The sequence below is a fragment of the Streptomyces sp. NPDC088354 genome, assembly GCF_044753585.1.
Classification (GTDB): Bacteria; Actinomycetota; Actinomycetes; order Streptomycetales; family Streptomycetaceae; genus Actinacidiphila.
Genome location: NZ_JBIVNJ010000011.1, coordinates 1 through 57671, shown reverse-complemented (window position 1 = coordinate 57671; position 57671 = coordinate 1). Strand labels below are relative to the sequence as shown.

The following is a 57671-nucleotide window of genomic DNA, read 5'->3' as shown; positions in this document are numbered from 1 at the left end:
CCGTACAGGGTGAGCAGATCCGCGACGTCGCGCTCCTTGAATCCCACCCGGCCCAGTTCCAGGCGGCTGATCTTCGCGTGCGAGGCTCGGATCGCGTCCCCCGCGGCCTCGCGGCTGATGCCCCGTTCCTCGCGCAGCCGGCGCAACTGCGTTCCCAGCACGATGCGCAGCACCGTCGGGCCGCCCTGGGGCGTGTCGGTCCAGGAACGGGCCGCGGCCTCGCCCCCCGGCCCAGCAGCGCTCATCTCGACTCCCCTGAACGACTCTTCAGGACCCAGTGTTCCACTGCCGGGCCCGCGCCCGCAGGCCCACCGCGCAGAACGGCGGTGCGTTCCGGGGCACGGCCGCCCGACCGGTCAGACCAGCCCCGCGCGGTAGACCAGCAGGGCGATCTGGACCCGGTTGTTCAGGCCGAGCTTGGTCAGGATGTGGGAGACGTGCGACGTGACCGTCGGCAGGCTCATGAAGCACGAGGCGGCGATCTCCGCGTTGGTCATGCCCTGGGCGACGGCGAGGGCGACCTCCCGCTCGCGCTCCCCGAGCAGCCGCAACAGCCCCACGAACGGCCGCGCCGGTACCGGCAGCAGCGCGAAACCGCTGACCGCCGCGGTGACCCGGCCCGGACGGCCGGCGGCGACGGTGAACAGTGCCACCAGCAGCGGGACATCGGTCGGCCATACGACGGCCAGGACGACGAGCGTCACAGCCAGTGCCACCGGAAAGCGCCTGCGCCAGTACAGCGCCACGCACGCCAGAAGCGGTACGGCCGTGCCCCGGGCTCCCACCCCCCAGTCGGGCGGCAGGAGCCAGGACAGCGCGGCGTGCGCCGACAGATGGGGATAGACCGGCGGACCGGCCGCGTCGGCCCGCGCCACGAGCCCGTCCCCGAGACGCGGCCGCTCGCGCCACACCTGCCGAAGATCGATCACGCTCGCCACGGTAATTGCGCCGCGCCCGACGGCCAACTCCCGACGACACGCGCGGGGAATTCCTGTACCAAAGGATGAAGGCCGCCAGGACCTGGTGGTTCCTCCGGCCGCGACACCGTCTCCCCCTGGCCGAATTCCCCGGTCCCGCATTTCCGTAATGTGAAGGCCATGAACCTCGAGCAATTCTCCCACCGCCTTTCCCGGACCGAGATCGCGGCCATGGTGGCCGCGCTGCTGGGAGTCGTCGTCACGGTCTACGCGGCCGCGCACATCATGGAGCGGATCTGGGCCCACGCGACCCTGGCCCTGATCCAGGTGCCCGGACTCGGTGCGGGCGTCGTGCTCGCGGCGGGCGTGGTCCTGCTTCTGGCCGCCCCGGCCCTGCTCCGCCGAGGGGTCCGGCGCGCCCACCCGGACCTGGACTCGTGACGCTGCGGACCGGACGCGCCGTCCGTACCGCCCTCGCCCTGGTCACCGCGGCCGTCGCGGCATCGGCCGCGGCGTGCACGTCACTCCACGGGGTGACGTCCCCGCGCGGCGCGCGGGAGGCCGCGGAGGCGGCCGGGACGCCGGGCCCGCAGCGGCCGGTGGACTGCCGCACCGACAAGTGCGTCGCGCTCACCTTCGACGGCGGCCCCAGCAGACCGACCCCGGCACTGCTGGACGTCCTGAAGGAAAAGCACGTCCACGCCACCTTCTTCCTCCAGGGAAAGGGCCACACGGACACCTATCCGAAGACGGTGCTGCGCATGGCCCGCGAGGGCCACGAGATCGGCAACCACACCTGGTCGCACAAGAACCTCACCACATTGGACGAGAAGGGGATCACCGGCGAACTCGTCCCCGTGCAGGAGGAGGTGCGGGCGATCACCGGACACACCCCCACGCTGATGCGTCCCCCGCAGGGCCGTACGGACGACAAGGTGTCGGCCGTCGTGAAACGGCTCGGTCTGGCGCAGGTGCTGTGGAGTGTCACCGCGAAGGACTACGCCACGACGGACACCAAGACGATCATCCGCCGCGTCCTGGACCAGACCCACCGCGACGGGGTCATCCTCCTCCACGAGCGGTACAAGGGAACGACTCCGGCCGTGCCCGTCATCATCGACACCCTCCGCGAGCGGGGATACACCGTGGTCACCTTCTCCCAGCTGCTCGCCCCGGCGGTCCCGCGGCCCGGCGTCGTCTACCGCCCCTGAGGCGTGCGGCGGCTCGTCAGGACCGGTCGCCGACAAGCCGCCGCGGTCGTTCCCCGCCCGTGCCGCCGGGTTCCGAACTCGGGGCCGGCGGCGGCGGGCAGCGCGTCCGCCAGGGCGGAGACCCCAGGGTCGCCGTCGACCCTCGGCGCGGGTGTGTCCCCAGGTCGTCCCGGGTCGTGCCGGATCCGCCGGATGCCGGGGTCGACGCGGTCGGTCTCCGGGTCGCGGCGCGGCAGGACGTGGCCGGCGAGGCGCTCCCGTCACCGTGCGACCCGCGGCTGCCGCGGAGCGTTCCGGGGCCGCCGGATTTCCCGTCGCTCCGGGGATGACGCGCCGGGCCGGCGGGGTTGTACGGGGTGGGACGGAACACAGCGCCTGGCCAAGGAGCGGACATGACCGTGCAGGACACCGACCGGACCGACCTCGGCGATCGGGCGGCCTTCGCCGAGGAGTGGGAACGGTGGCACCGCGCCAAGGAGGACAACCTCGCCGGGCCGCACGGCTTCCTGGCGATCACGAGTCTGCGCTGGCTCGGCCCGGAACCCGAGCGCTTCGACGACGCCCCCGGCACGTGGTCCGCCGCGGGCGACCGCGTGGTGGTCGATCTCGCCGAGGGCGAGGAGCTGACGGTCGACGGCACTGCGGTGCACGGCCGCCACGACTTCGGGGTCATCGGTGAGCGGGACAGCGTGTACGCGGGCCACGGCGACGCGGTGATCGAGGTCGCCAAGCGGGGCGGACACAACATCGTGCGCCCCCGCCATCCCGGCAGCGCCCTGCGGACCGCGTTCACGGGCACGCCCGCCTATGCCCCCGACCCCCGCTGGGCCCGCGAGGGCCGCTTCGTGCCGTTCGACACCCCGCGCGCGGTCACCGTGGGCGCCGCCGTCGAGGGCCTGGAGCACGTCTACGACTCCCCCGGCCAGGTGGAGTTCGAGCTGGACGGCGCGACGCACCGGCTGACCGTCTTCAACGGCGCCCGGCCCGGCAGCCTGATGGCGCTCTTCACGGACGCCACCTCCGGGGTGACCACCTACGCCGCCAACCGCTCGCTCCAGATCGACGCGCCCGGCCCCGACGGCCGCGTCCACCTCGACTTCAACCGCGCAGCCAACCTGCCCTGCGCCTACACCGACCTCGCCACCTGCCCCCTCCCGCCCGTCGGGAACCGCCTTCCGGTGGCCGTCGAGGCGGGCGAGAAGATCCCGTTCGAACGCGGCGGCCGGGGCTGAGCGCGGTCCCCTTCAATTCGCTGGACGTGCCGGGGGCCGGTCGGCGACCATCCGCGGGTGGCCGATGACGTCGATGACCGGGGACCGCTCGCGCGCGGCCCGCAGCACGTCCGTTTCGTGGAACTGTCCGGCGCCGTGATGTCCGCCCTGCTCGAAGGAGACCTCTCCGGGGCCGGCGCGGTCGCGGGCGTTCCCCTGACCGAGTACTTCCTGACCGACCGGGCACGGTGGCTGTGGCGGTACCGGCTCGGTCAGATGGCCGCCGATCCCGGCCGCGCGCGGTGGATGGTGCGGCAGGCGGTCGTGGCGGACGGCGGTCCGGTCGTCGGACACGCCGGTTTCCACGGACCTCCCGACGAGACCGGCATGGTCGAGATCGGCTACGCGGTCGCCCCTCCCTTCCGTCGCCAGGGATACGCCCGCTCCACCCTGGCCGAGTTGCTGCGCCGCGCGGCGGCGGAACCGTCGGTCACGACCGTGCGGGCGGCGATCGCCCCGGACAACGTGGCGTCCCTGGCCACGATCGCGGGTTTCGGCTTCGTCGAGGTCGGCGAGCAGTGGGACGAGGAGGACGGGCGCGAACTCGTCTTCGAGGTCCCGGCCCGCCCGGTCCGTGGGACCGCGACGCCGGCGCCGGGGGGCCCGGCATGATGACCGCCGCCGACGTCCTGTCCGTGCTCGCCGTGCTCCGGCGGGCGGGGACGGACGTCTGGATCGGTGGCGGCTGGGGGGTCGACGCGCTGGTCGGTGAGCAGACACGTCCGCATCGCGATCTGGACCTGATGCACCGCGTGGAGCAGGAGCCGGCCGTCGTCGCGGCCCTGGCGGACGCGGGGTTCGCCGAGACCCTGGACTGGCGGCCGGTGCGGTTCGTCGTGACGGACCCGCTCGGGCGGGAACTCGACCTCCACCCCCTGTCCTTCGCCGCGGACGGGTCCGCCGTGCAGTCCTCCCCCGACCCGGAGCACCCCTTCCGCTATCCCGCCGCGAGCTTCACCACCGGCACCGTCGGGGGAACAGCGGTCCCCTGCCTGTCCGCCGAGCAGCAGGTCCACTTCCACCAGGGCTACGAGCCGGCCGACCGCGACCGCCACGACATGGCCCGACTCCGGCGCGCCTTCGGCATCGAGACCCACTTCTGACGCCCGCCCGCACCGGTGGCGCCGCTGCCGCCGGCGGTCCGCCGACCGTCAACAGTGTCAAACGGTGTTATGGAGATTCGGTGTGCACATCGAAGTGTCCGGACACCGAACACGCTCAGCACGCCCCCCATATCATCCCCTATGCGGTCAAAGCATGACTCCCGCAGCCTCTTGCGGGTGGGGACCGCGCCGCGGGCAATCAACACTGTCTGCTACGTTCCCCATGGCTCGACAGTGAGGTCGGGCCCGGGCGGTGGGTGACAGCGGTGCGAACGCCGGGCACCACCACGTGCCGTGACCAGTCCGCACGCCCTCCCCGCACGCCCTGGCGTGTCACACCACCGCTGCGGCGGGCGGATCGACCCGACCGATCAAGCCCCCGGCGACCCGCACCACCGATCCACAGCACGACCTTGGGAGCACATCCGTGCGGAAAGCACCCCTGCCCGCCGTACTCGTCACCGCCGGCGCCGCCGCACTCGTCTCGGCCGCCGCGCTCGGCGCCTTCGCCGTGGCGCGTTCGCACGGCTCGGCCTCCGGACCCGGCGACGGGGCGGACGCCGCGGGCGGCCTGCGCGTCGGCGCCACCTGCACGTCCGACTTCGCCTTCGCCACCGAGGTCTCGTGCGGGCTGGCGCACTTCGGGGACGTCCGCCGGCACTGCTCCGGTACGAGCACCGCGAACTGCCCGCGGACCCGCTCCGTCACGCTGAAGAACACCGGCAGGACGCCGGTGCGGCTCGTGGCGATCAGTGGATCGGCGCCGGGCGAACGCCACGAGACCGTCTCCCGCACCCTCCCCGCCGGCGCGTGGGAGGTCCTGGGGCCGCGCGCGGGTGACGCCTTCCTCTTCGACATCGTCCTCCGGTCGGACGGCGGCCGGGCGACGGTGTCCGTCACCGGCGTGTCCTGACCCGTTCCCGACGTGACACGAGACGTCACAGGGCCAGCAGCGCCTGCTCCACGACCTCGGTGAGGGCGGGGTGGATGTACAGCGCGTCCTGCGCGACGTGGTCCACGCTCTGCACCAGGGTCACGGCCTGGATGAGGGGCTGGATGAGCGTCGCGGCCTGGGGTCCGATGATGTGGGCACCCAGGAGGGTGCGGTCGGCCGGGTCCGCGAGGAGCTTGACGAAGCTGGTGGTGTCCTCCAGCGCCCAGCCGTAGGCCGCGTCGCCGTAGTCGCGGACGCTCACGAGGCAGTCGATGCCGCGGCGGCGCGCCTCCTGCTCCGTCAGGCCGACACTCGCGATCTGCGGATGCGTGAACACCGCGTGCGGCACGCCCTTGGTGCCGAGGGTGCGGATGTCGTCGGGGTGGAGCAGGTTGTGGCGCACGAGGCGCACCTCGGCGTTGGCCCGGTGCTTGAGCTGGAAGTGGTTGGCGACGTCTCCCAGCGCCCACACCCCCGGTACCGACGTGCGGCATGCGGCGTCGGTGGCGATGTGGCCGTCGCAGTCCAGTTCCAGTCCGCCTGCCTCGGCGTCCAGCCGGTCGGTGTTGGGCCGGCGGCCCACGGACACCAGCATCGCCTCGGCCTCGACGACCTGTTCGCCCTGCGGGCCCCGCACGGTGACCGCGACACCGTCGGCGGTGCGTGCCACGGAGACGGCTTCGGTGTCGAGCAGGACACGGTGGCGTCGTGCGGCGAGTTCGGTGAAGCGTGCCGACACCTGCTCGTCCTCGGCCATCAGCAGCCGCGGCCTGTGCTGAATGATCGTCACCTCCGCCCCGAACGCGTCGAGGACGTGGCCGAACTCGGCCGCGATGAAGCCTCCGCCGAGGACGACCAGGGACGCGGGCACCTCGTCGATCCGCATGATGGAGTCCGAGGTGTGGAACGGAACGGTGTCGAGCCCGGGGATGTCGGGGATCACCGGCCGGGACCCGACCGCCACGACGATCGTCTCCGCGCCGATCCGCTCGGAGCCGACCTGGAGCACCTTCGGCGCGACGAAGCGGGCCGCGTCGGTGTACACGTCGACGCCGCTGCCTCGACGGTAGTCCACCGCGGCCTCGTGGAGCGGGTCGATCCGTCCGAACACCCGGTCGCGGACGGCGCGCCACTCCACGGGCTCCACCGTGGCGTGCACGCCGAGCCGCGCGGCCTCCCGCGCGTCCATCACCGCGTCGGCGGCGACGACCAGCATCTTGCTGGGGATGCAGCCCCTGTTGAGGCACGTGCCGCCGAACCGGCCGGGATCGACGGCCGCGGACCGCAGATGGGCGAGTTCGTCGCCGAACAGCATGTTGCCGCTGCCCATTCCCAGAACCACGAGGTCGTAGTGGAGCACGTCCGTCCGCCTTCCCTCACCGCCGAGTCCTTTTCGTCCCGATTCTCGCCCCTGCGGTGCCGTCCGCGCAGCGGACCACACCGCCCCTGGGACACGTTGTCCCCGGCCGGGCCCCGGCACGAGTGCCGAGGCCCGGCCGGGGACGGCCGCGGGGATGACGGGTGATCAGGCGCCGTGTCCGTGGGCCGCGGTGACGTGCAGGGTCACCGGGACCGGGGCGACGGCGTAGGGGGTGTCGCCGGTGAGCGTGATCTGCGTACGGTAGTCGCCCGGCGCGGTGACGTCCGGGGAGGCGGAGTCGAGGACGAGGGTGACGGTGGTGCGCCGGCCCGGCTCCAGCGTCACCTGGAAGACGCCCGGCGTCAGCCAGCCGGTGCCGGAGGGCTGGGCCAGACGGACGGTCACCGGCGCGGTGCCGGTGTTGGCCAGGCGCAGCCGTGCGGTCGTGTGCCGCCCCTGGACGACGGTGCCGCTGATCGTCTGCGGGGTGGCGGTGACACGTCCGGCGCCGGGGGCCAGGTCCGTGCGGGTCACCCGGTCGGCACGCACCGTGGTCCGCTCCGTCGCCGTGGCGTAGCCGGACGCCGTCGCGCCGAGGGTGTGCTTGCCGGGACCCGCGGCGAACAGGGTGTAGAAGCCGTCGCCGACGGCCGGGTCCTCCGGGGTCGCGGTGGTGGTGGCGGTGGACTGCGGGTTCCCGAGGTCGGTGACGGTGGCGCCGACCAGGCCCGCGTGGGTGTTGGCGTCACTGACGGTGCCGACGGCCAGACCGCCGGGGGTGGGCACGAGGGTGCGGGTCGCGACGAAGACGTCGTCGATCGCCCAGTGGTAGCCCCAGTTCGCGACGAAGTGGAAGCGCAGCTGGACGGCCTTGTGCCCGGCGAAAGCGCCGAGGGCCACGTGGAGCGTGCGGTTCTGCGCGGTGTCGCTTGACTTGGGCGAGGCCCAGGCGTTCGTCCAGGTGGCGCCGCCGTCGGTGGTGACGTCCACGCTCATCTGCTGGTTGTTCGGGTTGTACCCGTACTCGGTCCTGAAGGAGAGTTCGGCCGACTGTCCTGCGGAGAAGTCGTAGACCGGGCTGATGAGTTGGCTGTCCTGGTGCGGGCCGATCGGTCCGTTGTCGCTCTCGGCGACCGCGAAGGCGCCGCTGCCGCCGGTGAGGTTGCCGCGCTGGATCGGGTCGTCGAACTCCCAGCCGCTGTCGGTCCCGGGGGCGTTGACGACGCTCCAGCCCTGCGGGGCGCCGGCGGTGGAGTCGAACGTCTCGGTGCCGCCGACGCGTTCGAGGCTGTAGCCGACGGCGGTGGCCGCGTCGGGGTCGGCGGTCAGCGCGACGTCGGCGGTGACGGACCTGTGCCCGACCGTGACGCCCTGCTCCCGCGCCTCGTAGCCGGGCAGGCTGCTGGTGACGTCCAGGGTGTAGTCGGCGCCCTGGGGCAGGTCCAGCCGGTACGCGCCGGTGACCGGGTCGGTCCACACCGGGGCCTCCGGCGAACCGGCCACCGTGATCTTCGCGTAGAGCGGCCAGCCGTGGCCGGAACCGTCGGTGACCGTGCCGCGGACGTGCTCGCGCGGGATCGGGGTGAGCGCGACATCGCGCGTCAGGGACTGGCCGTCGGCGACGGTCAGGGTGACCGGGTCGGCGGCGGTGTAGCCGAAGGCCTTCACCGTCAGGTCCTTCACGGTGCCGGCGGGCAGGTCGAGGGTGTACGCGCCCTCGGTGTCGGTCGTGGTGACGTCCAGCCCGGAGCCGACGGTCGCGCGGGCGACCGGCTTGCCGGTGGCCGCGTCCTTCACGGTGCCGGACAGCGTGCCGTGCGGACCGCTGCGGAAGGCGGCCAGGCCCGCGGGCGTGCCGAGGCCCGTCGGTCCGTCGTAGCCGGGGCCGCCGGTGCACAAGTAGGCGACGGCGCAGGTGCCGTTGGAGCCGGTGGTGACGTCGTTGAGGCCCGCGCCGCCGGCCGCGTAGGGGTAGGCGTTGGGGTACGTGCCCGGGCGCGGGGGTCCGGCCAGGGCGTAGAGGGAGGCGATCACCGGAGTCGCGACGCTGGTGCCGCCGTAGCGCTGCCAGCCGGTCCCCTGGTCGCCGAACGTCAGGTAGACGGCGACGTTGTCGGCCACGGCGGAGACGTCCGCCACACTCCGCCCGGTGCAGCCGGTGTCCTTCTGGAAGGCAGGCTTGACCTGGTTCTGCGCGCACCCGGAGCCGGGTCCGTAGTTGTCCCGGGCCCAGACCGTCTCCGACCAGCCGCGGGCGGACCCGGGGTCGGCGGTGAGGGTGGTGCCGCCGACGGCGGTCACGGTCGGCAGGGTCGAGGGGAAGGAGACCCCGTACTTGTTGTCGCCACTGGCCGCCACCACGGCGACACCCGGGTGGTCGTACGAGGCGCCGTAGGTGGCGAGGTCGTCGGCGGAATCACCGGGCCGGCCGTAGGAGTTGGAGACGTACTTCGCTCCGAGGGAGACGGCCTCGTCCACGCCGGCGGCGAGGTTGTCCAGGCCGTCGTTGTCGGTCTCCACGAGCAGGATGTGCGCGCCCGGGGCGGCCGCGGAGACCATGTCCAGGTCGAGGGCGATCTCCCCCGCCCACCCCTGGCTGGGCTGCGGGTAGGAAGTGCCTCCGCGCTGGTCGACCTTCCGGAAGCAGCCGTTGGCCGTGGTGCAGGGCGCCAGACCGTACTGCTGGCGGTAGACGGCGAGGTCGGCCTCGGCGTTGGGGTTGTCGTAGGCGTCGACGATCGCGATCGTCTGCCCCGCACCGCCGTCCGCGGGCAGGTTGTACGCGCTCTGGATGTCCTGCGGGCCCAGGCCGGCCGGGGTCGCCGAGGCGCCGAGGCGGAGGAGCGGCGGCTGACCGGTGGCGCGCAGCGCGTAGCAGGCGGCACGGCCCTTGGCGGGGGCGTCGCAGACGGGTTCGAGGTCGGGCGCGGTGTCCGGCGCGGCAGTTGTGCGAGCGGCATGGGTGACCGCGTGCACGACGGGGGTGGTCGGCCGGGCCTGTGCGGCCGGCTGGAGGCCCAGCGCCGCCAGGGCCGCGACGCCGAGGACGGCGGCGGCGCGACCGATTGCGCGGAAGGCCGGTGCGGCACTTCTCGCGGAGGGGGATATCGACACAATCAACCAATCCGGACAGGGCCCCGAATTCGGGGCCGGTGACGGCGGATTCACCGATCCGCCGACGAACCATTACCGGACCCGCATTGACCGTGTGTCAATACCTCGCTTGGTGCCGTCACATGTCGCCGCCCTTTTGATGCGCATGATTCGAGCCACGGGTAAAAACGTTCCCAAAACTCGGCTCAACGTGCGGCCGGGCAACCCGGCGCGGCCGGATACGTCCTGGTGAGCAGCGTGATCCCGGACGAAGAGGCATCAGTGGCCATGAACGCGGGCAGACCGCCCGGCGCCGCACGGCCGGTATCGGGGAATTCCCGCCGACCGGGCTTCTCATATGTGCAGGCGCACATCTTCCCCCGGGTACCGGGTTGCCACGGGCGGCGGCAGCGGGCGAGAATCCGGTGCGGCCGACAAATGAACCGTGCACCGGCCAATCGGAAATGCGGTCATGGGACGGAGAATTCCCCGTGTCCGCGGGCGGTCCCCGGGGACGGCGGTCGCGTCAGAGGCGGACGGGCACCCGCGCCTTCGCGTTGAACACCGGTGTGGGCAGCGGTTCCAGCGCGTCGGCGGGCTCGGCGAGTTCCAGGTCGGGGAAGCGCGCGAAGAGGGCGGGCAGGGCGATCGCCGCCGCGTGATCGCCCTGGACCACCGCGGCCACGGACGGTCGGAGAGGCCCGCCCACGGCTACCGGGTCTCCCGGCTCGCCATGGACCTGCACGACCTGTGCGACGCCGCCTTGCTCGGACACTCCCTGGGCTGCGCGGCGCTCTGGTGCCACCGGGACCTCTTCGGCCGCGACCGCACCGGGCGCCTGGTCCTGGTCGACCGGTCGCCCGTCGTCGCGTCGCAATTGGCCGGTGCCGGGCAGGAGCCCCCGCCGCCGCGGTGTTCACCCCGGAACTGGCCCTCGGCATCGCGGCGGGGCCGCGCGGCAGCGCCGCCACCGCGGCCGCCACCGCGCGGGCCGTCGCCGACATGCTGCACAGCCCGTCCCTCGACGAGAACCACGTGCGGTGGCTCGTGGAGCAGAACCGGCTGCTTCCGCCGCGCCACGCGGCCGACCCGCACCTGGACCACTACGGCGACGACTGGCAAGACGTCCTGCCCCGCATCACCGTCCCGGCCCTCGTCATCGGCGGCGAGCTCAGCCTTTTCCCGCCCGGCACGACCGAGTGGGTCGCCTCCCTCATCCCCGGGGCGCGCGCACACGTGTTCTCCGCGCAGGAGGCCGGCAGCCACCTGATGTTCTGGGAGAACCCGCAGCTCTTCAACCGTGTCGTGGCCGATTTCCTCGACGCCGCCTGAGCCGGCACCGCATTGAGAAGCCGCACCGCTCAATCCAAGAGGCGAGGACTGTTGGACTTCCGAATCGCGACGCAGCAGGCTGGACGCCGCACCTGGCAACCCACACGTCGCGGAGAAGTCCCATGCCCCACGTCGCCAACCCCGATCGCTACGACGGCACGATGCGGTACCGCCGTACCGGACGCTCGGGGCTCGGCCTGCCCCTGCTCTCCCTGGGCTACTGGCACAATTTCGGCGACGACAAGCCCTTCGAGCGGCAGCGCGAGATCACCTTGCGCGCGTTCGACCTCGGCATCACCCACCACGACCTGGCGAACAACTACGGCCCGCCCTACGGCGCCGCCGAACTCACCTTCGGCCGCATCATGAGGAACGACCTCGCGCCCTACCGCGACGAGATGGTGATCTCCACCAAGGCCGGCTGGGACATGTGGCCGGGCCCCTACGGCCAGGGCGGCGGTTCCCGGAAGTACCTGCTCGCCTCGCTGGACCAGTCCCTGCAGCGCATGGGCCTGGACTACGTCGACATCTTCTACAGCCACCGCCTCGACGCCACCACGCCGCTCGAGGAGACGATGGGCGCCCTCGACACCGCGGTCCGCCAGGGCAAGGCCCTGTACATCGGCATCTCCTCCTACGACGCGAAGCGGACGAGCGAGGCCGCGGCCATCCTGCGGGACCTCGGCACGCCGCTGCTGATCCACCAGCCGTCGTACTCCCTGCTGAACCGCTGGATCGAGACCGAAGGGCTCCTGGAGACCGCGCACCACGAGGGGGTCGGCGTCATCGGCTTCACCGCGCTCGCCCAGGGGCTCCTGACGGACCGTTACCTCGACGGAGTCCCCGCGGACTCCCGCGCCGCGCACGGCTCGACGTTCGACGCCGCGTGGCTCTCCGAGGACATGCTGCGACGGCTGCGCGGCCTCGCCGCCATCGCCCGGGACCGCGGCCAGTCCCTGGCCCAGATGGCACTGGCCTGGGCCCTGCGCGACGAGCGCGTCACCTCCCTCGTGATCGGCGCGTCCCGGGTCGAGCAGGTGGAGCAGAACGTCGCCGCCCTGGGGAACCTCCACTTCAGCGCCGACGAACTGGCCCGGATCGACGAGTACTCCTTCGACGCGAGCGGCGTCGACCTCTGGCGCGACGCCCGCAACGGCGCCCTCGGCTGAGGCCCGTGCATTACCGTTCTCGCATGCGTTGATCTCCAGGGCGGCGGCCAGGCGCCGCCGCGGACGGTACCGGCGGTCCGGCGTGCGGGCCGCCGGCAGCCCTGCCCGGCCACCCTCCCGCGGAGATCACCGTGACCTCTCACCACCCGCTCACCTATGCGGCGTTCACCGAACGGGCCGTCGCCGACGACGCCGTCGTGGGCCTCGTCCTCAAGGGCTCCCAGGCGCACGAGGGCATGGCCACCACGCACTCGGACCATGATCTGTACGTCGTCCTCGCCGACGGCGCGGCAACGGACCTCACCCGCTTCGCGGGTCACCGCACCCCCGAACTCGACCTCGTCGTCGTCACCCTGGCCGGGTTCCGCGACGCCGGAGTGCCCGGCTTCGAGCGCTACGCCCTCGCCCGCGCCCGTGTCGTGCTGGACCGGCTCGACGGGGAGATCGCCCGGATCCTGGCCGCCAAGGCGCGCCTCGACACCGACGAGGCGTTCCGGGACTCCGGTGCCTGGCTGGACGCCTACGCCAACTCTCTCTACCGGTCGGTCAAGAACGCCCGTGACGGCCATGCCCTCGCCGCGCGGCTCGACGCCGCCGACAGCATCGGGTTCCTGCTGGAACTGCTCTTCGCCCTCGACCGCCGCCCCCGCCCGTACAACAGGTACCTGGAGTGGGAACTCACCCGCCACCCGTTGCCCGGCTGGGAATCCGCCGCGCTGCTGGAGGCGATCGACACCATCGCGCGCAGCGGCGACGTCCCCACGCAGCGGCGTCTCTTCGCCCGTGCCGAGGCGGCGGCGCGGCGCGCGGGACACGGCGCCGTGCTGGACGCGTGGGGCGAGGACCTGGCCCTGATGCGCCCGCGGTAGGCGTCCCGCGCGGGTGCCGGCGGCCGGCCCGGTCGCGGCACCGTGGCCACGAAGCACGGCGTCGTCGGGCTGACGGGCGCCGCGGCACTGGGCACTCGCGCCGCTCGTCGCCCACCTCCCGGGGGACAAGGCCGCCTGCCCGCGTCACCGGTGCCGTGCTCCCGATGCACGGCGGAGGCTGGACGGCCCGCCGCGCGGATCCCGCTCACGTGGGCCAGTGGTACCCGAGCGCGAAGTCGACCACGACGGCGAAGGTCAGGTACATGAGCCAGCAGGCGGTGAGGACGCGGAACAGCCCCATCACCCGCTCGGCGACCGGGACGCCGACGGACATGACGAGCTTGGCGGCGTAGACGCCGAAGAGGCCGATGAAGACGATGCCGACGGGCCAGTCGTTCACGGCGAAGAACACCGTCGCGCCCAGCGCCGACAGGACCATGTAGGCCACCGAGACCCCGGCGTTCACGCGCGGGTCGTTGCCCCGGTAGCGGTCCCAGCCCAGCGCGAACCAGTGGATGCCGTACGCGGAGAAGGCCAGCGCCGCCATGTAGAGGGACGGCGCCTTGAACACCTCGAACCACGTGAGTCCGACGAAGAGGATGACACCGGCCAACAACTGGCAGAAGCCCGGAAGCCAGATGCCCCAGGTGCCCAGCGCGCGGTCCACGCGCTCGTCGCGTTTGGGCCAGCCGAACAGCTCCTGCGGGCCCCAGATCAGGTAACCGGTGCCCAGGCCGAAGAAGCCGAGGGCGAGCGGCGGATACGCCGAAACGGGAAAAATGACGTCCATAAGTCGCTCATTCCCGGCAAATGGTAAATAATCCGCGGGTCCCCCGTCGCCGAATGGATGTGCAGGATCTCTCATGAACGTGCCGCCGCATCCGGGTCTCGACGGCGGCCCGGTGTACCTGGACCACAACGCCACCACTCCGGTCGACCCCCGGGTCGCGGAGGCGACGCGCCCCTGGCTGGAGCGCTGGTTCGGCAACCCCTCCAGCGGGCACGCCGTCGCCGCGGAACCGAGAGCGGCCCTCGCGCGCGCCCGGGAGCAGGTCGCCGCGCTCATCGGGGCCGCGGCCGACGAGATCGTGTTCACCGGCTCCGGGTCGGAGGCGGACACGCTCGCGCTGCGCGGCGCCGTGCTGGCCGCCGCGCCAGGCAGGTCCCGTGTGATCACCCAGGTCACCGAGCACCCGGCCGTTCTGGAGACCTGCCGCGCGCTGGCGCGTCTGCACGGGGTCGAGGTCACGCTCCTGCCGGTGGACGGCGAGGGTCTGGTGGACCCCGCCCGCCTGGCCGCCGCGCTCGACGAGCGGACCGCCCTGGTCTCCGTCATGGCCGCCAACAACGAGACCGGAACGCTCCAGCCCGTGGCCGAGCTGGCCCGGCTGACCCGGGCGCACGGCGCGCTGTTCCACTGCGACGCCGCCCAGGCGGCCGGCAAGGTTCCGCTGGACGTGCGCGACCTCGGGGTGGATCTGCTGACCCTCGTGGGTCACAAGATGTACGCCCCGAAGGGCGTAGCCGCCCTCTACGTACGACGGGGCGTCCGCCTGGAGCCGCTGGTCCCCGGCGGCGGCCAGGAGAGCGGACGGCGGGCGGGCACGGAGAACGTGGCCTTCGCCGTCGCCCTGGGGGCCGCGGCCGGGCTGGCCGCCGCGGAGCTCACCGGCGGCGGCGACCGGCGGGCCGCCGCGCTGCGCGACCGCCTGCACGACGGCCTCGCCGCGGCGCTTCCCGGGCGGGTCCACCTGAACGGCTCCGCCCGGCACCGCCTGCCCGGGACCCTCAACGTCAGCATCGACGGCACGGCGGGCCACGACCTGCTCGCCGCCGTGCCGCTGCTCGCGGCCTCCACCGGTTCCGCCTGCCACAGCGGAGCCCGCACGCCCTCCCCCGTCCTGCGGGCGATGGGCCTGGACGACGCCCGCGCCCTGGCCGCGCTGCGGCTGTCGGTCGGCCGCTGGACGACCCGGGCCGACGTCGACCTGGCCGTCGGGCTGCTCGTCGCCGCCGTGCGCTCCGCCGAGGCGGCCCGCGTCTGAGAGCCACCCGCCCGGACTTGCGGGCGTCCTCCCGGCCGGTAGCGTCGGAAGGACGCAGGGCCACCGCACGAAGGAGCAGGCGGATGGGCGTGAAGACGTGGATCTCGGCCTGGCCGGTGTACCGCCAGCTCACCGGGACGGACCCGCTGGGACGCGGTACGGCGACCCGCTCGAAGCGCTCGGCCGGACTCGGGTCGCGTACCGGGAGCGCGGACCGCGTGGTCGACTCGGTGTGCCCCTACTGCGCGGTCGGCTGCGCGCAGCGCGTGTACGTCAAGGACGAGAAGGTCGTCCAGATCGAGGGCAACCCCGACAGCCCGATCTCGCGCGGCAGGCTGTGCCCGAAGGGGTCCGCGAGCAAGCAGCTCGTCACCGGCCCGCACCGTGAGCAGCGCGTGCTCTACCGGCCGCCCTACGGCGCCGCCTGGCAGGAGCTGGACCTGGACACGGCCATGGACATGGTCACCGACCGGATCCTGGACGCCCGGCGCCGGGGCTGGCAGGACACCGACGAGCAGGGCAGGAAGCTGCGCCGGACCATGGGCCTGGCGAGCCTCGGCGGCGCCACGCTGGACAACGAGGAGAACTACCTCATCAAGAAGCTGTTCACCGCCATGGGCGCCTTGCAGATCGAGAACCAGGCGCGTATTTGACACTCCGCCACGGTTCCCGGTCTGGGAGCCTCGCTCGGACGCGGCGGTGCCACCGACTACCTGCAGGACCTGGTCAACACCGACTGCATCGTCATCATGGGCTCGAACATGGCCGAGGCCCATCCGGTCGGCTTCCAGTGGGTGACCGAGGCCAAGGCCCGCGGAGCCCGGGTGATCCACATCGACCCGCGGTTCACCCGGACCAGCGCGCACGCCGACCAGCACGTCACGGTGCGCGCCGGCACGGACATCGCGTTCCTCGGCGCCGTGGTCAACTACATCCTCTCCAACAACCTGGAGTTCCGGGAGTACGTGACGGCGTACACCAACGCCCCGTTCCTGCTGAACGAGCGCTACCAGGACACCGAGGACCTGGACGGGCTGTTCAGCGGCTACGACCCGCACACCGCCGCCTACGACGCGTCGAGCTGGTCGTACGAGAGCGTGCGGACGCAACAGCGGCCGGGCTGCCACGCGAAGGAGACCTCCGAGCCCTACCAGCTCGGCGCCAAGGGGCCGTTCGTGGAGCCCGCGCCCGGGGAGATCGCGGCCGACCCCACCCTGGAGCATCCGCGGTGCGTGTTCCAGGTGCTCAAGCGGCACTTCTCCCGCTACACCCCGGAGATGGTGGAGCGGATCTGCGGAGTGCCCCGGGACCTGTTCCTGGACGTGTGCCGGGCATGGACGGAGAACTCCGGCCGGGAGCGCACCACCGCGCTGGTCTACAGCGTCGGCTGGACCCAGCACTCCGTCGGCGCCCAGTTCATCCGGGCCGGATCCATCGTCCAGCTCCTGCTGGGCAACATCGGCCGTCCCGGTGCGGGGATCTACGCACTGCGCGGTCACGCGAGCATCCAGGGCTCGACGGACGTACCCACCCTGTTCAACCTGCTGCCCGGCTACCTGCCGATGCCCGATGTCGCGCACGAGACCCTGTCCGACTACCTGGACGGGGTCCGCGGCCGGCACCAGAAGGGGTTCTGGGGCGACGCCGACGCCTACATGGTGTCGCTGCTGAAGGAGTACTGGGGCGACGCGGCGACGGCGGAGAACGACTACTGCTTCGACTACATGCCACGCGTCAACGGCGACCACGGCACCTACCGCACCGCCATGGACATGGTCGACGGGAACAAGATCTTCGGTTACTTCCTGCTCGGCCAGAACCCGGCGGTCGGCTCCGCCCACGGCCGCCTGCAACGCCTGGGCATGGCGAACCTGGACTGGCTGGTCGTCCGCGACATCACCATGATCGAGAGCGCCACGTTCTGGAAGGACGCGCCGGAGATCGAGACCGGTGAGATCGTCACCGACCAGTGCCGCACGGAGGTGTTCTTCTTCCCCGCCGCGTCGCACGTGGAGAAGGCCGGCACCTTCACCCAGACGCAGCGCATGCTCCAGTGGCGCGACCAAGCGGTGGATCCTTCCGGGGACCAGCGCTCCGAACTGTGGTTCTTCCACCAGCTCGGCGTGCGGCTGAAGGAGCGGCTGGCGGGCTCGACCGACGAGCGCGACCGCCCGATCCTCGATCTGGCGTGGGACTACGAGACGGAGGGCGACGAGCCGTCCCCCTCGGACGTGCTGCGCCACATCAACGGCATCGACCTGAGCACCGGCCGCACGGTCGACAGCTACCTCGACCTCAGGGCGGACGGCAGCACCGCGTGCGGCTGCTGGATCTACAGCGGCGTGTACGCGGGCGAGACCAACCAGGCCCGGCGCCGCACGCCGCACACCGAGACCGGACCGTACGACCCGGAGTGGGGCTGGACCTGGCCGTTGAACCGCCGCGTGCTGTACAACCGCGCCTCGGCCGACCCGCAGGGACGGCCCTGGAGCGAACGCAAGAAGCTGGTCTGGTGGGACGAGGAGGCCGGCGAGTGGACCGGCAACGACACACCGGACTTCGAGAAGAACAAGCCGCCGGACTACCGGCCTCCCGAGGGGGCGTCGGGCCCCGCGGCACTCGGCGGCAGCGACGCGTTCATCATGATGCGCGACGGAAAGGCCTGGCTGTTCGCCCCGGCGGGGCTGGCGGACGGTCCGCTCCCCACCCACTACGAGCCGCACGAGTCACCCATGCGCAATCTGCTCTACGGCCAGCAGGGCAACCCGGTCCGCAAGGTCTACGGCCGCCCGGACAATCCGTCCAACCCGGCGCCCCCCGAGGCCCACAGCGCGGTGTTCCCCTACGTGTTCACCGCGGCGCGGCTGACCGAGCACCACACCGCCGGCGCCATGAGCCGGCAACTGCCCTACCTGGCCGAGCTCCAGCCCGAGCTGTTCGTGGAGGTGTCGCCGGAGCTCGCGGCGGAACGCGGCCTGCGGCACCTGGACTGGGCCCACGTGATCACCAGCCGGACCGCGGTCGACGCCCGCGTGGTCGTCACCGACCGGATGGCACCCCTGCGCCTCGACGGACGCGTCGTCCACCAGGTCTGGATGCCCTACCACTGGGGTTCGACGGGGCTCACCACGGGCGACGTGGTCAACGACCTGATCGGCGTGGTGTGCGACCCGAACGTGTTCATCCAGGAGAGCAAGGTGCTGACCTGCGACGTGCGGCCCGGACGCCGGCCGAGGGGCCCCGCCCTGCTCGACTACGTGGCCGGCTACCGCCGCCGGGCCGGCATCACCACGGAGACCGGCACCCGCATAGCGACAGCGGGCGGCCACACCTTGCGGGCGCACACCGAACCGGATCCGCCGGAGGAGCCGTCATGACGCACGAGCAGAGCCTGTACGGACCGCTCGAGGACCCCGCCGGCGACGCCGGCCACCGCGACCACCCGCCCCGCGTCGGCTTCTTCACCGACACGTCCGTGTGCATCGGCTGCAAGGCCTGCGAGGTGGCCTGCAAGGAGTGGAACGCCGTTCCCGAGGACGGCATCGACCTGCTGGGCATGTCGTTCGACAACACCGGGATGCTGGGCGCCAGTTCGTGGCGGCACGTCGCGTTCATCGAGCAGCAGCGACCGCTCGGGCAACAGGACGCCGGCCTGTCGGGACTTCCCGTCGGCCCCAGCGGCATCGACGGCACGACCGAAGTGGTGGCCGACGCCCTGGAGGTCGCCAAGCGCGGCGGCGGCGACCTCGGCACGGCACCCGTGGACCTGGGTTTCCCGTCCTTCGACCTGCCCGGGTCCGGCACCGGCGTCGAGAACCGCACGCAGTTCCGGTGGCTGATGTCCTCCGACGTGTGCAAGCACTGCACGCACGCCGGGTGCCTGGACGTCTGCCCCACCGGGGCCCTGTTCCGCACCGAGTTCGGAACCGTCGTGGTCCAGCCCGACATCTGCAACGGCTGCGGCTACTGCGTGTCCGGATGCCCCTACGGCGTCATCGACCGGCGGCCGGACGACGGACGTGCCTGGAAGTGCACCATGTGCTACGACCGGCTGCGCGACGGCCTGGAACCGGCCTGCGCCAAGGCCTGTCCGACGGACTCCATCCAGTTCGGCCCGCTGGACGAACTGCGTGAGCGCGCCGACCGTCGGCTGGCCGATCTGCACGAGGCCGGGGTGGCCGAGGCCCAGCTGTACGGCCGCGACCCCGACGACGACGTGGGCGGCGACGGCGCGTTCTTCCTGCTTCTGGACGACCCGGAGGTCTACGGGTTCCCGCCCGACCCGGTCGTGCCCACCCGTGACCTGGTGTCGACGTGGAAGTACGTGGGCGCGGCCGCCTCGGCGATGCTGGTCGCCTCGGCCGCGGTCTTCCTGCGCGGGGGGCGGCGATGAGCGGCGACGGAACGACCCCTCGCGGCGAACGCGGGCCCCATGGCGACGGCCACGGCGACGGCCACGGTGGAGGCCGGGGCGGAGGCCGGGGCCGGGGACGCGACGACGACGGGAGCCGCGAGCAGCCCATGGTGCCGCGCGCCGACTTCCGCTCCTACTACGGGCGGCCGGTGCTGAAGCCGCCGGTGTGGGAATGGAAGATCCCGGCATACCTCTTCACCGGCGGGCTGTCGGCCGGTGCCGCCCTCATCGGGGCCGGCGCCGATCTGACGGGACGCCCCGAACTGCGCCGGGCGAGCCGCATCGGTGGCTTCGGCGCGCTGCTCGTCAGCATGTACCTGCTGATCGCGGACCTCGGGCGGCCCGAGCGCTTCCACCACATGCTGCGGGTCGCCAAGCCCACCTCCCCCATGTCGGTGGGCACCTGGGTCCTGGTCGCCTACGGTCCCGGCAGCGCGCTGGCGGCCGTCGCCGAGGTACTGCCCGCCTCGGTGCGCGCCACCCTGCCCGGCCGGCTGCTGCGGAGGGCGGCGCGCCCGGCCGGCCTGTCCGCGGCGCTCTTCGCTCCCGGTGTCGCGTCGTACACGGCGGCACTGCTCTCCCAGACGGCCGTACCGGCCTGGCACGGCGCCCGCCAGGAACTGCCGTTCGTGTTCACCGGCTCAGCCGCGGCCAGCGGCGGCGGCCTCGGCATGCTCGTCGCACCGGTGGCGGAGGCGGGCCCCGCCCGGCGACTCGCCGTGGTCGGCGCGGCGGCCGAGGTCGTCGCGTCCCGGCTGATCGACCGGCGGCCGGGCTTCGTGACGGGGGCCTACACCACCGGCCGTCCGCACCGGCTGCGCAAGGCGTCCGAGTACCTCACGGTGGGCGGCGCGCTCACCGCGCTGACCCTCGCCCGCCGCAGCCGCGCGGCGGCCGCCGTGGGCGGACTGGCGCTGCTCGCCGGCAGCGCCCTGCAGCGCTTCGGCACCTTCGAGGCGGGCGTGACGTCCACGAAGGACCCCGCCTACGTGGTGAAGCCGCAGCGCGAGCGTCTCGACGCGCGACGCGAAGGCCGCGACACGGAGTGAGCCGGGGCTCCCCCGTGCGGCTTGCGCCACGCGCGTCGGCCGCGGGGAGGGAGGCGCCTACCGTCGCCCGGTGCAGTGCGGCGGCACGGGTGCTCGGCTCGGGCGGGAAGCGGCGTACGCCGTGACGATGTCGCTGAAGTGCGTCCGAGCGGGCGTGATCGCTCGTCGTCAGTGTCACGCCCGGCACTGGTGCGCGGCCCCGGCCCGCACGCCTTCCCCCAGCCGTGCGGACGCCGTCGACCGGCACCGCGATCAGCCCGATCATCCGCCGCGCGAAGACGCCGGGTCCCGTCCGGCGGGCCGCCGCGATGGCGTGCCCGCAGCGCCTCCCCCGACCACCCGCCGGCCCGTGAGCCGGACGCGATCGCCGCGGACACGATGCGCCACCGCCTGTCGTCCATGCCGAGAAGCGCCCAAGCGCCCGGCACCTGGCCGCCGCCCCGGCCCGGCCCACGTTCCCCCAGCCGTGCGGAGACACCGGCGGCCAGGGCATGGAGCCGGGTTCCATCCGGCGGACCGCCGCAACGGCGAGCTCGCAGCGCCAACCGACCACCCGCCGGCCGTGAGCCGGACGCGGGCCGGACCGCGGCACGACTCGGCGTTCCCCGGTGTGGCGCGGGCGCCCCGGGTCGTGACCGCCGTAACCTGACGGGGCTTCAGCAGGGCCAGAGCGAAGGTGCATGGGATGGACCGCGATCACGCCTCCACCGCGCCGCCCGACGAGCGGCGCCGACTGCCGCGCACCGACGCGCTGTTGGCGGACCCCCGGCTCGCCGCGGCGGCGGAGCGGCTGGGACGGGGCCTGGTGAAGGACGTGGTCGTACAGGTCCAGGAGCGGGCGCGGGCGGGCGAGGTGCCCGTCGCGGAGGTCGCCGAGCACGTGGTGGCCGCGCTGCCGGCCACCGCGGCCGGGCTGCGACCGGTGCTCAACGCCACCGGGGTGCTGCTGCACACCAACCTGGGCCGGGCCCCGCTGTCGGCCGCCGCCCGCGACGCCGTCATGGCCGCGGCCGGGACCACGGACGTGGAGCTGGACCTGGCCACCGGCGGACGCTCCCGGAGGGGGCGGTCCGCGCTGGAGGCCCTGTTGCGGCACGTGCCGGACGCGGAGGCCGCCCACGTGGTCAACAACGGCGCGGCGGCGCTTGCGCTGGCCGCGACCGCGCTGGCCCAGGGCCGGGAGATCGTCGTCAGCCGCGGCGAACTCGTGGAGATCGGCGACGGCTTCCGCCTGCCCGACCTGCTCGTCTCCACCGGCGCCCGGTTGCGGGAGGTCGGCACCACCAACCGCACCACGCCGGCCGACTACGCCGCGGCTGTGGGACCGGACACCGGCTTCGTCCTGAAGGTGCACCCCTCCAACTTCCGGATCACGGGCTTCACGCGCGAGGTACCGGTCGCCGAACTGGCCCGGCTCGGTGTGCCCGTGGTGGCCGACATCGGCTCCGGCCTCCTCGCCCCGGAACCGCTGCTGCCCGAGGAGCCCGACGCGACGAGTTGGCTGCGCGCGGGCGCGTCCGTCGTCACCGCCAGCGGCGACAAACTGCTGGGCGGCCCGCAGTGCGGACTGGTGCTCGGCCGTGCCGGGCTGGTGGAGCGGATGGCGCGCCATCCGCTGGCCCGCGCGCTGCGCGTGGACAAGCTGACCCTGGCGGCCCTGGAGGCGACGGTCCTCGGGCCCGCCACGCCGACCCGTACGGCGCTGCACGCGGACCCCGCACGGCTGCGGCAGCGCGCCGAACGGCTGGCGGCGCGGTTGCGCGCGCAGGGCTTCGACAGCGGAGCGGTGGACACCGAGGCGGTGGTCGGCGGCGGCGGGGCGCCGGGGGTCACGCTGCCGAGTGCCGCCGTTTCCCTGCCCGCCGCGTACGCGGCCCTGCTGCGGCGGGCCGACCCCGCGGTGATGGCCCGCGTCGAGGACGGCAGGTGCCTGCTGGACCTGCGGGCGCTCCCGGAGGACGCCGACGGGGTGCTGGCGGCCGTCGTGGGCCGCGCCGGGCCCCGGCCGGACGGGGACGGGGAGACCTGAGGATGCACGTCGTCGCCACCGCGGGCCACGTCGACCACGGCAAGTCCGCGCTGCTGCGCGCTCTGACGGGGATGGAGCCCGACCGCTGGGCGGAGGAGCGGCGGCGCGGCATGACCCTGGATCTGGGGTTCGTGTGGACGCGGCTGCCGGACGCCGGGGACATCGCCTTCGTGGACGTCCCCGGCCACGAACGCCTGGTGGGCAACATGCTGGCGGGGGTCGGTCCCGTGCCCGCCGTGCTCTTCGTGGTGGCCGCCGACCAGGGGTGGCAGCCGCAGTCCGAGGAGCACTTGTCCGTCCTGGACGCCCTCGGGGTGCGGCACGGCGTCCTCGCCGTCTCCCGCTGCGACCTCGCCGACCCCGACGCGGCACGGGAACAGGCCCTGGCCAGGATCGCGGAGTCCTCGCTCGGCGACGTGCCCTGCGTGGCCGTAAGTCCGGTGAGCGGCCGGGGCCTTGAGGAGTTGCGGACGGCCCTGGCCGGGCTGGCGCACGCCCTGCCGGCCCCTGATCGCATCGCCGACGTGCGGCTGTGGGTCGACCGGGCGTTCACCGTGCGGGGCCGCGGCACCGTGGTCACCGGCACGCTCGGGGCGGGCACCGTCAGGGTCGGCGATCGTCTCCACCTCGCGCGCGGCGGAAGGCCCGTGCGGGTGCGCGGCCTGGAGTCCCTCAAGGAGCCCCGGGAGGAGGTCGGCGCGGTCGCGCGGGTCGCGGTCAATGTGACCGGTGCCGGGTCGGACGACCTGCGCCGCGGCGACGCGCTGCTCACCCCGGACCGCTGGCTGCCGTCCGATCAGGTGGACGTGCGGCTGCGCGGGGACGCCGCCGGGGACCTGCCCCGCGAGCTCACGCTGCACACGGGCTCGGCCGCGGTCCCGGTGACGGTCCGTCCGCTGGGCGGCGACACCGCCCGGCTGCGGCTGGCCGCCCCGCTGCCGCTGCGCGTCGCCGACATCGCGCTGCTTCGGGACCCCGGACGCCATCGCGTGGCCGCGGGGATCACCGTCCTCGACGTCCGCCCTCCGCGCCTGACCCGGCGGGGCGCGGCGGCGGCCCGGGCGGCGGACCTGCGGTCGGCGGCCGGGCCCGCCGACGGGGCGGCGGAACTGCGCCGCCGCGGCCTGGTGCGGCGCTCGGAACTGCTGGCCATGGGGGTGCTCCCGCCGGCCGGCCCGGTGGCCGGGGACTGGCTGGCCGACCCGGCCCACTGGGACGACCTGCGGGAGCGGCTGCGCCGGGCCGTCGACGAGCACGCGGAACGCCACCCCCTTGAGCCGGGCATGCCCCTGGAGGCGGCCCGTCAGGCGCTCGGCCTGCCGGACCGCTGCCTGGTCGAGGCGCTGCTGACGGCCGAACCCGGGCTGCGCCACCGCGACGGGCGGCTCTTCGGCAGCCGTGACCGCCCCGCGCTTCCGCCCGCCGTGGCGGCCGCCGTGGACACGGTGCGCGCCGACCTGGCGCGTACGCCGTTCCACGCTCCCGACGCGGACCGGCTGGCCGAACTCGGGCTGACCCCGAAGCTGCTCGCGGCGGCCGAGGCCGCGGGGGCCCTGCTGCGGATCGGTGACGGCATCGTGCTGCTGCCGGGCGCGGACGCGCGGGCGGTGGAGGTCCTGGCGCGGCTGGAGCAGCCGTTCACCGCGAGTCAGGCGCGCCGCGCCCTGGACACCACCCGGCGAGTCGCCATCCCGCTGCTGGAGTACCTCGACCGGCACGGGCGCACCGTGCGGCTGGACGGGGCGCTCCGGCGCTGCCGCGCGGCGGGCCCGCGTGCGGAGTGAGGCGCCCGGGTGGGACGCGACGGCGGAGACGGACGGGAATCGAACCCGCCTGCCCGAGTTGCTCGAACACCTCGGTTTTGAAGACCGGGAGGGCCACCAGGCACCCTTACGTCTCCCTGACGTGCCGTCAGCACCGTCATGACGGCGTCGTTCCGGCCGCTCGCCCATCGAACCCCCCGGCCCTCGGGCCTGTCAACGCGCCACACGGCGCCCTCACGAAAGGACCGACCCACCGATGACGGGAACCGACGTCCGCCAGGACAGCGTGCGGCTGACGCAGTACGCCCACGGAGGCGGCTGCGCGTGCAAGATCCCTCCTGGCGAGCTGGAGGAGATCGTGGCCGGGCTGACCGCCGGGGCGGGGGCGAACGGCGGTGCGTCCAGCCTGCTCGTCGGGCTCGACAGCGGCGACGACGCCGCCGTCGTCCGGCTGCCCGGCGCTCCCGGCTCGCCCGCGGTGGTCGCCACCGCGGACTTCTTCACACCGGTCGTGGACGACCCCTACGACTGGGGCCGCATCGCCGCCGCCAACGCGCTGTCCGACGTGTACGCCATGGGCGGCACGCCCCTTGTGGCCGTCAACCTCCTGTGCTGGCCCCGCGAGGTGCTGCCGTTCGACCTGGCCGGGGAAGTGCTCCGCGGCGGCCTGGACATCGCGACGCAGGCGGGCTGCTTCGTGGCGGGCGGCCACAGCGTCGACGACCCGGAGCCCAAGTACGGCATGGCGGTGACCGGCACCGCCGACCCCGCCCGCCTGCTGCGCAACGACGCCGGGCGGCCGGGGACGCCGCTGTCGCTCACCAAGCCGCTGGGTCTGGGCGTGCTCAACAACCGCCACAAGACGACCGGCGAGGTCTTCCCCCAGGCCGTCGAGACCATGGCGACGCTCAACCGGGCCGCCTCGGAGGCCGCGTTGGCGGCGGGCGCGGTCTGCGCGACCGACGTCACCGGATTCGGCCTCCTCGGGCACCTGTACAAACTGGCGCGCGCCTCCCACGTGACGGCGGTGCTCGACCCCTCCGCCGTCCCCCTCCTCGACGGCGCGTGGGACGCCGCCCGCGCGGGCCACATCAGCGGCGGCACCCGCCGCAACCTCGCGTGGGTCGCCCCGCACACCGAGTTCGGCGGCACCGACGAGCTCACTCGGCTCCTCCTCGCCGACGCGCAGACCTCCGGCGGCCTCCTGGTCGCCGGTGAGGTGCCGGGCGCCCCGGTCATCGGCGAACTGGTTCCGGCGGGCCCGGACGCCCTGGTCGTCCGCTGATGCGGCCGGTCCCGGCCGGCGGCCCGCGCGGTGCACCGACCCGTGTGCCGGCACTTCCCGTTCAGGAGTGCGCCAAGGCCGCCCGGAGTGCTGCGCCGGCCCGTCCGTCGACAGGCGGCCGGACCGCACGGTGCGGTTGACGGCGCCGACCCGCGGTGGTCCCGCTCACCGCGGACACGGCCGTTCCGTGCTCCCGCGTGCGTACCCGGCCCGCCGCTGACCGGAGGCGGCGGAGGGAACACGCCCTGGTGGACACGGTGCTCGGCGTCGCCGCATCTGCCGGCTGGGCGTCGGCCCGGCGGAGCCCCCGGTGCACCGTGGGTACCGGGGGCCCGTATGCCGTTCCGCCACGCCCACCGGGGGTCACCCGCGCCGGACGCCGCACCGCCGGTATCCGGAGGCACGGCGTATTCGGGTACGCGATCTCCGTCCCACGGGAATCGCGGAGCGCGCGGCGCACACCTTCACACGCCTCTCCGGCAGTGTGTCCTCCGCGCGGCGGGCGGCGATGGCGTCAGATGGCGGCGCGGTAGAGGCCGCGGCCGGCGCGCTGGGCGCGGGAGGCGCCGACCAGCCGGTCGAGGGTGCTGCGGACGGCGTTGATGCTGCCCGCGTTGGCGTCCCGGCCGAGGGCGGCGGCGACATCGCGGGCGCGGACCTCGGCGCCGTCGGTGGTGGCCAGGTACTGCAGGATCTGCTCGGTGAGCCTGCCGTAACCCGGTTGCACGGCCGGGTGGGCGTCGTCGCCCTCCACGCCCGGCTCAGCGGCTTCCGCGTCGGACACGCTCGGCACCGGCACGGACGCGGTCACGGCCGTGAGGTCGGTGTACCCGCTGACGAGCGACGACGGGTAACCGGTCCGGGGGCGCCCGATCGTGGCGGCGTCGAGGGCGGTGGGCGGCAGGAGCTTCCGGAGGGCGTCCAGAGCCTTGTGCACGGAGCACAGGTGTGCCGAGACGGCCGCCAACTCTCGCTCGAGACCCTGCTTCTGGGTCTGGAGCCGCTCCGCCTCGTCCCTGAGGGCCGCTGCCGTGGCCTCAATGTCCCGGGGGGTGTGCGTCATTGACTCCCGGTGTCCTCTCGTCCTCGGCCGGCCGGCGGCTTCTGATACGGCACGTTCCGGCGTTCCTGATATCCGTCGTGGCGGGTAAAGCCACAGCGGACGGACACCCGCACGCCGGATGACAGATTAGTACGCCTCACTGTGAGGTGATCACAACAGATCGTGCCGGATCCCTTGCCTGGGAAATCGTTACCATCCGCTCGATGTGACGCATCTCGCAAGGGCGTCCCACGGTCCCGCGGGACGCCGACATCGCAGGTGGGCTGCCCGCGAGGGCCGGTGCGGCAGCCCCGGCACCCGGCTTTCCGGCGCAGGGCAATGCGCCCTGCCCCGCGGCCGGACGGCTGCACTTCCCCTCTTTGGCGTTGTCGCTCACCGATGTCTTGCGGGGAGCGGTCGCCGCCCGCAATTGAAGACACACGAGGGAATGGACACCGGCGGTCGTGGGACTCGGTCCCGGAGGAAGCGGTCGCCCGGGGACGTGCGTGGCGAAGGTGGGTGGTGAAGGTGCGGCCGGTGGCCTTGACGCCGGGGTGCGATCGATGGCTTTCCGGAGTGGTCACCGCATGCGCCTTTCGTTCGCCCGACCGTTATGGACCGCCTCGTACACAATAGACCTTCCGGACTGGATGGTCAAAAAACTTTCACCCCGAGGCGGCGGGCCCCACAAGGACTCGGCGGGTCCGGCCCGGAACTGCGGCACAGCAGCGCAACTGACGGGCTGTCACCGGGCGTGGGCGCCGGGCAACCGCCGACGCTTGTCACCGAAGGTTCCCCCAGGGGCCCTTGGCCCTTGACGTGCGTGTCTCCGCGCGGGACTGGAATGGCGGTCGATCACGGTGCCGGGACGACCGGCGCCACGAAGGACCGTACGTCAGGAGAGGTATGTCCGTGACAGCCGAGAGGGCGCGCCGCCGCACGAGCCGGGTACGGCAGGACACGTGGAGAGTGGCCGCGCTGGGCGCCGCCCTCGCTCTGGTGGCCCTGGTCCCGCCCGCGACGGCCGGGGCGTCATCCACCCCGTCCACCGCGTCCGCCCCGCACGGAATCGCCTGGACGACGCAGACTGTGGCCCCCGGCGTCCAGCTCCGCACCGGAGTCCTCCGGGACGCCGACGCCGCCGGTGAGTGGACGGCCACCGTGCAGGCGCCCGCCGTCAACCGCCTCACCGGAGCCGCCACGTGGGCCCCGCTCGGGGACCGCGCCTGGGCCGACGCCACCGCCGCGCGACTGCGGGACGCGGGCTTCGAGCCCCGGCTGGAGCGTGTGGCGTGGGACGACTACGCCGACACCCCGCACGGCACGATGGGCTGGCAGGTCCGCGTCGGCCGGTACGCCACCCAGGCAGAGGCGGCGCCCGCCGGCACCGCGCTGGCGGCCGCCGGTTTCCGGACCTCCGTCGAGTGGACCGGCTACGACGGCCGTCAGGCGGCCGACGGGGAGCGCATCCACGTCGCCGTTCTCGACCCGAAGCACCTGCGCGCGACGATCGCGGCCAGCGACGGCGGCAACACGGCCGACCGGGAGAAGACCTCCACGGTGGCCGCCCGGCTCGGTTCGCTGATCGGCGTCAACGGCGGCTTCTTCATCACCTCGGACGCGGACGGCGTGCAGGGCACCATGGCGGGCCTGTCCGCCGTGAACGGACAGCTGGAGTCCATGGCCGTCGGTTCGCGCGCCGCGCTGATCCTCGGCAACGGGGGACGGCGGCCGCGTATCGCCGACCTGTCCACCACCGTGACGGTACGGGCCGGCAGCGCGACCTACGCGGTGCAGGGCATCAACCGCGTCCCGGGCAAGCTTCGCAACTGCGGGCGTCCGGGCGCCGTTCCCATCGCCCAGCCCCGGCACGACACGACCTGCACGCTCGCGGACGACCTGGTGAAGTTCACCTCGGCCTTCCGGGCCGCGCTTCCCACGGGCGCGGGCACCCAGGTGGTCCTGGACCGGCGCGGCGTCGTCGTCTCCACGGGCGAGCGCGGCGGCGTGGTGCCGGAGCACGGTTCCGTCCTCCAGGGCACCGGCGCCGCGGCGGAGTGGCTGACCGGCCACGCGCACACGGGCGTGCGGCTGTCGCTGCGCGAGGTCGTCCGGGACTCCTCCGGGCGCGCGGTGCGGCTCGGTCCCGACGACAGCATCGTCAGCGCGGCTCCGACCCTCGTCGAGAACGGCCGCGTCCACATCGACGCCGCCACCGAGGGCACGCTCGACCCGCTGGACCTGTCCTTCGGCTTCGCCTGGTCCAACGTCCGCCAGCCGCGCACCCTCGCGGGCATCGACCGGCACGGCCGTCTGCTGCTCGCCACCGTCGACGGACGTCAGCCCGGCGTCAGCGAGGGCTTCACGCTCGGCGAGGCCGCCCGCTTCATGCGGTCGCTCGGCGCGGTCCAGGCCCTGAACCTCGACGGCGGCGGCTCCACCGCCATGACCGTCAAGGGCGCCCTCGTCAACGTCACCTCCGACGCGACCGGCGAGCGCGCGGTCGGTGACACGATCCAGGTGGTCCCGGAGACGGGCCGGCACTGACCCGACCGGGTCCCGGGGCGGCGTCCGTTCGGGCGCCGCCCCTCTTCGTGTTCACCCAGTTCACCCAGGGCTCCCGGGAGTTGGAGGATCGGTGGCCGGCCAGTGGCGCGAAGGCGCACGCCGCGGAACGTGCGGAGATTAGAGGGCCGAAAGGCGCACGCACAAGACAACCTCACGAAACCGGCCGCTCAATGGCGGGATTGCACACGCCCGCTCACCCGACACCTGCCTTTTTTGGGAAATCCTTTTCCCACGGCATGTTTGTGCGAGATACCACCGATGAAGCGCGCGAAGCATGGCCGCTCCGGACAATCGGGGTGCACGCGACCCGAAACACAAGATGCCCCCAGCACCGAGTGATTTACGTCACATTGACATGAATCCTTCAGTCGGAGCACTTTTGAATGGCGCCAAGCGGAAGGCCCGGACCTGCCTCTTCACATTCGGCCCGGGCGCGCCGCAATTACCCGTCCAGCGAAATCCCCCTTTCCCGATGGGAGATGTGCCGTGAAGGTCATGCGCTCGATCACAAGGAAGTTCAAGGCCGAGAAGAGCCTGAAGTCGTACGCCTGGTACATCTGGTACTGAGCCGCGGCCCCTGGTCCGACGACAACCGCTGTTGAAGTCCCGCTGTGCCCGGCGCGCCCTGACGGCCGCCGGGCACGGCCGATTCGACGCGCCCCCCATTTCGCAGAGGGAGAATGCCGAAATGCGCCGCCCCCCTTCGGTCGCCACGGGTAATCGTCTCACCGTCTTCACCCCTCGCATCGACGCCCTTCTGCGCGAACACCGCGGCGCCGGCCTCTTCCGACTGGACCAGGACACGGTGGGAGTTGCCGATCCCGAACTGATCGACGCAATACTGCGCTGTCGGCCCGCCAACGCATTCGAGCGGCCGACATTCAAACCACTGCAGGGCCGCGTCATTTCACGTCCGGAATCATCGGCCGTCATGCGCGCCGTCTCCCGGGACGTCAAGAGCGCGCTGACCCGCCCTGTCGCAGAGGGCGTCGACCTGACCGGGGAGTGGCCGCACGTCGTCCACGCCCACCTGCGGGATCTGGTCTTCGGCGCCGATCCGCACCGGCTCAAGGCCATGGTGGACCGGCGCCTGGAGCTGACGCCCCGGCTCACCTGGTCCGTGATCGCGGCGGGCGCCGCGCTCCGCCTGCGCCCTCGGCCGGGCACGGGGGTGTCGCACCTCGGGGAGTTGCTGGTCGAGGCGGGCACCTACCAGGAGCGCCGGCACGCGATGGGCCTGTACCGGCGCGCGGCCGCGCCCGTGTGCTTCACCGTCGCCGCGCTCGTGACCGGTGCGCTCTGGCTCGGGGCGCCCTTCGACGACGACGTCCCGAATCGTCACATCATCCACGAAACGCTGCGATTGCTGCCCGTGTCCTGGAATCTGCTGCGCGTGGCCTCCCCGGAGTTCCACGCCCTGGACGACCGGATCGGGACCCACGACGACGTGCTCATGCTGCCGCTGCTCACCCACCGCGACCCGGCGCTGTGGGACGACCCCGACGCGTTCCGCCCCGAGCGCTGGAACGGCATCGACCCGGACGACCACCCCGGCTACCTGCCGTTCGGTCACGCCAACGAACGCTGCTGGGGGCGCCACATGGTGATGCCGCTGGCCGAACGGCTCCTCGACATCGCCCGGCGCGACCGCCTCACCGTCGACCCGCTCCAGGACTCCGCGCGTGTCCCGCTGCACGGGTTGCTCGGTGTCACCGGCGTCCGGGTGGTCCGTTGGGCCTGACACCTCCCGGGGCGTCGCTCTCGGACGTGTCTCGTGCAGCCCGGGTCAGCAGACGAACGCGGTGGCCGGCAGCGGAGGGCGCGTGCTCTGGCTCGACACCACCACCACAGCCTTCGACCTCGTCACCCGGGCCCGCCCGGCGGGCCGTTACCGTGACCCTGTCCTGACCGGGCGGGCCCCGCGGGGCCCGCGTGGCCCGCCCGGGCGTCGGCCTCCCGGGGCCGTGCAGCGCTAGCCGCGCGGCGGCAACGGGAAGAGCATGCAGCTGCTCGTCGCATGGGCGAGCAACCGGTCCTGGGCGTCGAACAGTTCGGCCTGGGCGAGGGCGGTACGGCGGCCCTGGTTGAGGACACTGCCGACGGCGCGCACCTTGCCGGTGTCCACGTTCATCGGACGCAGGAACTTCAGGCTCAGGTCGAGCGAGGTGTAACCCATGCCCGCGGGCAGGACGGACTGCACGGCGCAGCCGGCGGCCGAGTCGAGGAGCGTGGCGTAGACACCGCCGTGGACGCTGCCGATCGGGTTGTAGTGCTCCTCCCCCGGTTCCATGGTGAAGACGGCACCGCCGAACTCGACCTGCTCCAGCGTGAATCCGAGCGTCGCGGCGATGGGCGGGGCGGGCAGGCGTCCGGCCACGATGTCGTGGAGGAAGTCCAGTCCGCTGCGCTGCCCGACGGCGGCCGCGGAGACGCTCGGGTCCTTCCACTCGAACGTACGTGACCGGGTCATTGCCGCCCTCTCTCCAGCTGACTTCGCCATCCGAAGTTAGAGGGTCGCACATCTGGCTGTCAATGGCGAAGCCAGCCTACGATGGCCGGCATGACCTGGCTGGAGACCAGCACCGAGAACTGCACGGTGCAACGCACCCTCGATCTGATCGGCGAGAAATGGTCGCTCCTGGTGCTGCGCGAGGCGATGAACGGCGTACGCCGCTTCGACGACTTCCGCCGGCACATGGGACTGTCCGAGGCGGTGCTCGCCGACCGGCTGCGCAAGCTCGTCGCCGCCGGGCTCCTCGACACGGTCCCGTACCGCGAGCCGGGCAGCCGCACCCGGCACGAGTACCGGCTGACCCGAAAGGGCTGGGACCTGTGGCCCGCGATGATCGCCCTCAAGCAGTGGGGCGACCGCTACACCGCGGATCCCGACGGACCGCCCCTGGAGGTCCTGCACGGCGAATGCGGCGCACCGGTGGAGACCGTCGTGGTCTGCACGGACGGTGACGGACCACTGACGCCCCGTCAGGCCGTCACGCGCCCCGGGGCGTCGGCCCGAGCCGCCGGCTGAGACGGGGCAGCCCGTGCCCGGACCTGGAGGTCCGGGCACGGGCCGGGTGCTGCTCAGCGATCACCGGAAGCCGTAGCCACCGAAGCCGCCGAAGCCGCCGTAACCCCCGTAGCCTCCGAAGCCGTAGCCACCGAAGCCGCCATAGCCTCCGTAGCCACCGAAGCCGCGGTAACCGCCGTAGCCGCCCCAGCCGCGGCCCCAGCCGCCACCCCATCCGCCGCCCCATCCGCCGCCACCGAAGTGGGCGGACGTCACGGAGGCGTGGGTGACCTGCGGGGTGGCGGCGTTGGCGGCGCCGGCGCCGGCGAGTGCGAGAAGCGGTGCCGCCAGGGCGGCCGCGGCGACTCGACGAGCAGTGATGTTCGCGCGCATTGGATTCCCCTTCGAGACGGGAACGTCGGATCGCGGTCCGCGTGGGGCGACCGCTGTCGCACCGGCCGTACGTGGTGACCGGTACGACGTGGGCGCCTCGTCCGAAGACGTGGTCCCGCCGTTACAGACGTGACCAATGTGGCCAAAGCCACGAAAAACGCCCAGATATGACCGTGACACGAGGGGGTCGCGGAGTCAAAAGATAGGCAGGTGGGGGCAAAGTGCGGCCCGGAGACCAGGGATGTCGCCACATTTCCCACTCTCCGTAGTCAGTTGATCACTGAGCGTGCATCCAGGGAGCCCGCACACCCGTCGCGTCCGTCGCACTCCGGGACTCCCACACCCACCCGCGCGCCAAGTCCTTTGCCTGTCAGGGGGGTTGCCCTCCGCCCTCGCCGCCCGGCCGACCGGGCGTCGTCGCGCACACCGGCACCGGGACCACCGAACTCGCCGCGGAGCCTCACGGATCGTCGCGTAGCCGTCACTCTGCGTGTCGTGGCGATGGCCGCGATTCCGCGCAGAAGCGGGCCGCGACCTCCCCCGACGCCCTGACCCCGGGGCCCGGCGGACGGAGCCCAGTCCACGGTCATCCCTGATGGAGATAACTGACATCATCATTCATCTCCGAGACATGGGAAGCGTCCGCGCCTCCCCGACGCTGGACCACCTGGAAGGGCGGGCAGCGTCGAACGGTCCCGCCCGGACGGGAGCCCCATCCGAACCGCACGAAGCGGTTCCGCACCCGAGGAGAGACAGCGTCCGTGTTCGCAACATCCGCTCAGAAGGCCACGCGCCAGTCCGCGCCCGGCAAGGAGGCACCCGGCGTTCCGGGCTGGCTGGTCGCGCTCCTCGCCGTCGCCACCGGCATGACGGTCGCCAACCTCTACTACGCCCAGCCGCTGCTCTCCTCGCTGAGCCGGGTCTTCCACCTCAGTACGACCGCCGCCGGTGCGCTGATCACCGTCACACAGGTCGGTTACGTGATCGGCATGCTCTTCCTGGTGCCGCTGGGCGACCGGCTGGAGAAGCGCCGGCTCATCACCGTGCTGCTGGCCGTCACCACCGTGGCCCTGGCCGTGGCCGGTGTGGCCACGACTTTCCCCGTACTGCTGATCGCGTCCCTGGTGAGCGGTGCCACCTCCGTGGTCGCGCAGATCCTCGTCCCGTTCGCCGCGAGCCTGGCCCCCGACCACGCGCGGGGCCGGGTCGTCGGCCGCGTCATGAGCGGGCTGCTCACCGGCATCCTTCTGTCGCGCACCCTCAGCAGCCTGGTCTCCGACGTCGCCGGCTGGCGCTACGTCTACCTGGGCTCGGCCGTGCTGATGGCGCTGCTCGCCGTGGCCCTGCGCGTGGCCCTGCCGCAGCACGCCCCGACGATCTCCATGCCGTACGGCCAGGTCCTGCGGTCGACGGCGCGGCTGGTCCGCACGCACCCCGCGCTGCGGCGCCGGGGTCTGTACCAGGCGGCGATGTTCGGTGGGTTCAGCGCCTTCTGGACCACCGTCTCCTTCGTGCTGACCGGGCCCCGCTTCCACTACTCCCCCATCGGCGTCGCCCTCTTCGCGCTCGTCGGGGCCGCCGGTGCCGCCGTGGCCCCGCTGGCCGGGCACTGGGCCGACCGCAAGCTGGTGCGCCCCATGACGGCGGCCGCGTTCGGCACGGCCGCGGTGGGCTTCGCCGTGGCGGGCTTCGGCGGGCACCACATCGTCCTGCTCGCCCTGGCCGCGGTCCTGATCGACATGGCCGTGCAGACCACGATGATCCTGGGCCAGCACACCGTCTACCAGCTGGACCCCGACGCGCGGGCCCGGCTCAACAGCGCCTTCATCGCCATCTTCTTCACCGGCGGCGCCCTGGGGTCCCAGCTCGGCTCCCTCGCCTACCACGCCGCCGGCTGGACGGCGGTGAGCGCCCTGGGTGCCCTCCTGCCGCTCCTCGCCCTGGCCTACTGGGTCACCGAGCTCCGGCAGCCGCGGCCGCTCACCGCGAACTGAAGAACCGGACGCGACGCGCCCCCACCGGACACCGGCGGGGGCGCGCCCCCGTCATGCCGGCTCCGCGGTCTCCGCCACCGCGAGGGGCGTGATGTGGCGCAGCAGGGCCTCCACGGCCGGGGTCGGCTCGCCCTGCGGCCGCACCACCATCACCTTCCAGGCCGGTACGTGATGGGTGAACCGTCGCAGCGCCAGGCCGGGGAAGCGGGCCGCGATCGACGCGGGCATGATGCTGACGCCCAGGTCGTGGCGGACCAGCTCGGAGGCGGCGACGATGTCGTTCACCTCGTACGCGGTGCCGCGTTCCACGCCGGCGGCGCGGAACGAGCGGTCGACGGCGTAGCGGACCGCCCACCCCGGCGAGAAGTCGACGAAGGGCAGCCGGGAGACCTCGGCGTGCGACACCACGTCGGTCTCGGCGAAGACGCGCTCGGGCGAGGCGACGAGCAGCATCTCCTCACGCAGCAGCAGGCGGGTCACCAGGCCCCGCTGCTGCTGGCGGGCGAGCGCGACGACCGCCAGGTCGACGGTCCCTTCCCGCAGGGCCTGCCGGATGTCGGCCACGGCCGCCTGCCGCAGGCGGACGCTGACGCCGGGATGGTCCCTGCGGAGGCTGGCGAGGGCATGGTGCAGTTCGGCCCAGACCCCCTGCATGGTGCCGACGGTGACCAGGCCCCGCAGTTCGCCCCGTACCGCGTCGACCGCCGCCCGTGCGTCGGCCGCCGCGCGCAGCGCCGTCCGCGCCGCGGGCAGGAAGGCCTCACCGGCCGGTGTGAGCGACACGCGGTGCGTCGTGCGGTCGAAGAGCGGGCTGCCGAGCTCCTTCTCCAGGGCGCGCACCGTGCTGGACACGGCGGACTGCACCACGTGCAGACGCCGTGCCGCCGCGGTGAAACCGCCCTCCTCGGCCACGGCGACGGCGACCTCCATCTGCCGCAGATCCATGCGCGCCCACCACCGTCCTCGCGTGTCCCGGGCCCTTGCGGGCCGGCTCTTCCAGGAGACGGCCCGTACCCGTGATCATCGCATCCGCCGTCCGCGCCTCGGGTGCGGGCGCGGAGGTTCACGCGGAGGGTTCGCGGGCCGGCACGCCGTTGCACTGGACGGCGACGGCCGCGATGTCGTCGCCGAGCCGGCCCCCTCCGTAGCGGAGCAGTTCCTGGTGGAGCCGGTCCAGCAGCTCGCGGGGCTCTCTGCGGCCCTGGCCGCGGATCCAGTCCGCGAGCGGGAAGAAGGCGCCGGTGCGGTCCCGGGTCTCGGTCACGCCGTCGGTGTAGAGCAGCAGCTGATCGCCCGGGTCGAAGGCGAAGGTGTCGATCCAGTAGCGGTCCCCGATGAGCCGCGCGAGGTTCAGCGGCGGCGAGGGCATCGTGGGCTCCAGCACCCGGATCTCCCCGCGGTGGATCAGCAGCGGCGGCGGATGCCCACAGTTCAGGATCCGGACCTGGCCGCTGCCGTGCGGGATCTCGGCGAGGACGGCGGTGGCGAAGCGCTCCGGCAGGTCGGGCCCCGGGAAGGTGGCGCTGTGCCGGGCGATGCTGGTCTCCAGGCGCGGGGGGATGCCCCGCAGGTCCGGCTCGTCGTGGGCGCTCTCCCGGAAGCAGGCGGTCACGGCGGCTGCCGCGCCCACCGCGGACAGGCCCTTGCCGCGCACGTCGCCGATGAGCAGCCGGACGCCGTGCGGGGTGTCGGCCGCCTCGTAGAAGTCGCCGCCGATCCGCGCCTGCTCCTGCGAGGCGAGGTACAGCGACTCGATCTCGACGCACTGCATACGGTGCGGCAGGGGACGGAGGAGCACCTGCTGGGCCGCGTCGGCGACGAGCCGCACCTGGAAGAGCGCCTCCTCCCGCTGGAGCCGGACGTGGCTGGCGTAGGCGGCCGCCAGGGTCACGGCGACGATCGCGGCACCCGTGTAGGGGGTCCCCAGGTCCGGGTAGACCATGCCGAGGCCGATCATGACCAGGAGGCAGCACACGCCCAGCAGGATCGTGGGGATCACCGGCCACATCGCGGCCGCGAGCGCGGGCGCGGTGGGAAGGAGCCGGCTGAAGGCGATCTCCCGTGGGGTGGCGAACGCCAGGACCGCGATCAGGACCGTCAGGAGCACCGGCGGCAGCAGGGCGGCCCGCCACCGGCCGATGTGGCGGAAGCGATGGCCCCGTAACTGCCTGCGCGCGATCACGAAACGCATCATATCGGCATAAATAGGACAGCAGCAGTCCCTCGGTCCGGGATGGGCGGCCGCCGGGGACGCGTACGGTCGCTCAGGCAGCGGGACGGCTCACCCCGCGGACGCGCGCCGTGAACGGCCGCGGGAACCGCGCCGGCGGAGCTGACCGGTGATCACGGTGCCTGCGTACGGCGCACCTTGGTCCGGTCGCCTTCCCTCTCCGCCCTGACGTGGGTACTCATCGTTCCGGACCGCTTCCGCCGGACGTCGCCACTCACCGTGGACCGGTCCCGCGGGCGGTCGCTCTGCCGGCGCGGTGGCCCGCGCCCGCGCCGCGACCCAAGGCGCACCGGCCGGCACGCGCCCCGGCGGTGCTCCGAGGACCTGCCCGTGCGAGCGGGAGAAAGGCGGCCGCATAGGCTTCGCGGGTGTCCGACGAAACATCGCTCTCCGTCTTCGCCCTGCCGCACGGGGCCCGCCGTACGACGCTGCCGACCCGGCGCGGCGCATTCGCCGCCCTGGAGGCCGCTCCCGAGAACCCGGCCCGGGGCACGGTCCTGCTGCTGCCCGGCTACACCGGCAGCAAGGACGAGTTCATACCCCTGCTGGGCGCCATGGTCGACGCCGGCTACCGCGCGGTCGCCGTCGACGGCCGCGGCCAGGACGGGACGAAGGGCCCGGACCAGGAGGCCGCCTACGCGCAGGAGGCCCTGGTGGCCGACGTGCTGGCCCAGGCGGAGGCCCTGGCCACACCCGTGCACCTGCTCGGCCACTCGATGGGCGGACAGGTCGCCCGCGCGGCCGTCCTCACCGACCGGCGTCCGTTCCTGTCCCTCACCCTGATGTCGTCCGGGCCCGCGGAGGTCGGCGAGGAGCGCGGCCTGCTGCTGAAGCTGCTCCTGGACGCCCTGGTCACCATGACGATGCAGCAGATCTGGGACGTCATGCAGCAGCTCAAGCCGGCCGCCGCGACGCCGGCCGACACCGAGCTCCTGCGGCAGCGCTGGCTGCGCAACAGCCCGGTGCAACTGCGGGTCGCCGGTGCCCGGCTCCTGGAGGAGCCCGACCGGACGGACGAGCTGGCCGCCGTCACGGCGCTGCCGCTGCACGTCCTGTACGGCGACCGGGACGACGCCTGGGCACCGGACCTCCTCGCGGACATGGCCCGCCGGCTCGGCGCCCACCGGACCGTCGTGGCGGACGCGGAGCACTCGCCCAACCTCCAGCAGCCGGCCGCCACGGCCGCCGCCCTCACGCGGTTCTGGGACGGGCTGCCCGCCACGGGCGCCGACGGCCCGCCAGACGGCAGCACGCGTAGATCGTGAACGAGATCGTCGTCACGTAGGGGCTGATGGGGATGGTGCTGCCCAGCGCGAGGAGGATGCCGCCCTCGATCGAGAGGATCGCGAATCCCGCGCTCAGCGCCGCCAGCAGCACCGGTGAGGCGGTCACACGGGCCGCGGCGGCCGCGGGGGTGACGACGAGGGTGAGGACCAGCAGCGCCCCGATGATCTGCACCGACAGCGCGACGGCCGCCCCGAGCGCGAGCATGAAGGCGAAGGACAGCCCCTTCAGTGGCACGCCGCGTGCCGCCGCGACCTCGGGGTCCGCGCTGGCGAACGTCAGCGGCCGCCACATGATCGCCAGAACGAGGAGGACGAGCGCGGACGTGCCGATCAGCCAGGTCGTCTGAGGGGTGTCGACGGCCACGATCTGCCCGGTGAGCAGGCCGAACTTGTTGGCGGCGCGACCCTTGTAGAGCGCGAGGAAGAGCACTCCCAGGCCGAGCCCGAACGGCATGATGATGCCGATCGCCGAGTTGCGCTCACGGGCCCGCGCGCCGAGCAGTCCGATCGCCCCGGCCGCCACCAGGGAGCCGACGATGGAGCCCGCCACCACGTTCACCCCGAGCAGCAGGGCGCCCGAGGCCCCGGCGAAGGACAGCTCGCTGATCCCGTGCACGGCGAACGGCAGGTCCCGCATGATGACGAAGACCCCCACCAGACCGCCGACCAGGCCGATCACGGCCCCGGCGATCAGCGAGTTGCGGACCAGGGGCAGGAGTTCGCCGTAGTGGTCGAAGACGAAGACCTGCTGCCACAACCCGTCGGCGAGCGTCGTACCCGTCATGTCTGCCATGTCCGTCCTGCCTGTCCTGTCTGCCGGGCCCGCGTCTCTTCCGGCGGTTCGGCGTGGTGGGGAGGGCCGGCCGCCTCGTCGGGCGCGCCGACGACCGTGACGCGGCCGCCGACGCGGACGACGTCGACCCGGGTCCCGTACAACCGGGACAGCGAGTCCGAGGTCAGCACCTCGTCCGGGGGCCCGGTGCGGTGGCCGCCGCGGGCGAGGTAGAGGACGCGGTCGGCGGCGCCCAGCACCGGGTTGATCTCGTGGGTCACGAACACCACGGCGGTGCCGTGCGAACGGCGCCGGGCGTCGACGAGCCCGGTCACCGCCCGCTGGTGGTGCAGGTCCAGGGAGAGCAGGGGCTCGTCGCACAGCAGGATCCGCGGATCGCCGGCGAGCGCCTGCGCGACCCTTACGCGCTGCCGCTCGCCGCCCGACAGCAGCCCGACCGGTTCGTCCGCGTACGCCTCCGCCCCGACCGAGCGCAGCACCTCGTCGACACGGCGGCGGACCGCGCGGCCGGACCGGCGCGGCCCGAAGACGTGGCCGTCGATGCCGAGCCGCACCAGGTCCCGGGCCCGCAGCATGGTCTGCGCGGACAGCGCGGCCTGCTGCGGGATGTGGCCGATGTGCCGGCTGCCGCTGCGCGGGGGCTCACCCAGGACGGTCAACGTCCCCGCGGACAGCGGCCGGTGACCCAGCAGAGCCCGCACCAGACTGGTCTTGCCTGCCCCGTTGGGACCGAGTACGGCCAGGAACTCACCGGGGTGCACGTCGAGGTCCAGCCCCTCCCACAGGACACGCGAGCCGTAGGCCAGTGCGCCACCGCGCAGGCTGATCACCGGTGCCGTGCCGCTGCCGGGGGAACCGCCCTGGCGGGCCGGGGGGATGCGGGGCGCGGCGGGGTCGCTCATGCGCCCAGCGCGCCGGCGAGGGCATCGACGTTGGCGGTCATCCAGCCGAGGTAGTCCTTGCCCTGCGGGAGCGTCTCGGTGACGGGGACGACGGGAACACCGGCCGCCTCGGCCGCCTTCTTGACCTTCTCGGTCTGCGGGCCGGAGGTCTGCTCGTTGTAGACCAGCGCCTTCACCTTCTTCCCGGTGAACAGGGCCAGCGTCTCCTGGAGGGTCCGCGGGGAGACGTCGTCGCCCTCCTCGACGGCCTCGCTGAAATCCGGGGGTGTCGCGTTGCGCAGGCCGCTCGCCTCGATCAGGTAGAGCGGCACGGGCTCGGTGATGGCCACCGCCTCGCCGCCGTGCGCGGCCTTGATGCCGGCCTCCTTCGCCGTCAACGGCTGCAACTTCGCCTTGAAGGCGGCGGCGTTGGCCGTGTAGCCGCTCGCGCCCGCCGGGTCGGCCGCGGCGAGCGCGCCGGCTATCTCGTCGGCGAGTCCGGCGACCGAGGGGAAGTCGTACCAGACGTGCTCGTTGAGCTCGCCGCCGGGCGGCGCGGTCTTCCCCGACACCTTCACCGCGTTGATCACGCGGGCGGAATCGTTGCCGGCGCTGCGCAGCATGCGGTCCACGAAGTCGTCGTAGCCGCCGCCGTTCTCGATCACGACCTTGGCCTTCGACAGGGCCAACTGGTTCTGCGTGCCCGCCTCGTAGGAGTGCGGGTCCTGGTCGGGGCTTTCGATGATCGAGGTGACGTCGACCCGCCCGGCACCTATGCGGCGGGCGATGTCCCCGTAGACGTTCGTGGAGGCGACGACAGGCACGTGTGCGGACGGGGACGAGGCCGAGGCCGAGGACGGGACCGTCTGCGACGAGGCGCCCGAGGTGGTGCCGCATCCGGCGGCAAGGGCCGCGAGGCAGAGCCCGGCGCCCAGGGCCAGGGGCCGGGACGGGGACATGGGCATGGGCATGGATTCCTCCGGGGAGTTCGTGGTGGGCTCTGCCGAGGACTATACACAAACGGTTATCGTTTTCAATAAGTCCTTCGAGCCGTCCCGCGTCCCTGTCGGCACCGCCGCGGGCCAGGGGTGGAGGATGTTCCAGGGTCCCCGGACACCGGGGCACGACGAGAGGGCGGGACATGACCGAGGCACTGGTACTCGGCGGAGGTGGCGTCGCCGGAATCGCATGGCTCACCGGGCTGCTGACCGGACTCGCGGACGCGGGCCGGGACGTCACCGGGGCCGATGTGCTCGTGGGCACCTCGGCGGGTTCCACCGTCGCGGCCCAACTGGGCAGCGGACTGCCCCTGGAGGAGCTGTACGCCCGGCAGACCGAGCCGGCACTGCAGGCCGCGGAGATCATGGTCGACGTGGACCTGGGGACCCTCGGCGAGCGGATCGGCGGTGCGCTGCGGGGTGCCACCGGCATCGTGGACATGCGCCGCGCGGCGGGAAGGTTCGCGCTGGGCACCGAGACGGTGGCGGAGGACGTCCGGCGTGCGGTCGTCGCGTCACGCCTCCCGTCGCACGTGTGGCCCCGCCGCGCCCTCAAGATCGTCGCCGTGGAGGCCGCGACCGGGGAGCCGCGGGTCTTCGACAGCGGCTCCGGTGTGAGCCTGGTCGACGCCGTCACGGCGAGCTGCGCCGTGCCGGGCGTCTGGCCGCCCGCCACGATCGGCGGGCGCCGCTACATCGACGGCGGCGTGCGCTCCACCGTCAACGCCGACTACGCGCAGGGCGCCTCCCGGGTCCTGGTGCTGGCGCCCATGGGGAGCACCGACCTGTTCCCCACCGAAGTACCCCTGGAGCAGGCAGTCGGTGAACTGCGCGCCGACGGTGCGGAGGTCGCGGTCGTCGAGCCGGACGAGGCGTCGCTCGCCGCGATCGGCACCAACTCGCTCGACCCGTCCACGCGCCGGCCCGCCGCCGAGGCGGGACGCGCGCAGGGACACGCACTGCGGCTCCCGTGGAGCCGCTGACGGGTCATGGCAGTGGGCCCCCGCCGCGACACGTCGCGACGGGGGCCCACTGGTGCGGCGGTGACGGTCAGGAGCAGGTGCCCGCCGGGCGGTTGCGGGTCACCAGGTCGGTGTCGGTGGTCGTGGTGTCCAGCCACAGGACGCGCCTGCCGGTGTCGGCCGCCGCGTTGGCCTGCTGGCCGTGGCTGCAGGAGACCCGGCCGAGCGGGGCGCCCTGCGGGGTGAACTGGTAGAGCTTGGCCAGGGAGTCGTTGTAGTCGTCGAAGACCTGGGTCCAGGACGAGTAGACCGTGAGGGTGACCGCGGTGTCCGAGGCGGTCAGGCCGTAGGCCCGGACCGGGTGCGCGCTCTTCTCCGGTATCAGGTCCGTGACATGGGAGCCGTCGAGGTCGGCACGGCGCAGCGTGGTCAGGTCGTCGTCGGTGTAGTCGGTGTCGATGAGCCAGTACACCCCGGAAGCCGTGATGACCGGGGCGCTGATCCACTCCGGCTGCGAGGGCGCGCCCAGGCTCGTGGTGGTGCCGGTCGCGATGTCGTAGACCTCGACGGCGACACCGTAGACGCCGTCGAACATGCCGTCCTGGAGGTACGCGATGCGCCCGCCGCGCACCGCCGGCTCGACGGCCTGGTTGTAGTCGTGACTGAGCGGGACCCGCTGCGGAGTGGTGGCGCCGCCCTTGAGGTAGAAGACCCGCTGGAGCCCGGTCGACTCGTCGCGGTAGGACCAGGCCACCGTGTCACCGTCGACGCTCAGCCCGCTGATCTCGGACGTGGTGCTGAACAGCGTCTTCGGCCGGCCGCCGGTGACCGGCGCGGCCAGGATGTCGTAGGTGTGCGCGTAGGGGTCGTCCGGGGAGACGTCCCCGACGGCCACCCAGACCACGCGCTTGCCGTCGGTGACGGGGCTGAGGTGGGTGCGGCCGTCGTCCGGCGAGACCTGCCGGGGCTTGCCGGCGCCGTCGGTGCGGCCCACCCATATCGCGTACGGGGCCGTGCTGTCGGCGCTGGACTTGGGCGCCGCCCACCAGCCGTTGCCCGCGCTGGGGTTGTTGCCGCTGCCGACGTACGACATCAGGGTGCCGACCCGGCCCATGAGGACGTCGCTGTCGAGGCCGAGGGACTTCTCCCAGCCGGGGACGATGCCATGGGCGTCGAACGCGCCCTTGACGACCGCCAGTTGACTGCCCTTGACGCCGAGCGACCGCGCCGCGGCGAGCACCGCGTCCCGGCCCTCGTCGAAGCCGTCGAGCGGGGCGATGTACGAGGTCAGCGCGCGGTAGACGATGCGGTCGGCGAGCGCGCCGCCGAGGCGCTCACGGATGTCCCACAGGGCACCGCTGAAGATGGTGGAGTTCATGTGGACTCCACCGTTGTCGTACGAGGAGCCGAGCGGCAGGCCGACGAACTTGGCAGTGGAGGCGCCGTCGTTGAGGTCGCGGAACGCGCACTGCCGCGGCGTGCGGGTGCGGCAGAGGTCGCCGCCGATGAGGCCCGCGTCGGGGTCGGTCATCGGGGTGTGGTTGACGGTGACGTCGATGGTGTTGCCGAAGTAGTCGGCGATCGCCTCGTTCATCGCGCCGGACTGGCCCGCGTAGACCAGGTCGGCGGTGTGCTCGACCACGCCGTGGGTCATCTCGTGGCCGACCACGTCGAGATCGGAGGCGAGCGAGCGGTACTCGTCGTCACCCGTGCCGTAGACCATCTTGGTGTGGTCCCAGAAGGCGTTGACGAACGGGGAGCCGAAGTCCGTCACGCCCACCAGGGAGTTGATGGTCATGCCCTTGCCGTCGAGGCTGTCGCGCTTGAAGGTGTCGCGGTAGAAGTCGTACACCTGGCCCGCGGCCCAGTGCGCGTCCACCGCGCCGGTCTCGGTGAGCTCGGGGCCCACCTTCGGCGTGGGCGAGGCGAACGGGACGATGCCCTCGGGCCAGGCGCCGGAGACGTCCTGGTACCAGACGCTGGAGGCGTCCCAGGTCTGGATCACGCCGTGCTGCTTGCTGTCCGCCATGTGCGCGGTGTCGCGCAGCAGGTACGCGCCGGTGCCGGTGTCCTTGGTCAGGTACAGCGGCACGGTGCCGCCGTTCAGGAGGGTGCCGCTGCCGGTGACGCTCCCCGAACCGGCGCCGGGCGCGGCCGGCTTGCCGGGCCTCATCGAGGTGCCCTCGGTGTGGACGGCGGCGGCCGGGGTCGGCGCCGCGAAGGTGGGAAGGCCGCCGGACTCGAAGAGCGTGACGCCAGTGGCGGCGTCGACGTAGACCTCCTGCACGAGCGGCATGCGGGTGGCGGGGTCGGTGCCGCGGACGGTGACGTGCCGGGCGAGCACGCCCTTGCCGACCGGCAGGACGGTCAGGCCCCGGTCGGTGCCGGACAGGTCGTCCGCGGCGGTCCTGGCGTGGGCCGGGCGGTATCCGCCGCGGGCGAGTCCGGACCGGATCTCCTGCACGGCGCGCCGGACGGCGGTGGCCGCCGGGAGGGCGGGCCGTGCGGTGTCGACGTCCAGGGCGGTGAAGTAGGCACCGGAGGTGCCGGTCACGGTCCGCTTCCCGTCGCGGTGCGCCATGCGCACCACGTACTGCGCGCCGAGCACCGGCACGCCCCGGTACCTCTGGCCCAGCCGCACGGTCTCCGAACCGTCGGCCTCCGTCGTCACCGAGTCCGTGACCAGGTCCCGGTCCGGCGCGGGAATCCGGTACCGCTCCCGGTGACCGGCCAGATGCGAACGAGCCGCCTCCGCGGCCGGCGCCGACGCGTCCACCGCGTCGTCAAGCCCCTCCACCAGAGCGGGAGTCGCCGTATCGGGAGTCGGCTCCGCACCGGCCGGCGCGGCCGGCTCCGCTTCCGCGGCGTGTACGGGGGACGTCAGGCCGGCGACACCCAGCGCCGTGGTGACGGCGAGCAGGGCGGCCAGGCCGGCGCGGCCGGGTCTGTGAACGGGCCGGCGCCGTGTACGAGATGACATGGACAACGTGCCTCCGACGGCCCGGTACGACCCCGGGCCCGGTAGTGGGACTTCAGATGCTCGGCGCACCATCGCGCCCGCGGCTCGTCCCGACCCTCGCCGTCCCGCGCGCGCATGACAAGAGAAGATCCCGTAGGAGTACGCGCAATTGCGCAGGTGCGAAGCGCGGATGACCGTCGCGGCGCGCGGGGAGCGCAGGGCGCACCGGACCCGCGGTACGCCGGAGGCCGTGGACCGCGTCAGTCCGTGGGGGTGCGCAGGGCCAGGACGGCCAGGTCGTCGTGGCCGTCGCTGGGGTGCTGGTCGGCGATGACGGCGCAGAACCGGTCGACCGGCAAGTGGGCGTGCGCGGAGGCGAGTTGGGCGAGGGCCCGCAGGCCGATGTCGACGGGCACGTCGCGGTGCTCGACCAGTCCGTCGGTGTACAGCACGACCGTGGAGCCGGGTTCGAGGCGGTGGGCGTGGTCGTGCCGCCGCACGGAGATGTCCACGCCGAGGGGCAGGTCAGGCTCGGGGGACAGGAAGCGGGCGTGGCCGTCGGGGGTGACGAGCAGCGGCGGCGGGTGGCCGGCCGTGCTCCAGTGCAGGGTCCACGCGTCCGGGCCCCTGGTCTCGATGCGGACCAGGCAGGCGGTGGTCACGCTCTGCTCGTCGAAGGCGTCCTGCGTGCTGTCCAGCCGCGACAGGACGGCGCTGGGAGGCGTGCGCAGCTCGTAGAGGAGCGCACGGAGCATGCTGCGGGTCTGGGCCATGGCGGCGGCGGCGCGCAGATCGTGTCCGGCCACGTCGCCGACGACGGCGGCGCAGGAGCCGTCGGGCAGCAGGACGGCGTCGTACCAGTCGCCGCCGATGTGCTCCGGCTGCACGGGGGGCCGGTAGACGGCGGCCGCCTCGACGGGACGCAGGTCGGGCAGGCCGGGCAGGAAGAGGCGCTGGAACTCCTCGTTGCGGTCGCGGACGCGCTCGAAGAGGCGGGCGTTCTCGATGGCGACGCCGGCCGTGCCGGCCAGTGCCACGAGCATCGCCTCGTCGGACTCGTCGAAGGGGCCTCCGTCCACGCGCTCGGACAGGTAGAGGTTGCCGTAGACCTGCTGGTGCACGCTGATGGCCACCCCGAGCAGGGTCCGCATCTTCGGGTGGCCGGGCGGAAAGCCGACCGACTCCGGGTGCCGGGCGATGTCGGCCACGCGCAGCGGCTCGGGGTGGCGGATCAGATAGCCGAGCAGGCCGCGGCCGCGCGGGAGTTCCGTACCGGCCAGGCGTTCCCGCTCGGCGTCGTCCAGGCCGACGGTGAGGAACTCGGCCAGGCCCTCGCCCTTGGCGTCGAGCACGCCGAGCGCTCCGTAGCGCGCACCGACCACGTCCACCGCGGCCGACACGATGCGGGACAGCACGACTTCCAGATCGAGCTCGCGGCTGATCGCCAGCATCGCCGCCATCAGCAGATGCAGTCGGTGCTGGGCCCGCGCCAGGTCGTTCAGCTCCGTCGAGATCCGTTCCAGGCCCGGATCCAGCGGGAACCACGCCCGGCCCAGTTCGTCGCCGGAGTCCCGCCCGGCGCCACTCACCTCACCCATAGCAGCGACACTCGCCCACGACGATCCGACAACGGCAGGAACCGCACACGACACCACCAGACACCACGATGCAGAACAAAAGCTTCGGTGGTGCCCCAGCGGTCCGCCACCGCGCACCGCACCGCCATCAGGGTGGCGGCGCGCGCCGGGACACCTGGCTGCGGGACGGTGCCCGCCGGGCCCGCGGGCACCGTGGGGGGCGAGGCACGCCCATGCACACGGACGGGCCGCGGGCCAGTCGGGGCGGCCCGGGACATCACCGGCATGGCCCACGACTCTGGGGGCGACCGGCCGGACGGCCTCACGCCACGCAGCGGGGGTGCAGTTCCGGCCCGGTCGAACTGTCGGTCATCACCGCGTAGACGCTGCCGTCCTGACCGGCCGCACCACCGTGCCGGCCGTCGGGCGTGAGGGCCAGCGCCCGCAGTTCGGCGCGGTAGTCGTCGGGCAGACCCGCGGTCTCCTGGAGCGCGATGCGGCAGGCGTCGGCGGGCTCCTTGCCCAGCGCGAGCAGGTCGACGACGGTCCGCGCGGTGCCACCGCGCATGCTCAACTCGCCGCGTCCCGTGCAGGCGGCCCCGCCGCCCCGCAGGTCGCACCAGTTGCCCGCGCCGGGGACCGCGGAGTCGCCGACCCGCCCCGGGTACTTGAACGGGTAGCCGGAGGTGGAGACCCCGACACACAGCTCGCCGCTCCCGTCCAGCGCGATGATGTTGACCGTCCCCCACGGACCCTCGTGCGGCGCCATCCGGCGCACCAGGTCCAGCGCCGCGCGCCGGTAGCGGTGGTCGCCGTCCGCCGCGGCGGTGTTCTCCCCCTCCACCGAGTCGACGGCCGTCAGCAGCTGCTCCCGCCACAGGGCGCGGGCCTCGTCGGTCAGCAGCTCGGCGGGGGCGAAACCGTTCTCCTGGGCGAACAGCGCCGCGCCCTCGCCGACCAGCAGGCAGTGCTGCGGCAACCGCTCCAGCACCGCACGGGCCACCGATATCGCGTTCGGATACCCGCGCAGTGCGCCGACCGCGCCGAAGCGGCGGTCGGAGCCCAGCATCACCGACGCGTCGAGTTCCACGACGCCCTGCGCGTTGGGCAGTCCGCCGGTGCCGACGTAGTGGTCGGCGAGATTGTCCTCACAGCGGCGCATCGCCGCTTCGACGGCGTCCAGCGCGGAGCCGCCGCGGCGCAGGACGTCCATCCCGGCCGGCAGACCGGTCTCACTGCGCTCGCTTCCGATGATGACCGTGCTCACCATGGGTCAACCCTTCGCCTGCGGTGGTCGCGTGACGCCCCATGATCACCGCCTGCCGGGGCGCAGGACAACCGTCAGCCCGCGTGGGTGCGCGCGTAGTGGCGCGCGACCCGGGCGCGGTTCCCGCAGATGTTGCTCGTGCACCACTTGCGTCGCGGGTTCTCGGCGAGGAACAGCATCGAGCACTCGGGGTTCGCGCAGCGCCTCAGCAGCCGCAGCCGGTCGGGGCTGCCCAGGAGTGCGATGGCCTCGCCCGCGATCGCGGCGAGTGCGGCGTTCCCGCCGTGCTCGGTGTGCCAGCGGGTGGCGGCGCGCGGCCCGTCGCCGGTGACGACCAGGCGCGGGCTGGCGGGCACGGACGAGGCCGCGGCGTTGATGTCGTCCACGGCGGCGGCGTCCGCGGGCCGGTCCTCCAGGTGGGCGTCCAGTACCTCCCGGATCGCGGCGCGGAGCCTGCGCGCCGCCACCGGGGCCGGGGCGGGGCCCGGGGGAAGCCGGCGCGACTGGATCTCCCACCAGGCGGCAGCGGCGGAGGCCGGTTCCATGAGGTCGACGGGCGGTTCGGCGACCATCATCACAGTGTCGGCGAGATCCAGGGCCACCAGGGGCTCGCCCCCCATCGGGAAGCCCGCGGCCTGAACCTCCTCGACACGTACATGAATGCTCACACAGCGATGCTATCCATTAGCCGCAGTGACGTCCAGGTTGCGTTCCACACCCGCCTGTCGACAGGTGTTGCCTTCATCACCTAATGGAATTACGGTCGAGGTAGGCATTAGACATCGAATACGGAAGAGGGACCGCCATGGGACTGTCATGGCAGCAAGGACCGCTCTCCACCACCAGGCACGGACGCTTCCTGGTCCCGGACCCCCTGCCCGAGCGGATGCTGTTCGCCGAACGGCTGCGCCGCCGCATGAGGGTCCGGTACGCGAACGAGTGGATCGCCGACAGCGAGGACGTGGTCCTGCTCCACGAGCCCGGGCGCTATCCGGTGGCCTACTTCCCGCGGGCCGACGTCCGGGACGGGGTGCTGCTCGCCACCGACCGCACCACCCGGCACCAGGACCTCGGCGAGACCTCCTGGTTCACGGTGCGGGCCGGCGACCGGCAGACCGAGCGCGCCGCCTGGGAACTGACCGCGCTCCCGGAGCACGCGCGCGAGCTGCGGGGACACGTCGCCTTCGCCTGGCGGGCGATGGACGGCTTCTACGAGGAGGACGAGCGCATCCTCGGGCACGCCGCCGACGCCTACCACCGCATCGACATCCGCGACACCTCCCGCACCCTGGAGGTGCGCTCCGAGGGCCGCGTCGTGGCCCGCTCGGAGCATCCGGTGGTGCTGTACGAATCCGGGTTCGCGCCCCGCTGGTACGTGCCGCGCGCGGACGTCGACGAGACGGCGCTGACCCCCGTCGAGGGACAGACGTTCTGCCCCTACAAGGGCCTCGCCGACTACTACGACATCGACGGCTCGCGGAAGGCCGCGTGGTCGTACCGCGACGCCTACGCGCAGGTCGGACGGGTCAGGGGCCTCGTCTCGTTCGAACCGGACCAGGTCGAGGTACTGCTCGACGGCAAACGGCTCGCCCTCGAACCCGGCCAGCAGGTCCTCCCCCACGGGGTCGACCGCGGCCTGGACGCCGCCGAGGTGCGCGGCACCTGACCCCCGGGGGCGGCGCGCCGGCCGGCCGCGGCGCGTTCCCCGTCGTCCCCGTCATTCCTCGTGCTTCCCGTCGTTCCCCGGTCCGTTCCGTCCGCCCGCGCCGTTCGAGGGCGGCACCGTCGAAGGAGATCCCCATGCCCACATCCCTCAAGGACCGGTCGGTGCTCGTGGTCGGCCGCGGCAGCGGGATCGCCCGGGCGATCGCCGACGCGGCGCTCGCCGAGGGCGGACGCGTCGTGGCCGCCGGACGTACCGTGACCGGCCTCGAGGAGGCGTACCGCGACACCGGCGTGACGGTGCGGCACGTCGACCTCACCGACGAGGCGTCGATCGCGGCCCTGGCCGAGGACCTCGGCGCCGTCGACCACATCGTGTCCGCGGCCTCCGCACGCGCCAGGGGCCTGGTCGGCGAGCTGAGCCCCGAGGCGATCGTGCTGTCCTTCCACACCAAGGTCGTCGGCCCGATCATGCTGGCCAAGCACTTCGCACCCCGGATGCCCGCGGACGGCTCGTTCGTCCTGCTCTCCGGTGTCGCCGCCCTCGAACCCGATCCCGGCTTCGTCGGCGTCGCCGCGACGAACGGAGCGGTCAACACCATCACCCGCTCCCTGGCGGTCGAACTCGCCCCGATCCGCGTCAACGCCATCTCCCCCGGCACCATCGACACCGGGGCGTGGGACGCGCTGGGCGACCGGAAGAAGAGCGACTTCTTCGCCCGGCTGTCCGCCGCCAATCCCGCCGGGCGGATCGGCACCACGGAGGACGTCGCCCAGGCGGCGGTCTTCGCGATGACCAACACCTTCATGACGGGCGTCTCGCTGCCCGTCGACGGCGGCCAGCCGCTCGTCTGATCCACCGCCCGCCCCGGGCTGGTCCCGTTTCGTCACGAGCCGGCCCCGGGCGTCGCCGTGCCCTGAACCAGGCGCGCCCTCGCCCGTGTTGTCGGCCGTGGCGAGTGGGCGGACGACGGGGGGCAGTTGGGCGCACGGCACCTTGTACGACTGGCTCGACGCGTGGGCGGCCCGGGTGAGCGCCACCTCGCCGCTCGAGGACAGCTCGAACCGGTCACCTGCCGGCCCGTGGCCCTCCCGTTGTCAGCGGCCCGGATCCACGAGTAGCCGCGGTGGGCCGGATCCGGTCGGTGCGGACTCGGGCCGAGTTCCCGCGGATCATCTCGGTCCAGGCCGCTCACGGTTCCTCCGCCGCCACCACTTCACGCCAGGGGGCACCGCTTCCTCGACGATGCCGTCATCGACCTGCCCGAACTGCGGCCCGGCAGCCACCGGCTCCCGATGCGCTGCAACCGCGGCACGGGTGAACACGCCTCCTACCGCTGGCGGCCCCGCTGTGGCCGAGCCCGCACGGCGCGACACGCCCCGACCGGCTGCTTCGGCCTGACACGGCCTCCCCCCGGCCCGCGGCGGCGTCACTCGGGGGCGGACGTGGGGGTCCGGAGCGGCTCCGGGGCGGTCCGGGCGGGCGGCGCCGGGTGGCGCACCCGGTTCCAGACCGTGATCGCGGAGGCCAGGGCGGGAGTCACGGCGAGCGCGAAGCAGAGTGCCAGGGGAAGCCTGCCGATGACGAGGCCGACCGCGGCTGTCCCGCTCGCGGATCCGGCGTTGATCGCCGTGTTCACCCAGGCGCCGGCCCGGTTGCGCGTTCCGGCAGCGGCGGACTCGTCGGCGATCAGGTAGGCGGTGCTCAGGGCGGGTGCGACGAACAGGCCCGCGAGTGTCACCACGGCCGCGAGACTCCACGGATCAGGGGAGATCCCGGCCGCGGCGAGAGGGATTGCCATGCCCACGATGAGGATCGGCAACCGCTTCCGGGCGGGGCTGCGCCAGGACCGCGCTCCGTAGGCCAGGCCGCCGACCGCGCTGCCCGCGGAGAGCGCGGCCAGGATCCAGGCGACCGCTCCGGGTTGGTGCTGCCGTTCGGTGACGGCCACGACCAGCAGATCCAGGGCTCCCAGGCACACGCCCGCACCGGCCGTGAGCGCGATCGCCTGCCCCAGCTCGGGTCCGGGTTTCCACCGCGGGGCCGGTCCCGCCGCGGGGCTCTCCCCTGCCTCCTCGGCCGCCCCGCTGCCGGTCCCGTGGCCGGCCGCGGCCGGGATCGCGGGGGACGAGACGAACGCGAACGTGCCGGTGAGGACCAGGGCGGCGCTCACCGCGACGGCGACCGCGGGCGTGGCGAGTGCCACCAGCAGGCCCACCAGCAGGGGCCCGGTGACGAACAGCAGTTCCTCCGCCACGGCGTCCAGACTGAACGCCCGTTGCCGCAGCTGGTGGTCGGGCATCAGCGTGCCCCACACGGTGCGCATCACGGGGCCCAGCGGCGGCGTGCAACTGCCGGCGACGACGGCTGTCAGAGCCAGGAGCAGCCCGGGAGCGCCGGGCCTCCAGGTGGCAGCGGCCAGCACGACCAGGAGCAGCGCGTACGCGCAGGCCATCGGGGTCAGTGCCCGGCGCGGCCCGTGCCGGTCGACCAGAGCGGCCCGGACAGGGGAGAGAAAGACGCTGGTCAGACCGAACAGGGCCATGACGGCGCCGGCGGTCCCGTACGACCCGGTGGATCCCTTGACCGCGAGCATCAGCGCCAGGGAGACCATCCCGTAGGAGAGCCGGCCCAGCAGAGCCGCGCCGAACGTCCGGAAGGCATGGGGGGTCCGCAGCACGGCGGAATACGACGGTGTGCGAGAGGACGAATGCACAGAAGGTTCCTCGAATGGGCAGGCGCGCGAGCGCGCGCTGTGAGCGTGCGGGGACATCGGACGACCGGCACCACGGGGCACGGCTGGCGCGACGTTCTACGCACGGGAGAGGAACACGCCGGTCACCGTAGCAGAACCGGCCGTGCGCGGATCGCCCTGGACCGGCGATGAGGGCGGGGTCGACACGGCAACCGGGGTGCACCGAAGCGGCGTCGATCCCCAGAACGACGCCACGTCGCCACGACGACATGCCGGAATGACCGGACGGCGACCGCAGCACCCCGCCCGCGGCGAGGTCGGGGCGGCCGAGGCGGCGATCTGCACCAGGACGGCGGCGGCGTGGAACGGGCCCTCCCCCCACGGCGGTTGGATGCCTGAACATGGGAGAGAGCGATCACAGGGCCGCCTCGCCACCCCGCCCCGTCACGCCCGGCCGCCCGGCCGGCCGGAAAATACCCGGCATCCACGACCCACCCCTGTTACCGTCGTCCGCATGAAGCGCGCTGCCATGACGACGACGCCGGAGAGTGTCCCGGCGCGCTGATCGATGCCTTCAGTCAGAAGCCCCGGGGCGAGTGCCCCGGGGCTTCTGCGTACCCGCGGTCGCTCGCTCCGCCACCCCGCGAGGAGACCGCCGTGCACGACCACCGCACACTCGGCCGCGAACTCGGCCTGTTCGACACCGACCCGCTGATCGGCGCCGGCCTGCCCTACTGGCTGCCCGACGGCGCGACCGTACGCCACGCCCTGGAGGGTTACGTCCACGAGGCCGAGCGGCGTGCCGGCTACCGGCACGTCCACTCCCCCGTCCTCGGCAAGCGCGAGCTGTACGAGATCTCCGGGCACTGGTCCCACTACAGCGACGACATGTTCCCGCCCATGGACATGGGCGGCGAGCAGGTCGTCCTGCGGCCCAGCCTGTGTCCGCACCATGCGCTCATCTACCGGTCCCGCGGGCACAGTTACCGCGAGCTGCCACTGCGCATGGCCGAACTCGGCGGCATGTACCGCTCGGAGATGTCGGGCGTGCTCGGCGGACTGACCCGCGTCCGGGCGATCCAGCTCAACGACGCACACATCTTCTGCACCCTCGACCAGGTGGCCGACGAGGCCCGCGGGGCCCTGGAGTTGATCCGCCGGGCGTACGGGGCACTGGGCATCACCCCCGCCCGCTACCGGCTCTCCCTCCCCGGACCCGGCGGCAAGTACGTCGCGGCGCCGGAGCTGTGGCGCAGGTCGACCGCGCTGCTCACCGAGGTGCTGGACGGCTCGGGTCTGCCGTACGAGGCGGTGGAGGGCGAGGCCGCGTTCTACGGGCCGAAGATCGACGTGCAGGTCGCCGACGGCGCCGGCCGCGAGTCGACCCTGTCCACCGTCCAGGTCGACTTCCATCAGCCCGAGCGCTTCGACCTGCGGTACATCGGCGCGGACGGCGCGAGGCACCGCCCGGTCATGGTCCACCGCAGCGTCATCGGCAGCGTGGAGCGGGCCGTCGCCCATCTCGTCGAACAGCACGGCGGCGCGTTCCCCGCCTGGCTGGCGCCGACCCAGATCGCGGTCCTCCCGGTCTCCGCGGACGAACTGCCCGTCGCCGAGGCGCTCGCCGAGCGCTGCCTCGACCTGGGGCTGCGCGCCGAGGTCGCCGGGCCGGAGCGCGGCAGCCTGGGCGCACGGGTGAGGCAGGCCCGCCTGGTCCCGTACCAGGCCGTCATCGGTGCCGAGGAGGCTCTCGACGGCCGTGTGGCGCTGCGGCTGCGCGACGGCAGGCGGCTCGCGCCGCGCCCCGCCGGGGATGTGCTCGCCCGCGTCCGGGCGCTGACCGGCGCGCACAGCACCGACCTGTGGGACGAGGAGGGCGCGTAACCGGCCCGACCCCACGGCTCACGGGTCGCAGAGGCGGTCCATCAGGCGTCCGGCCAGGCGCAGCACCTCGCGTTCGGTCTCGCTCAGTCCGGCGAGCGCGGACGCGAGCCAGGCGTCGCGTTCGGCCACGTCCGCCAGGAGGGCGGCGTGGCCGGCCGGCGTCAGGGCGAGGAGGGTCTGGCGGCGGTCGCGTTCGCCGGCGGCGCGGGAGATCAGGCCGTCACGTTCGAGCTCGGCGAACACCCGCGTCAGGGACTGCGGTTGCTGCCGGTCGGCCGTGGCCACCTCGCCCGGGGTGGCGGGGCCGTGGCGGTAGAGGTGGCCGAGCACGCCCACCTTGTTGGCGCTGAGCGCTCCGGGGGAACGTTCTGCCCGGAGCCTGCGGGCGAGCCGGGACGCGCCACGGCGGATCTCCGACGCCGCCCCCAGAAGGGGCTGCGGCTCCTCTTTGCGCCCGGGTCCTACCGTCTCCTCCGTCATATCACTACGCTATCACTTGCTACTCTTGCGCCCGTTGCTGTGCTCTGACCTGAAAGCAGTACGCGAATGCGCAGTATTTTTCGCGGGATACCCGACGCCGCGGTCACCTCCGCCGCCCTGCTGCTCGCGTTCGGCGCCGCCCTCCGGCTCAGGGGGTTCGGGCTCGACGACGGCATCGTGGTGCTCACGGTCGCGCTCACCCTGACGCTGGCCCGTGTCCAGCGGGGGGCCGCGCTGCGCCGCCGGCTGCTCGGGCTCGCAGTGCTGCCTGTGGTGGCGGTGGCGACGTCGGGGGTGGGGTGGCTGCTGTTCCGGCTTCCGGCGATCGGCAGCACCGTGTTCGCCCTCGGTGTCGGCGCGGCGATCTGGGTCCGGCGCTTCGGCCCCGTCGCCACCGCGGCCGGGACGCTCGCGACCCTGCCCTTCGTCGCCGTCCTCGTCACACCGGTGGCGCCCGGCTCCGGCGGCGCGCGGTTCCTGTGGGCGGCCGTCGCGGCGCTGATCGCGTTCCTGAGTGTGGCCGTGTGCCAACTCGCCGCCGCCCGGGCCGGGATCGTCGGGTCCGCCGCTCCCCCGGCCACGCCCGCCCCGCGGCCCCGTACGGCCACCGGTCCGGCCGTCAGCGACCGCATGGCCTGCCAGATGGCCCTGGCGCTGGGCACCGCGTTCCTCGTGGGCCGGCTCGTGTTCCCGGACCACTGGAGCTGGACCGTGCTGACCGCGTTCATCGTGTGCAGCGGCAACCGGGGCCGCGGCGACGTCGTGCACAAGAGCGTCCTGCGGATCGTCGGCGCGGCAGCGGGTGTCGCGGTGGCGACCTCGCTCGCGGGGGCGTTCGCCCCGGGCGACCCCTCCTCGATCGCGGTCGTCCTCGCGGTGCTGGCGGTGGCCTCATGGCTGCGCGGCCTCAGTTACGCGTACTGGGCGGGGGCCGTCACCGCCGCGCTCTCGCTGCTGTACGGCTACTACGGCCAGACCGGCGCCGACGTCCTGGTCATCCGGCTGGAGGCCGTCGTCCTCGGCGCACTCGCCGGTGTCGCCGCCTCCTGGTTCGTCCTTCCCGTCCGCTCGGGCGACGTGGCCCGGCGCCGCACCGCCGACGCGCTGGCCGCCCTCACCGACCTGCTGTCCGCGTTCCGCGGTCATGACGCCGCGCAACTCGGCGCCGCACGTGCCCGGTTCGACGACAGCCTCCTGCGTCTCGACGAGATCGCCGCTCCCTTCCGGGCCCACCGCACGCTCTCCCGGCTTCTGCGCCGCGCGGCCCCTCACCCCGCCGACGCCCTCGACGCGCTCCGCGCCTGCGCCGAGCCCGTCGGCGCCCTGGCCCTGCTCCCCGTCCCGCCCGAGCCGGGCCTCGCCGTCCGTGCCGAGGCCCTGACCGCCAATGCCGTCGCCGTCCGGCGCGCCCTCGGCCGCCGCCCTGGCCCGCCCCGCCGCGCCCTGCCGGCGCCGGCCCCGCACGGCCCCGTACCGGCCCACGCCGCTCTCGACCGCATCGACGACGCCCTGCAACGCCTCACCGCCGTCCACGGCCACCCGCCCCCGCCGACGGCGCGGCCCCACGACCGTGACCCCGCCCACAGGACGTCCTGAGCCGTGGTGACCGTCGAGCGATACCGGCCCCGAACCCCGTCCACCGGCGCCGCACCGCCGTCCTGGGCCTGTGGCGGTGGCGGGCGCCACTGCTCGCCTTCGAACTGGACCCGGAATGGGGCACCGACCAGGGCCGCATCGGAGTCGCTGTTCCGACTGGTGGCGGCGCCTGCCGGTCAGCGGCAGGACCGGGCCTACCGGCGAGCGTTCGCCAAGCTGTCCGCGGCGCCGCTCTTCACCTCAGAAGTCGAGCCGGACGCCGTCCGGCTCGTCCAGTCGGAGACCGTCAACAGCCTGCAGACCGTCGACGGTTCCTGGACACGTCCGGCGCCGAGGCGGCGGAGCGCGTGGTCGAAAGCTCGGCCGAACTGGCGGGCCGCCTCGACGGCCTCGTCGAGAACCCGTTCTTCTCCCACCCCTCGGAGGAAGCCCACCGCCGGTACCTCGCCGGCCTGGGGGACCGCGCGCACGAGGGCTGTTTCGCGTCACGCGACTCCGCGGTCGAGTCGGCTCGCCTCGATGGCCTCCGGGTTCTCCCGAGTCCGCGGGGCTGCTCGATTCGTCCACCGGTCGCGCGTTGCTCGCCCTGTGCGAGGACTTCGGCGAGGAACTCGTCACCACACTGCGGTGGATCCGCACAACGGTTTCCAGCCCGACATGCCCGCTCAGACGCCCGCGGCCGGTCCCGACGCCGCCGCGGGGCGGGGCTCCTCGTAAGGGATGCGGTTGAGGTGCAGGATCTCGCCGAGGGTGCCCCACTCGTCGGCGCCGAGCTTGGTGAGCGGGCGCAGCAGCGGGGCGCTGGGGCGGCCGTCGGCGAGGACGTCCTCGTCGGCGACGGCGTGGAGCACGCGTCCGAAGACCAGAGTGGAGTTGCCCATCCGCACGGTGGTGTGCGAGCGGCACTCCAGGGCGATCGGTGAGCCGGCCACCCTCGGTGGGCGCACCCGCAGGCTGGGCTCGCGCTCGATGTCCGCGTAGTCGAACTCGCTGACGGTGCGCGGGAAGTCGGTGGCCGTGGCATTGATGAGGCGCAGCAGCTCCTCGGAGGCGAAGTTGACCACGAACTCGCCGGTGTCCTCGACGTTGCGCAGCGAGTCCTTGCGGCCGATCGAGGTGAACTGCACGATCGGCGGATCGGTGCTCGCGATGCTGAAGAACGAGTGCGGCGCGAGGTTCGCGATCAGTCCGTCCGGTGTGACGGTGGAGATCCACGCGATCGGCCGGGGGACGACCACGGAGGTCATGAACCGGTAGAAGGCGCCACTGCTCATGGCCCCGGGATCGAAGTCGACGCGCATGGCCGCAGTATCCCCGCGCATGCCCGCAGCCCCCGCCGCGTGACCACGGCCCGGCGTGTCGGGAGGATGATCCACAGCGGCCGCGGAGGCTACCATCCCCGGCACGACCTGCGCGACTGCCGTCGCGAACCGCTCCACGGATTGATCAAGTTCCCTTAAGACCGACCGGCAAATGGATCATGTGAGGCGTCGGGTGGTGGGTCGGGCGTCCCAGCGGTAGCGGCTCGTTGCTCGACGGATCAGTATGCGGA

At 73.3% G+C, this 57671-nt stretch carries 48 protein-coding genes and 1 tRNA gene (1 of these 49 running past the window's edge); 27 read left to right on the top strand and 22 right to left on the bottom strand.

The features are described 5' to 3' along the window. On the bottom strand, positions 1-245 hold the start of the coding sequence (locus tag ACIP98_RS18610) for a helix-turn-helix transcriptional regulator (protein WP_319659389.1). It extends 664 nt beyond the left edge of the window; 245 of the gene's 909 nt are visible here — the first part of the coding sequence; its start codon is at positions 243-245; its stop codon lies beyond the left edge, outside the window. 111 nt (positions 246-356) lie between these two features. Further along, the gene (locus ACIP98_RS18605; RefSeq protein ID WP_401976884.1) at positions 357-929 is read right to left on the bottom strand and encodes a response regulator transcription factor; all 573 of its coding nucleotides are present in this window, start codon (positions 927-929) and stop codon (positions 357-359) included. A 168-nt stretch (positions 930-1097) separates the two neighbouring features. Between ACIP98_RS18605 and ACIP98_RS18600 the strand changes: the two genes are divergently transcribed. The 6 genes from ACIP98_RS18600 to ACIP98_RS18575 all read left to right on the top strand — a co-directional run bounded on the left by ACIP98_RS18600 (position 1098) and on the right by ACIP98_RS18575 (position 5415). After that, positions 1098-1358 carry a hypothetical protein gene (locus ACIP98_RS18600; RefSeq protein ID WP_319659392.1) on the top strand — a complete coding sequence of 87 codons (261 nt, stop codon included), beginning with the start codon at positions 1098-1100 and terminating at the stop codon, positions 1356-1358. Beyond that, a complete protein-coding gene (locus ACIP98_RS18595) occupies positions 1355-2128 on the top strand; it encodes a polysaccharide deacetylase family protein (protein ID WP_401976883.1) in 774 nt (257 codons plus the stop codon). The genes ACIP98_RS18600 and ACIP98_RS18595 overlap by 4 nt, the downstream gene beginning before the upstream one ends. A gap of 392 nt (positions 2129-2520) precedes the next feature. After that, complete coding sequence (locus tag ACIP98_RS18590; protein WP_319659394.1) at positions 2521-3360, top strand: DUF1684 domain-containing protein; 840 nt, start codon at positions 2521-2523, stop codon at positions 3358-3360. 138 nt (positions 3361-3498) lie between these two features. Next, complete coding sequence (locus tag ACIP98_RS18585; protein WP_319659657.1) at positions 3499-4011, top strand: GNAT family N-acetyltransferase; 513 nt, start codon at positions 3499-3501, stop codon at positions 4009-4011. Then, complete coding sequence (locus ACIP98_RS18580) at positions 4011-4502, top strand: nucleotidyltransferase domain-containing protein (protein ID WP_319659658.1); 492 nt, start codon at positions 4011-4013, stop codon at positions 4500-4502. Before ACIP98_RS18585 ends, ACIP98_RS18580 begins: the two co-directional genes overlap by 1 nt. Positions 4503-4929: 427 nt before the next feature. Further along, a complete protein-coding gene (locus ACIP98_RS18575; RefSeq protein ID WP_319659395.1) occupies positions 4930-5415 on the top strand; it encodes a hypothetical protein in 486 nt (161 codons plus the stop codon). Between the two features lie 25 nt (positions 5416-5440). On the opposite strand, the gene ACIP98_RS18570 is transcribed toward ACIP98_RS18575, so the two are convergent. From ACIP98_RS18570 to ACIP98_RS18560, 3 genes are all read right to left on the bottom strand, one after another. Beyond that, positions 5441-6796, bottom strand: coding sequence for a mycothione reductase (locus tag ACIP98_RS18570; RefSeq protein ID WP_401976882.1), 1356 nt, complete (start codon positions 6794-6796; stop codon positions 5441-5443). Between the two features lie 165 nt (positions 6797-6961). After that, positions 6962-9910: a carboxypeptidase regulatory-like domain-containing protein gene (locus ACIP98_RS18565; RefSeq protein ID WP_401976881.1), complete on the bottom strand. Its 2949-nt coding sequence runs from the start codon at positions 9908-9910 to the stop codon at positions 6962-6964. A 505-nt stretch (positions 9911-10415) separates the two neighbouring features. After that, positions 10416-10598: a hypothetical protein gene (locus ACIP98_RS18560; RefSeq protein ID WP_401977007.1), complete on the bottom strand. Its 183-nt coding sequence runs from the start codon at positions 10596-10598 to the stop codon at positions 10416-10418. Between ACIP98_RS18560 and ACIP98_RS18555 the strand changes: the two genes are divergently transcribed. The 3 genes from ACIP98_RS18555 (at position 10548) to ACIP98_RS18545 (ending at position 13259) form a co-directional block, all read left to right on the top strand. Continuing rightward, positions 10548-11159 carry an alpha/beta fold hydrolase gene (locus ACIP98_RS18555; protein WP_401976880.1) on the top strand — a complete coding sequence of 204 codons (612 nt, stop codon included), beginning with the start codon at positions 10548-10550 and terminating at the stop codon, positions 11157-11159. The two genes, ACIP98_RS18560 and ACIP98_RS18555, sit on opposite strands and share 51 nt — an antisense overlap. Positions 11160-11343: 184 nt before the next feature. Next, positions 11344-12390, top strand: a complete 1047-nt coding sequence (gene mgrA, locus ACIP98_RS18550; protein WP_401976879.1) for an L-glyceraldehyde 3-phosphate reductase — start codon at positions 11344-11346, stop codon at positions 12388-12390. Positions 12391-12521: 131 nt separating this feature from the next. Beyond that, entirely contained in the window at positions 12522-13259 is a 738-nt protein-coding gene (locus ACIP98_RS18545) for a hypothetical protein (protein WP_401976878.1), read from the top strand. A gap of 205 nt (positions 13260-13464) precedes the next feature. Here the strand turns inward: ACIP98_RS18545 and ACIP98_RS18540 are convergent, their stop codons facing one another. Further along, a complete protein-coding gene (locus ACIP98_RS18540) occupies positions 13465-14049 on the bottom strand; it encodes a hypothetical protein (RefSeq protein WP_319659403.1) in 585 nt (194 codons plus the stop codon). A 73-nt stretch (positions 14050-14122) separates the two neighbouring features. Here ACIP98_RS18540 and ACIP98_RS18535 point away from each other — a divergent pair, with 73 nt between their 5' ends. The 6 genes from ACIP98_RS18535 (at position 14123) to selB (ending at position 24580) form a co-directional block, all read left to right on the top strand. Further along, complete coding sequence (locus tag ACIP98_RS18535) at positions 14123-15304, top strand: cysteine desulfurase family protein (RefSeq protein ID WP_401976876.1); 1182 nt, start codon at positions 14123-14125, stop codon at positions 15302-15304. 83 nt (positions 15305-15387) lie between these two features. Continuing rightward, positions 15388-18681 (top strand): formate dehydrogenase, encoded by a 3294-nt coding sequence (gene fdh / locus ACIP98_RS18530; protein ID WP_401976875.1) that lies wholly within the window; start codon positions 15388-15390, stop codon positions 18679-18681. Continuing rightward, entirely contained in the window at positions 18678-19697 is a 1020-nt protein-coding gene (locus tag ACIP98_RS18525; RefSeq protein WP_401976873.1) for a 4Fe-4S dicluster domain-containing protein, read from the top strand. The genes fdh and ACIP98_RS18525 overlap by 4 nt, the downstream gene beginning before the upstream one ends. Continuing rightward, positions 19694-20767, top strand: a complete 1074-nt coding sequence (gene nrfD / locus ACIP98_RS18520; RefSeq protein WP_401976871.1) for an NrfD/PsrC family molybdoenzyme membrane anchor subunit — start codon at positions 19694-19696, stop codon at positions 20765-20767. The genes ACIP98_RS18525 and nrfD overlap by 4 nt, the downstream gene beginning before the upstream one ends. Positions 20768-21452: 685 nt before the next feature. Next, positions 21453-22796: an L-seryl-tRNA(Sec) selenium transferase gene (selA, locus tag ACIP98_RS18515; RefSeq protein WP_319659408.1), complete on the top strand. Its 1344-nt coding sequence runs from the start codon at positions 21453-21455 to the stop codon at positions 22794-22796. Between the two features lie 2 nt (positions 22797-22798). Then, a complete protein-coding gene (selB, locus tag ACIP98_RS18510; RefSeq protein ID WP_401976869.1) occupies positions 22799-24580 on the top strand; it encodes a selenocysteine-specific translation elongation factor in 1782 nt (593 codons plus the stop codon). A 23-nt stretch (positions 24581-24603) separates the two neighbouring features. Here selB and ACIP98_RS18505 read toward each other — a convergent pair. Next, positions 24604-24696: transfer RNA gene (locus tag ACIP98_RS18505), tRNA-Sec, on the bottom strand. 119 nt (positions 24697-24815) lie between these two features. Between ACIP98_RS18505 and selD the strand changes: the two genes are divergently transcribed. After that, positions 24816-25844, top strand: coding sequence for a selenide, water dikinase SelD (gene selD, locus ACIP98_RS18500; protein ID WP_401976868.1), 1029 nt, complete (start codon positions 24816-24818; stop codon positions 25842-25844). Between the two features lie 514 nt (positions 25845-26358). Here the strand turns inward: selD and ACIP98_RS18495 are convergent. After that, the gene (locus ACIP98_RS18495; protein WP_319659411.1) at positions 26359-26907 is read right to left on the bottom strand and encodes a hypothetical protein; all 549 of its coding nucleotides are present in this window, start codon (positions 26905-26907) and stop codon (positions 26359-26361) included. A gap of 885 nt (positions 26908-27792) precedes the next feature. Between ACIP98_RS18495 and ACIP98_RS18490 the strand changes: the two genes are divergently transcribed. The 3 genes from ACIP98_RS18490 to ACIP98_RS18480 all read left to right on the top strand — a co-directional run bounded on the left by ACIP98_RS18490 (position 27793) and on the right by ACIP98_RS18480 (position 31195). Next, entirely contained in the window at positions 27793-29433 is a 1641-nt protein-coding gene (locus tag ACIP98_RS18490; protein WP_401976866.1) for a phosphodiester glycosidase family protein, read from the top strand. 516 nt (positions 29434-29949) lie between these two features. Further along, on the top strand, positions 29950-30021 hold the full coding sequence (locus ACIP98_RS18485) for a tryptorubin family RiPP precursor (RefSeq protein WP_401976997.1): 72 nt from the start codon (positions 29950-29952) through the stop codon (positions 30019-30021). Between the two features lie 121 nt (positions 30022-30142). Next, positions 30143-31195: a cytochrome P450 gene (locus ACIP98_RS18480; RefSeq protein WP_319659413.1), complete on the top strand. Its 1053-nt coding sequence runs from the start codon at positions 30143-30145 to the stop codon at positions 31193-31195. 231 nt (positions 31196-31426) lie between these two features. Here ACIP98_RS18480 and ACIP98_RS18475 read toward each other — a convergent pair whose 3' ends face one another. Then, on the bottom strand, positions 31427-31924 hold the full coding sequence (locus ACIP98_RS18475) for a PaaI family thioesterase (RefSeq protein WP_319659414.1): 498 nt from the start codon (positions 31922-31924) through the stop codon (positions 31427-31429). Between the two features lie 90 nt (positions 31925-32014). Here ACIP98_RS18475 and ACIP98_RS18470 point away from each other — a divergent pair, with 90 nt between their 5' ends. Further along, complete coding sequence (locus ACIP98_RS18470) at positions 32015-32482, top strand: winged helix-turn-helix transcriptional regulator (RefSeq protein WP_401976864.1); 468 nt, start codon at positions 32015-32017, stop codon at positions 32480-32482. Between the two features lie 60 nt (positions 32483-32542). On the opposite strand, the gene ACIP98_RS18465 is transcribed toward ACIP98_RS18470, so the two are convergent. Then, positions 32543-32854 carry a hypothetical protein gene (locus ACIP98_RS18465; protein WP_319659416.1) on the bottom strand — a complete coding sequence of 104 codons (312 nt, stop codon included), beginning with the start codon at positions 32852-32854 and terminating at the stop codon, positions 32543-32545. Between the two features lie 761 nt (positions 32855-33615). Between ACIP98_RS18465 and ACIP98_RS18460 the strand changes: the two genes are divergently transcribed. Further along, on the top strand, positions 33616-34848 hold the full coding sequence (locus ACIP98_RS18460) for an MFS transporter (protein WP_401976863.1): 1233 nt from the start codon (positions 33616-33618) through the stop codon (positions 34846-34848). Positions 34849-34899: 51 nt separating this feature from the next. Here the strand turns inward: ACIP98_RS18460 and ACIP98_RS18455 are convergent, their stop codons facing one another. Together ACIP98_RS18455 and ACIP98_RS18450 are read right to left on the bottom strand one after the other, a co-directional pair. Further along, on the bottom strand, positions 34900-35793 hold the full coding sequence (locus ACIP98_RS18455; protein ID WP_319659418.1) for a LysR family transcriptional regulator: 894 nt from the start codon (positions 35791-35793) through the stop codon (positions 34900-34902). Between the two features lie 118 nt (positions 35794-35911). Continuing rightward, on the bottom strand, positions 35912-37039 hold the full coding sequence (locus tag ACIP98_RS18450; protein WP_401976862.1) for a PP2C family protein-serine/threonine phosphatase: 1128 nt from the start codon (positions 37037-37039) through the stop codon (positions 35912-35914). A gap of 407 nt (positions 37040-37446) precedes the next feature. Between ACIP98_RS18450 and ACIP98_RS18445 the strand changes: the two genes are divergently transcribed. After that, entirely contained in the window at positions 37447-38343 is an 897-nt protein-coding gene (locus ACIP98_RS18445) for an alpha/beta hydrolase (RefSeq protein ID WP_319659420.1), read from the top strand. Here the strand turns inward: ACIP98_RS18445 and ACIP98_RS18440 are convergent. Genes ACIP98_RS18440 through ACIP98_RS18430 form a run of 3 tightly spaced genes read right to left on the bottom strand, consistent with a single transcriptional unit; the run spans position 38270 to position 41003 of the window. Then, positions 38270-39157 carry a metal ABC transporter permease gene (locus ACIP98_RS18440; RefSeq protein ID WP_319659421.1) on the bottom strand — a complete coding sequence of 296 codons (888 nt, stop codon included), beginning with the start codon at positions 39155-39157 and terminating at the stop codon, positions 38270-38272. The two genes, ACIP98_RS18445 and ACIP98_RS18440, sit on opposite strands and share 74 nt — an antisense overlap. Beyond that, positions 39145-40059 (bottom strand): ATP-binding cassette domain-containing protein, encoded by a 915-nt coding sequence (locus ACIP98_RS18435; protein ID WP_319659422.1) that lies wholly within the window; start codon positions 40057-40059, stop codon positions 39145-39147. The genes ACIP98_RS18440 and ACIP98_RS18435 overlap by 13 nt, the downstream gene beginning before the upstream one ends. After that, positions 40056-41003, bottom strand: a complete 948-nt coding sequence (locus ACIP98_RS18430) for a metal ABC transporter solute-binding protein, Zn/Mn family (RefSeq protein WP_401976860.1) — start codon at positions 41001-41003, stop codon at positions 40056-40058. Before ACIP98_RS18430 ends, ACIP98_RS18435 begins: the two co-directional genes overlap by 4 nt. Before the next feature lie 176 nt (positions 41004-41179). On the opposite strand from ACIP98_RS18430, the gene ACIP98_RS18425 reads away from it, so the two are divergent. Continuing rightward, entirely contained in the window at positions 41180-42019 is an 840-nt protein-coding gene (locus ACIP98_RS18425; protein WP_319659424.1) for a patatin-like phospholipase family protein, read from the top strand. A 67-nt stretch (positions 42020-42086) separates the two neighbouring features. Here the strand turns inward: ACIP98_RS18425 and ACIP98_RS18420 are convergent, their stop codons facing one another. The 4 genes from ACIP98_RS18420 to ACIP98_RS18405 form a co-directional block, all read right to left on the bottom strand. Beyond that, positions 42087-44978, bottom strand: coding sequence for a M4 family metallopeptidase (locus ACIP98_RS18420; RefSeq protein ID WP_319659425.1), 2892 nt, complete (start codon positions 44976-44978; stop codon positions 42087-42089). Positions 44979-45217: 239 nt separating this feature from the next. Continuing rightward, positions 45218-46555 carry a GAF domain-containing SpoIIE family protein phosphatase gene (locus ACIP98_RS18415; RefSeq protein ID WP_319659426.1) on the bottom strand — a complete coding sequence of 446 codons (1338 nt, stop codon included), beginning with the start codon at positions 46553-46555 and terminating at the stop codon, positions 45218-45220. A gap of 301 nt (positions 46556-46856) precedes the next feature. Then, on the bottom strand, positions 46857-47804 hold the full coding sequence (locus tag ACIP98_RS18410) for a N(4)-(beta-N-acetylglucosaminyl)-L-asparaginase (protein ID WP_319659427.1): 948 nt from the start codon (positions 47802-47804) through the stop codon (positions 46857-46859). 71 nt (positions 47805-47875) lie between these two features. Continuing rightward, positions 47876-48469, bottom strand: a complete 594-nt coding sequence (locus ACIP98_RS18405) for a CGNR zinc finger domain-containing protein (RefSeq protein ID WP_401976859.1) — start codon at positions 48467-48469, stop codon at positions 47876-47878. Positions 48470-48606: 137 nt separating this feature from the next. Between ACIP98_RS18405 and ACIP98_RS18400 the strand changes: the two genes are divergently transcribed. Together ACIP98_RS18400 and ACIP98_RS18395 are read left to right on the top strand one after the other, a co-directional pair. After that, positions 48607-49467 carry a DUF427 domain-containing protein gene (locus ACIP98_RS18400; protein ID WP_401976858.1) on the top strand — a complete coding sequence of 287 codons (861 nt, stop codon included), beginning with the start codon at positions 48607-48609 and terminating at the stop codon, positions 49465-49467. 134 nt (positions 49468-49601) lie between these two features. Further along, positions 49602-50318, top strand: coding sequence for an SDR family oxidoreductase (locus ACIP98_RS18395; protein WP_401976857.1), 717 nt, complete (start codon positions 49602-49604; stop codon positions 50316-50318). A 575-nt stretch (positions 50319-50893) separates the two neighbouring features. Here the strand turns inward: ACIP98_RS18395 and ACIP98_RS18390 are convergent. Beyond that, the gene (locus ACIP98_RS18390; protein WP_319659431.1) at positions 50894-52144 is read right to left on the bottom strand and encodes an MFS transporter; all 1251 of its coding nucleotides are present in this window, start codon (positions 52142-52144) and stop codon (positions 50894-50896) included. 579 nt (positions 52145-52723) lie between these two features. Between ACIP98_RS18390 and thrS the strand changes: the two genes are divergently transcribed. Continuing rightward, entirely contained in the window at positions 52724-54043 is a 1320-nt protein-coding gene (thrS, locus tag ACIP98_RS18385) for a threonine--tRNA ligase (RefSeq protein ID WP_401976995.1), read from the top strand. 18 nt (positions 54044-54061) lie between these two features. Here the strand turns inward: thrS and ACIP98_RS18380 are convergent, their stop codons facing one another. Further along, complete coding sequence (locus ACIP98_RS18380; protein ID WP_319659432.1) at positions 54062-54523, bottom strand: MarR family transcriptional regulator; 462 nt, start codon at positions 54521-54523, stop codon at positions 54062-54064. Between the two features lie 66 nt (positions 54524-54589). Between ACIP98_RS18380 and ACIP98_RS18375 the strand changes: the two genes are divergently transcribed. Next, entirely contained in the window at positions 54590-56119 is a 1530-nt protein-coding gene (locus ACIP98_RS18375; protein ID WP_319659433.1) for an FUSC family protein, read from the top strand. Between the two features lie 665 nt (positions 56120-56784). On the opposite strand, the gene ACIP98_RS18370 is transcribed toward ACIP98_RS18375, so the two are convergent. Next, the gene (locus ACIP98_RS18370; RefSeq protein WP_319659434.1) at positions 56785-57420 is read right to left on the bottom strand and encodes a flavin reductase family protein; all 636 of its coding nucleotides are present in this window, start codon (positions 57418-57420) and stop codon (positions 56785-56787) included. Between the last annotated feature and the right edge of the window lie 251 nt (positions 57421-57671).

Excerpts from the sequence above, each read along its gene's own strand:
- ACIP98_RS18470 (WP_401976864.1), top strand. The coding sequence starts at position 32,015 with ATGACCTGGCTGGAGACCAGCACCGAGAACTGCACGGTGCAACGCACC.
- ACIP98_RS18450 (WP_401976862.1), bottom strand. The coding sequence starts at position 37,039 with ATGCGTTTCGTGATCGCGCGCAGGCAGTTACGGGGCCATCGCTTCCGC.
- ACIP98_RS18435 (WP_319659422.1), bottom strand. The coding sequence starts at position 40,059 with ATGAGCGACCCCGCCGCGCCCCGCATCCCCCCGGCCCGCCAGGGCGGT.
- ACIP98_RS18475 (WP_319659414.1), bottom strand. The coding sequence starts at position 31,924 with ATGACCCGGTCACGTACGTTCGAGTGGAAGGACCCGAGCGTCTCCGCG.
- ACIP98_RS18480 (WP_319659413.1), top strand. The coding sequence starts at position 30,143 with ATGCGCCGCCCCCCTTCGGTCGCCACGGGTAATCGTCTCACCGTCTTC.
- ACIP98_RS18440 (WP_319659421.1), bottom strand. The coding sequence starts at position 39,157 with ATGGCAGACATGACGGGTACGACGCTCGCCGACGGGTTGTGGCAGCAG.
- ACIP98_RS18380 (WP_319659432.1), bottom strand. The coding sequence starts at position 54,523 with ATGACGGAGGAGACGGTAGGACCCGGGCGCAAAGAGGAGCCGCAGCCC.
- ACIP98_RS18425 (WP_319659424.1), top strand. The coding sequence starts at position 41,180 with ATGACCGAGGCACTGGTACTCGGCGGAGGTGGCGTCGCCGGAATCGCA.
- ACIP98_RS18535 (WP_401976876.1), top strand. The coding sequence starts at position 14,123 with ATGAACGTGCCGCCGCATCCGGGTCTCGACGGCGGCCCGGTGTACCTG.
- ACIP98_RS18370 (WP_319659434.1), bottom strand. The coding sequence starts at position 57,420 with ATGCGCGTCGACTTCGATCCCGGGGCCATGAGCAGTGGCGCCTTCTAC.
- ACIP98_RS18430 (WP_401976860.1), bottom strand. The coding sequence starts at position 41,003 with ATGCCCATGTCCCCGTCCCGGCCCCTGGCCCTGGGCGCCGGGCTCTGC.
- selB (WP_401976869.1), top strand. The coding sequence starts at position 22,799 with ATGCACGTCGTCGCCACCGCGGGCCACGTCGACCACGGCAAGTCCGCG.
- ACIP98_RS18495 (WP_319659411.1), bottom strand. The coding sequence starts at position 26,907 with ATGACGCACACCCCCCGGGACATTGAGGCCACGGCAGCGGCCCTCAGG.
- ACIP98_RS18465 (WP_319659416.1), bottom strand. The coding sequence starts at position 32,854 with ATGCGCGCGAACATCACTGCTCGTCGAGTCGCCGCGGCCGCCCTGGCG.
- ACIP98_RS18375 (WP_319659433.1), top strand. The coding sequence starts at position 54,590 with ATGCGCAGTATTTTTCGCGGGATACCCGACGCCGCGGTCACCTCCGCC.
- ACIP98_RS18585 (WP_319659657.1), top strand. The coding sequence starts at position 3,499 with ATGTCCGCCCTGCTCGAAGGAGACCTCTCCGGGGCCGGCGCGGTCGCG.
- ACIP98_RS18580 (WP_319659658.1), top strand. The coding sequence starts at position 4,011 with ATGACCGCCGCCGACGTCCTGTCCGTGCTCGCCGTGCTCCGGCGGGCG.
- nrfD (WP_401976871.1), top strand. The coding sequence starts at position 19,694 with ATGAGCGGCGACGGAACGACCCCTCGCGGCGAACGCGGGCCCCATGGC.
- ACIP98_RS18600 (WP_319659392.1), top strand. The coding sequence starts at position 1,098 with ATGAACCTCGAGCAATTCTCCCACCGCCTTTCCCGGACCGAGATCGCG.
- ACIP98_RS18420 (WP_319659425.1), bottom strand. The coding sequence starts at position 44,978 with ATGTCATCTCGTACACGGCGCCGGCCCGTTCACAGACCCGGCCGCGCC.
- ACIP98_RS18400 (WP_401976858.1), top strand. The coding sequence starts at position 48,607 with ATGGGACTGTCATGGCAGCAAGGACCGCTCTCCACCACCAGGCACGGA.
- ACIP98_RS18455 (WP_319659418.1), bottom strand. The coding sequence starts at position 35,793 with ATGGATCTGCGGCAGATGGAGGTCGCCGTCGCCGTGGCCGAGGAGGGC.
- ACIP98_RS18415 (WP_319659426.1), bottom strand. The coding sequence starts at position 46,555 with ATGGGTGAGGTGAGTGGCGCCGGGCGGGACTCCGGCGACGAACTGGGC.
- mgrA (WP_401976879.1), top strand. The coding sequence starts at position 11,344 with ATGCCCCACGTCGCCAACCCCGATCGCTACGACGGCACGATGCGGTAC.
- ACIP98_RS18395 (WP_401976857.1), top strand. The coding sequence starts at position 49,602 with ATGCCCACATCCCTCAAGGACCGGTCGGTGCTCGTGGTCGGCCGCGGC.
- ACIP98_RS18590 (WP_319659394.1), top strand. The coding sequence starts at position 2,521 with ATGACCGTGCAGGACACCGACCGGACCGACCTCGGCGATCGGGCGGCC.
- ACIP98_RS18540 (WP_319659403.1), bottom strand. The coding sequence starts at position 14,049 with ATGGACGTCATTTTTCCCGTTTCGGCGTATCCGCCGCTCGCCCTCGGC.
- ACIP98_RS18525 (WP_401976873.1), top strand. The coding sequence starts at position 18,678 with ATGACGCACGAGCAGAGCCTGTACGGACCGCTCGAGGACCCCGCCGGC.
- selD (WP_401976868.1), top strand. The coding sequence starts at position 24,816 with ATGACGGGAACCGACGTCCGCCAGGACAGCGTGCGGCTGACGCAGTAC.
- ACIP98_RS18410 (WP_319659427.1), bottom strand. The coding sequence starts at position 47,804 with ATGGTGAGCACGGTCATCATCGGAAGCGAGCGCAGTGAGACCGGTCTG.
- selA (WP_319659408.1), top strand. The coding sequence starts at position 21,453 with ATGGACCGCGATCACGCCTCCACCGCGCCGCCCGACGAGCGGCGCCGA.
- ACIP98_RS18490 (WP_401976866.1), top strand. The coding sequence starts at position 27,793 with ATGTCCGTGACAGCCGAGAGGGCGCGCCGCCGCACGAGCCGGGTACGG.